The organism is Iningainema tapete BLCC-T55, from assembly GCF_014698965.1.
Lineage (GTDB): Bacteria > Cyanobacteriota > Cyanobacteriia > Cyanobacteriales > Nostocaceae > Iningainema > Iningainema tapete.
Map to the genome: position 1 here is coordinate 57672 of NZ_JACXAE010000110.1, position 57671 is coordinate 115342.

Below are 57671 nucleotides of genomic sequence, written 5' to 3' on the forward strand. Positions count from 1 at the left end.
TGCAAAATACTAGTGCTGAAAATGTAATTGAGTTTTTAGGGTTTCAAGACAAAAAAACTGTGTTTTCATTAATACGTCATGCGCAGTTTTTAGTGTTTCCTTCGATTTGGTTTGAAGGTTTTCCCTTGGCGATCGCTGAAGCTTTTGCTTGTGGTTTACCTGTTCTGGCATCTAACTTAGGTGGGATTGCAGAAATTGTCGAGGATGGGGTAACAGGGTTCCATTTCGAGGCGGGTAATTCGTCAGACTTAGCAGCCAAAATCAAATGGATTACAAATCATCCAGAATCTATAAGTGTTATGAGCAATAATGCTCGTCGTACTTATGAAGCTAAATATACTCCTGAAGCTAATTATCTCCAGTTAATTAAAATTTATCAACAATTATAAATTTAAAGATGTTAGCTCTTTCTATTTATGCAAAATATACAATATCTTGGGGATTTAATTATCTTTTTTTTACTTTTATTTGGAGCTACTCCTCTGTGTTTTTCACTGGTGCTAATTTACCAAAATAGGGAGAGTAAATCTTCATTTGCTCACTGCTTACTTGTTTTCCTTATAAGCTGGTGTGCTATAGAAATCAGTAATTTGCTGTTTTTAGGAGTGCTTAAACAATTTACACTCAATGCAGTTTTATTATTTGAGTTAATTATTTTTTTATTAGGGTTAAAGATTTGTTCTCCTGTTAAATATGATCAATGGCGAGCGCTCAAGAATGCACTAAGAATTAATCAACCACTTAGTAAATTAGAAATATTGATTATTACTGCTATTTCTAGTGTTGGATTAATTCTATTACATTGCTTAGCAACTCAACCAATCGTTGATTATGATTCTCTTTGGTATCATCTACCAATTATGGCACGTTGGTATCAGGAGGCTGCTTTTGTCAGGCTGGTTGAATTTACTCAACCTACAGGTGACTGGATTGCCGAACAAATGGGCTACTATCCCTATAACTGGGAAATTCTCTGCACACTATTCTTCATGCCCTTTCGCGAAGACTTTTTAGTTACTTTTCCTAATCTAATTGCGTGGATAATACTAGGACTTGCAGTCTATCTCCTAAGCGTGGAAGTTGGCGCAAAGAGAATTTATGCAATGGCAGCTTCAACGCTTGTAATGACTATTCCTACTGTCATTTTACAAGTAAATACATTGCATATAGATCTGCCATTTGCTTCATTTTTTACAGCTAGCTTATATTTTGGGCTTTTATACAATCGTACCAATTCTCCGATTAATATCTTCATGTTTCTGACATCGCTGGGGATGTTTTTAGGTATAAAGTCGTCTGGAGTTGGATATGCTGCATTACTTGTCGTATTGTTGTTTGTTTTAGAAATCAGAAAATTATTACAACGAAAAAGTTATACATCAGTAACGAAAACCAAGTTTTTCAACTGGCTTATTTTTGGTAGCTTATGTTTACTCTGGTTGGGTGGTTTTTGGTATGTGAAGAATCTAATTGATGTGGGCAATCCACTTGGGCATGTACGCATTCAGTTGGCAAATATTATTATTCCTGGAACATTAGATTTAAATAGGTTACGTGCGACTAGTTTGGCATATATATTTGAACCACAAAATTTTTCCCATTGGCGAATTTTATTCAAACAAGCAATAGTTTTGTTTCAGATTCCATTCCTATTCATGGCATTGCAAATAGTTTTGATGGTACGAGTTTGGGGAAGAAGTCGGAGCAAAATCAGGTTTGATTATCTTTTTACTTTGATAGTGTTACTAATTCTGTTGGGATTTTTGTACTGGAATACACCATATACTGCTGTTACATATACTGCTACTGGTTCGCTGCCTTCCTTAGTTAGCTCTACTGTTGGTCAAGCTTTCAGATATGGAATATCTATGTTTAGTATCATCGGCGTAGTGGCAGCAGTGGGGGCAACTCTCACCCAAACTAGAGAAACAGGTGTTGTGGCGATCGCTTTACTAAGCTGTCTTCTTGGTATAGTTAATCATGTAATTTTTTACATTGCTAGAGTTCAGTCAGCATTCAAAACTAATATTGGTGGAGCTTCTGTCATTGCCAATAATTTTATTACTGGGCTAAAAAGCAATCCGGGAGAAGCCATTATTCAGCTAATGGATGTGATGGGGGATAACTTGCTTGATTTTAGCCTATACACTGGATTTTACATTGTAGTCGTTCTCGGAACATACTATATAAGTTGCAAAAATTTTGACCGTATCAATGTGTCCAATCTATTTATTCCTCGTTCACTGGGTCAATTAAGTGTTACAGTTATCCTAATTGGATTGCTCTTCACGGCTATCAATACAACCCGCGAGAAACGAGATATTCAACGCACGGAAGTCTATGGTGGTATTTATAAATATATTGCAACAAATCTAAAACCAAATGATCATATTGGATACCTTTTAAGTAACCGAAGTTATTTATTCTATGGCAAAAACTTTAACCAAAAAGTTTTATTTACGCCTTCCTATTCAGAGAGTCTATCTCAATGGCTTAACGATCTCAAACAGCAAAACATTTCGGTAGTAGCAATTGGTCCATTAGAGCCTCGAATGATGTCAAATAGAGAGATACCTTGGTTACAAAACCCGAATGGACCATTTACACCAGTGTTTGGTCAAGACCTAAATTTAGGGTCTATGTTCTATCGTATCAAAGCATAGCTTATTTTTTAGTAATTGCACCAAGGTTCACGGCGCGACTACCACTTCTGGGTTTGTAATATAATGAAGGTACACTTCCCGAAAGTGTCAACTTCGGATCAAACGTCATGGCACGTGAACCGACTGGCTGGATGTTGAAAAAAAGGTTGTTATCTACACCAGTTGAAGTTCCCAATAAATTACCGAGCTTGCCAATTGAACTATAGAAAATGTTATTACGAATAATCTGGTTAGAAACTTCCCCTTTCTCAAAATAAAACAGTGGTTTTGCTAAATTAATATTCACAGTGTTATTAATGAACTTGAAATTATTCATCTTTCCCAAAAAATGACCGACTAAAGCACCTCCTGGTTTAGTGTTCTCAAAAATATTATGATGCACGTTGAGGTTATTTCTTGTCCCCTCTTTTTCAAACATGGCAAGGGGATACATTCCACCACGAATATAGTTATGGTCAAATTCAATGTTGTCACTGCTTACCTCACATGCGTAGAAGGGATTATCAGGTCCATTCCAGACATTATGATGTACACGGATGCGAGTAGAGTTTTCAGTTACTAAAGACAGTGTACTGTTAAATTTAGAGTTAGAAATTTCGCAGTTGTGACATGTTGAATGCCATATTTCTAAAGCCATTTGTGGAGTAGAACCATTTGCCCAAGCATTCAATTTATCGACCTTAATATCTAAATTAGAAAATTTAACATTCTTTAAGATTGAAGGAGGACCTACCCAAGGTTTATTCTGATCCCAAGCATCATTAAGTGATGTAATTCCTGCACCACCACGTTTTCTCGTATCAATCTTAATATTACTAAATTCAAAGTTTGTGAGGTTTCCCATTTGAAGAGCAGAAGTTTGTTTACCACCTCCACCTTGAACATATTTGTTATAGGAACTATCTGTGATAGTAATATTATTTATCTTGCTATTAGCAATTTCTCCAATATTCATGGCTTGATCGCCATAGCCATTAATGGATAAATTGTTCAGGCGTATTTGATTACTTTTTCTCATCAATATACCCACTTTATATTGATAATTTTTACCATTAAATTTCATGCCACTAATACTGATATTTTTGGCTTTAATTATCCGAACTTCTCCCATCAGCGTAGTCGAACCAACTCCTGAACCAACAAGATTAACTCCAGAAGGCACATAAACTATTTCACCTAAATCAAAAGTACCCTTTCCAATGCGAATAGTGTGTCCTTGATCCCGCTTAACTGAGGATAAAGCTTTTTTTAAGCTACGCCAGGGTGAAGACTGTGTACCGTTGCCTTTATCCGATCCTTGAGTGCTGACATAATAGTTAGTAGCAAAGGCAGGTGTTGCATGAACAAGAATCATCAGGGTTAATATTGCCCTGATCTTTGTTTTACCTTGATAATTTCTCATAGCTTTTGAATAATCGATTCAACGTGGATTTGCGCTTTATTCATTCACAGGCTTTAGCCTGAGACTACACAAACAAAGCTTGCCTACGCATGCTAGGTGCATCTTCATAACAAAATGGTATGATTATGCTAGTGAAGTAAATTTTTTCCCTGGCGAAGACTTGCTCAAATTTGCACTCTTATCGTGAAGGTAGAGCAGAGCTAATCTATGAATCCAGTTGACTTTTGACGAACGCCTAGCTGTGCTAGCCCGATAGAACTGATTAAACAATGGTAGATGTAAGGTGAGTTATCAGTCTATTTGTATAAAATTATTGCAGTAATTACTCAGAACATGCTAGCACAAGCTTAGCTGCTTTTACAGAGCGCGATGTTTCAATTTTGTGTTATTTGTCCAAACTTCACTCTGCCACTACTTTTTTCAGTAAAGCCATCCACATATCTGAAGGGTCGGAGTAATAATCAATTTCTTCTATTTGATACAATTCAGAATTAGGTCCGTTTTTCAACATGACGTAATCGCCACGTTTGACTCCTTTACTTTGCGCTGTCATGTAGTATGTAAAGTTACTTACTGCTTCCAGTACATAGTCGCGTCCGCAAACAAATTGACTATAGTCATGGATTTTATTCTTTTGCTGTTTTAATTTAGTTATTATTACATTAATTAATGTAAAAAAAGATACACGAATATTGATAATTGACTTAGTAGAATACATATATACTTGAAAAAATAATGTTGACATCAACACGGAGATTGCTTGACTAACTTTTTACCCAAATAACATTAAAAAAAACTTTGATGAAAAAAAAATAAGGGCATACAGTAGACCATCATAACCTAGTGTTCCCATTGGAACAGTACTATTTAAAGATTGACAACGGGAAAAGAAAATTCTCAGGTTGAGGCAGTGGGTGGAAAAATTTTGAGCATTTGCCCTAAATTTTTTGTCAGAGTACTTGACATTACCCCAGTTGTCACTGCTATATTAAAGAAGGTTAAGCCGTTGGGGCGTGGCCAAGTGGTAAGGCAGCGGGTTTTGGTTCCGCTATTCCTAGGTTCGAATCCTAGCGCCCCAGTTTTTCTGAAGAAAGTTATATTAACCTTTTGATTGGGTTCCGTTTGCTTCTGAACCCTAAAGGAGGTTCCGCCTCCAGATGGCATTCCCATGCTGAGCATGGGAACGACGAAGGAAGTGTGAGTTCTTGAGCAATGAATTTAGGGGCTTGTATCCTTTTTTATTTTTTTTGACTTTTGACTTTTGACTTTCCGTAGGGCGTCAGGAATATCACTGAATGTAGGATATGATTAATACTTGAATCAAATAAAAAGTTTAAATAAAGTAACCAAACTTTCTTCTGTAATGCTACTCTAGTCATGGAGCCTAGCTCATAATGGAAGAGTTATAAGAAGATTGAACCAGGGTATTAGATCTATCAGATAGAATTTTGACAACCTCAAGCGAAACTTGGGATTGTGTGTAAATTGTGAATCTTCAACGAATGCAGTAATTTAGCTTGGTGTTGATCAAGGCTTGTTAGTTGGATGCATTCCACTAATCAATGCAATTACGAACCAGGCTGGCATTTGCATAAAAAAATCTAGTAACTGAATAGACTGAAGCTATGTTTCAATCAGAGAAGTATCCTCAAACCTTGATAAAAACTGAAGATGAATTAGATTTAGGTCAAATTGGATCTACTTTGCGCCGCCGAGCTTTGTTAATTGTCGGGATGACAGGTGTAGTAGCAACGGCAGCGACGTTGAAGACAAAAGCAGATCCACCTATATATGAAGGCAATTTTGAGATTTTAACCAAGCCTGTAACAGGAGAAAGCAAGGCGATAGCGAATATTCCTCAAAGCCTGGGTTCACAACAACAGGGAGCGATGGCACCTCCTGAGTTAGAGTCAGTACCCACCACAATACAAGTACTATACAGTCGAGGCATACTAGATCCAGTTGTCCAAGTTCTTCAAACTAGATACCCGAACGTAACTTACAACTCAGTAGTTCGCAAACTAAAAATTAAGTCAGAAAAGCCCAACATATTAGAAGTAGAATATACGCACTCAAACCCGCAGCAAGTCCGTGACGTTTTAAGCCTACTCAAAGATGCATATTTGCAGTATAGTTTGGCAGAACGTCAAGAAGAAGTTAATCAAGCAATTTATTTTGTTAACCAACAAGTAAAGCCACTCAGACAAAGAGTAGAAGATTGGCAAGAAAAACTGCGCACGCTGCGAAGCACAAATAACTTAATCGATCCAGCACAGAAAGCGCAAGAAGTTTCCAACCATGTTACTGTGTTGACGCAAAACCGATTAGACAATCGAGTACAACTACAACAAATGTTAGCTCGGTATAACGGTTTGCAAACAGAGTTAGGACAACAAGCAGGAGCTTCGCCAAGTAATCCATTGCTAAGTGAAAACGCTAGTTACCAAAAACTACTCGCTCAAGTACAAGAAGTAAACGCTCAAATTGCTAAACGCTCAACTATCTTCACCAACGAAGAAGAAGGAATGAAGCGTTTGAATGAACAGCAAGCTAATCTAGTTGGATTGCTAGAGCAAGAAAGAGCGCGAGTGAACAGAGAATATCAAAGCCGTATTCGGGAATTGCAAACGCGAGATGTTTCTCTAGGTGAGAAAATTAACAGTCTCAACATCTACTTGAGAACTTTGGCAACGACTAGCCGTGATTACGAGAACATTCAGCGAGAGTTAAGAATCGCCACTGATGCTCTAACACAATTTACAGCTAAACAACAAGCACTAGAGATAGAAAAAGCGCAAAGGCTACAACCTTGGAAGTCACTCGATCCTAGATTTACTCAAGTTTATCAACCAGCCCCTGCTCCCGATAATCTAGGAGTAAACTTGGCAATGGGAGGTGTATTAGGGATGTTGCTGGGTGTAGGAGCAGCTTTAGTTTTAGACAAGCTGAGTAACGTATTCTACACTACACAAGATCTCAAAGACGCTACTACACTGCCTTTATTAGGTGTAGTTCCCTTGAGAAAAGAACTGGGGGCATTAGCTTTGCAAGAAGATGGCGCTCACCAAGCAACCCGCGCCTCTTTCTTTGAAGTTTTTCGTTCTCTTTACACCAATATTCTTCTACTTGGTTCAGATACACCAATTCGCTCACTGGTAATTAGTTCAGCACAACCAGAAGAAGGTAAGACTACTGTTGCTATACAATTAGCCTTAGCCGCAGCAGCAATGGGGCAAAGAGTATTACTAGTAGATGCGAATCTTCGTTGTCCTACCATACACAACCGAGTAGGACTAATGAATATTCAAGGATTAACCGATCTCATCTCTCAAGACTTAGACTGGAGCAATGTGATTGAGCGATCGCCTTTAGAAGACAACCTATTTGTTCTTACCGCAGGTCCGGTTCCTCCTGATTCTACCAGATTGCTTGCCTCTCACAAAATGCAAGACTTGATGGACAACTTACAATCCTCTTTTGATTTAGTAATTTATGATACTCCACCTCTAGTTGGTTTTGCGGATGCAAACTTGCTAGCCGCCAATACCAATGGAGTAATGCTAGTCGCAGGATTGCGCAATCTCAAGCGTACTGTATTCCATCAAGCACTGGAGGAAATCCAAGTAGCTGGTACTCCTGTTTTAGGAGTGGTAGCTAATAAATCTAAAGACGCTACACCTGCTTCTCACAGTCACTACCAACAGTACTACAGACAGAGCGTAAGTATAGAGAGGGTTGGAGAAGAAAGTAACAATACTAACTCAAAAACAATTGCTCTCAAGAGAATTAAATGAGGTTCGACACTCAGAACCTCAACAGGGTGCAATAATTTTTCGCAAGTGAAAATTTTTATTTTAAAACTAGAGGGCGAACAGCCGTTTGCCCCTACTTGTCGGGAGATTTTAAAGCCAGATCTAACACTTGTCTTGCCTGTTCTGCTTTTGAACGGGCTTCTTGATAACGCATATTCGCTTGAGCAAAATTTTTCAGAACTTTAAAACCTTCCTTTAAACGAGTAATTTCTTCTTCAGTCACAGAATTATCTGTAAACAAGACATCAACAGCTTTGCGAACTTCCATAGCTTCAGTGCGAGTCTCCTGCACCTTAAGCTTGAGTGTAGCCAGATTACTCAACACCTGTACAGCTTGTGTAATAGCATCTTCACCGCTATCACCTTCTACTGGTGTTTCTTTTACTTCTATTAGTTGTTGAGGACCAAATCCCTCTTCGAGATCTGTAGGTAACTTACCATCATCCATCAGTTGCATCAACTGATCCATAGCTTTGTCACGGGCTTTAGCTGAATCTTTGCCAGGAACAGAGATGATGATTTCTGGGCTTTGAGCAAGAGTATACTGAACCATATTTAGGCAGAAAATTTGCTACTCAATTAAGTAGGAGGAATCAATTCTAACGTAAAATCTAATTATAAAACTAGTTAAATATTAACCAATGTAGAAAAAATTTGGGTGATTTATATTTTGTGAGGCTCCGCCTCATGAAGCCATTCCCATGCAAAGCATGGGAACGAGATGAACTAAACAAATTCCTCGCCTGCCTTCTGCCTTCTTCTGCCTTCATCAAAAATAAAACTTTATACTGAAAGAAGATGAATTTCTCTTGAGGGAAGAGGATGGCTCCCAATCCCACTATTATACAAGCGGTGGAACAATTAGGCTACCGCGTTACCGTTGGTGATGTAGCAACCCAAGCAGGATTAAATGTTGCAGAAACAAATCAAGGGTTATTAGCCCTTGCTTCTGACGCAGGCGGACATTTACAGGTATCCGATACAGGTGATATTATTTACGTATTTTCTCAAGATTTAAACGCAAAATTACGTAATAAGTATTTGCGATTACGGTTGCAGGAATGGTGGAAAAAGGTTTGGAGTGTTCTGTTTTATCTAATTAGAATATCCTTTGGAATTTTCTTAATTGTTTCCATAGCTTTAATTGCTATGTCCATTATCATGATTGTTACGGCAATCAATTCAGACCGTGATAGTGGCGATAGTGGCGGCAACTTTAGTGGTGGCTTCTTCTATTTCCCAGATTTATTTTGGTATCTTAGTCCAGATTATGACACCCGTCAGCAACAAAGACGGCGCGAGAAAAGCAATCTGAATTTCTTTGAAGCAGTGTTTTCGTTTTTGTTTGGTGATGGTAATCCCAACGTCAAGTTAGAAGAACGTCGTTGGCAAACAATTGCTACCGTAATTAGGAGTAATCGTGGTGCTGTAGTAGCTGAACAAATTGCTCCATATCTGGACGATCTAGGGTTCGGCTCTGCAAAAGACTATGAAGATTATATGTTACCCGTTCTCACTCGCTTTAACGGACAACCAGCAGTAAGTCCTGAAGGGGAAATTGTCTATTACTTCCCACAATTGCAAGTTACTGCCGTTAAACAGCACGAGCAACCAGTACCAGTTTATCTGGAAGAATTACCTTGGCGCTTCAGTGCAGCAACTTCAGGACAAGTTCTCCTCAGTGCTGGATTGGGTGTAGCCAACTTTGTCGGTGCTTTAGTACTAGGAAGTTTATTAAGAGATGGGGCTGCTTCCATTGGTGGATTAGTAGGTTTTGTGCAACTCATCTACTGGGTGCTATTGGGTTACGGAACGGGTTTTTTGATTGTACCGTTAGTACGTTATTTCTGGATTCAATGGCGCAATCAAAAAATTGCTGCACGTAATGGCGATCGCCGCTCTAGAGCTAAGCTATTAGCAAGCGCAGATACTTCTTTGCAACAGAAAATCGCCTATGCGCATCAGTTTGCCAACGAAAAATTCATCAGCAAAGAAGATTTAGCATACACCACAGAATCTGACTTACTGGAACAGGAATTTGGGAGACTAGGAGAGTAGGGGAGATTAATCGCGTCTGTACAGACGCGATTAATCGCGTCTCTACTTCGCTCGAATAGGCGCGAGGGCTACGCCTCGGTAATAATAATTCAAAATTTGCAGGTGGTTGTATCCCTGCCGTGCTAGATTATAAGCCCCCCACTGACTCATACCCAAACCATGTCCGTAGCCAAGTCCTTTAAGAATAAAACCACCATTGCCGTTAGAAATAGAGAAGCGGGTGCTTTTAAGTTTGAGTGCTGTACGTACCTCTTCACCTCTGAGTATCTTCTCTCCCTTGTCGCCAACAATTTTTAAAGCTTTCACACTGCGAAACGGCGAAAAAGTCTGTGGAATCATCTGCTTAACATTGCCTACTTCTGGGATTTGAGCGCTAATTTCCCCAGGAGAAAAAGTTCTCACCCAATTGCATTCACTAATATTTTGGTCGTAGTCAGGAACAGCACGTAGGTAAGGTAGATTATTTCCCCAAACATCTTCTACATTTTCAGTATGTCCCCCCGAACAAGCATGGAACACAGAGAGAATAATTTGGTTTTTGTAAGTTAGTACCTCTCCCGCCGTGGCGTCTACTGCAGCATAGATAGTGGGAGATTCACTGCTGACACCTTGGTAAATTTGCCAACGATCTGGGCTACTGCCTAAATCATAAATCGGATTATTGCGCTGTCTTTCGCGTTCATAAAGGGCGAAGGTACGGGCAGCGATCGCTTGCGCTTTCAGTGCTGCTTGAGGCCATCTTCTGTCCATTTCGCCCCCAATCACGCTGTAGAGATACTCTTCTAAATCTACCCAGTTTACAGCCGTTAACCCTTTTCCGGTGGGTACAACAAGAGTCCTACCTCGATACCAGCGATCCTTAATAAAAACAAATCCTTTACCTGTCGGCTCAATCCAAAATAAATTAGACTGCCACTTATTCAAAGCTACTCCACCAGGAACAGCTTGAGCAAAAAAAGAACTCTTTCCTGGTAATTGTCCCAAAGTACGACCACTAACATCCTTAACTACAGCAGTCGTAGAACTACCAACTTTTACTTGATTGACATCCCTCTCAATTGCTATACGCAGAATGACAGAAGCTTGAGATGGGGCAATCAAAGCAAACCAGAAGAGAATACTCAGCCACCAATGGCGTCCTTTAATCTGGGAAAATAGCGAGGCTAGTAACAGTTGGAATTTCATGCTAATAATTTTTATTCGCTGTTATGTATGTTTGACGCTTTGTTTTTAAGTAGTTTCCTTAGTCGCGTTTGAAATTATAACCGCAAAGGCGCGAAGAGCGCGAAGAAATTTTCCTTCGTGTCCAAGCGCGTCTTTGTGGTTCAATACTTAAATTGACTTGCTAAAGGATAAACAATCCTTATACAGTAGCAGGTTCGCTTACTTCATTAGCAAGAATTCCCATCACATTCAACTTACTGACAATATCTGTAGCTTGGATTACTTCACTTGCAGTTACCTTACCCATGCGTGCCACCATGACGATACCTTGAGACAGAGAGGCCAAAATTCTGCCATCTACTGTGCCGAGAATGGGAGGAGCATCGATGAGCACAAGATCGTAAGTTTGTGCAAAAAACTCCAGTAGTTCTTTCATTCGCTGGGAACTCAGTAACTTCACAGTATCTTCTGGCGTGGGTCCTGCAGTCAATACGTCAATAGAAGGGTGAATGGGCTGGATATATTCTTGAACTGATGAATTTGTCTCTTCGATTAATAATAGAGATAGCCCCCAGTCATTAGAAAGCCCCAAAATTTTGTGTAGGTGTGGCGATCGCATGTTAGCATCAATCACTAGTACCCGTTGATGCATCCGTGCTGCACTATCGGCAAGCCCCAATGCTACAGTTGACTTTCCTTCTCCTGAAACTGCTGAAGTCAACATCAACGATTTAGAGGATACTTGAGGCGTGAGGATTTGAATATTTTGGTACGCCATATCCAGCGTTTCATGAGTTGGCAAAGAAGTATAGATATCTTGTGATTCTTCTTTACGGCTTTTACCATTCCAAGGCAAGCTCAAAAATCTTTTTTTCCCACCAAAGCGACGACAGTGAGGGACTGTTCCAAGTAACCGTAAGTTAGTTAACTGCTGTAAGTCTTGTGTAGAATAGATTGTGTTGTGAGACATTTCCCACATTAAGGCGGCTAAAATACCCACTAGTGGTGCCATTAACCCTCCCCCAAAGAGAAATAGTAATCTATTGCTACCTAAGTAGGTTCCTCGTTGGGGTTCTTCCAAAATTTGCCAATTCAACCCTGCTTGAGCGATTTTTATTCCCAAAAGTTGTTGTGCGCTATTGAGTTGCTCAAGTGTTTTGCGATGAGTTTCTACATCTGGTAATAAACGGTTGTACTGAGAGATTAAGTTTGGATATTTACTTAATTCTGCGCGAATTTGCTGTTCTGTTTCACTGAGGCTTTTTTCATTTGCACGTAATCCCTGAACAGCCGTTTGCAATTTAACTAACTCTTCAGTTAACTTCCGATCTACTGTAGCATTTTCTGATGAAGTAGATTGTAGTTCTCTTGTAATGGTAAAATCTGGAGTATCAAGATTAATTTCTAGTTGGTCTTGTGGCGAAAGCGAGACTTTCTGTAATAATGCCATTTGACTCTGACGCTGCTGTAGTAGTTTTTGTACCACTGGTGAGTCATCAGTATAGCGCAGTCGTTCTTCTGCCAAAGCTACTTCAGTCTTTTGAACTTCGTTAAGTAGCATTTGATAGCGATTGGGTGGCTTCAAACCAGAAACAAAAACTGCTTTCTGACTTGAAGATGCTATTTCCTGCTGCAAATTACTGCTTCTCGCCTGTAAATCTTGAAGTTGTGCGCGAGTAATTTGCAGTTGTTTTCTAATATCAGCAAGAGACTGGAGAAGAATTCTACCTTGTACCTCTGGATCAAGCAAATTATTATTTTTACGAAACTTCTCCAAATTTTTCTGAGCTTGATTCAAACGTGACTTAACTTTGGGTAATTGTTCGTTAATAAATGAAATTCCTTTACTAAGACGCTGTTTTTGTTGCTCTATGTTGTGCTTTTGATACACATTCTGTAAAGCTTGAAGGACTTTTTGTACTTTCAGAGGATCATCATCTTGAAAAGAAACTTCTAATACCTGACTAAGAATTTTGTTCTCTCCAGGCGGTTCTTGTACCGAAGTTATAACTAAAGGTGCTGATTTTTTACCTTTACCCTTAATCCGGTCTACTGTAATATCTGAATACTCATGACGGAGAGAATCTACAGCCTTTTGTATCAGCATAGAACTCAACATCAGCTTCATTTGTGGAGTGTAGTCATTATCAATATTATCAACCACTCCCAACTCAGAGCCAAAGAGTTGGTTATTTAACTTTCCTTCATCTATTCTAGAACTTACTAGAATCTGCATAGAACTTTGGTACGTCGGTTTTGCAATTAAAGCCAAAATACTTGCAACTGCTAAAACGACAAAGGAAACAGTCAATATTATCCTACGTCTCTTTAGTAAAATTGTAGAGATTTGTTTGATGTTAACTCTACGTTGTGGGGAAGCAAGAATTAGCTTTCCTCGATTCAAACCAATGTTAGCCACTGTTCAATACCTCTGCAACAATTTTTCACGCCTACTGTTATCTATCAGTTATTTACCGTAGCTCCAAGTGAGGTATTTAACATTTATTACTACACAAATAACCCTGCACTGTTCATTGATAACTGATAGGAAAATAAATCGTCTAGCAAGTAAAACTACTCAACCATTTTTTACTTTGAACCTACGAATACTAAAATTTAGCTTCATTTAAAACTAAATTGACAATAATGAAATGTCAACCCTATTCCTTAATCTTTACATATAGTTCCTAGTTAATATTTTTTTATCCTGGTATATTATTGTCTGCTTTAACTCCAAGACTTTCTATTAATTAGAGTTGTAATAATATTTGCTCAAAAGAGATTAAGATAATTATTGAGTATTCAATTAAAGTAAGTGTTTATTAGTAATTAAAAATACTCGTAACTATACTTGTGTTACCTTTAATTTAAAGTAAGTGTTATGGTTAAAAGCCTAATAAATACAGATTTATTGTAAAACTATATGATAAAAAATGTTAGCTGTAAACAGCCGATTGCTCACTAAAATTGAATAAAAAATAACAAGAAAAAATTATCTTTATGTATGTAAAAAGTTTGATTGTTTTACTAAAGTTGTATAATATTCAAGCTTGTTATCTAGTTAAAAGCTGAAAATTAAGTAAATTTAAATAAAAAGTTAGTATATTTATTTACGAAAATAAAATTTAAATTGCTTGAAATAATGGATAAATTTGATTAAACAAATTAAAGATTTAGTAAATTTTCAGAAGCCCGACTTCTTCAAGAAGTCGGGCTTCTTGGGGCAGCCGGAACGTCTCTACGACTAAACCTCTGTTAACTGCTTCTCGCGCCGTCTGGGTACTTCGTATGTCATAAAATCATAAGCCATGTCAGTGTGGGGAAAAATAGCACGGGCTTCTTGAAGTAAATCCTTCAAGTCCAACTCGTTTCCTGGAGCATAACGGGGACTGAAATGAGTCATAATCAAATGGTGCGCTCCAGCGGCTAAAGCTGTTTGAGCAGCCATAGTGGTTGTGGAATGCAACCGCTGAAAAGCCATATCTGCATCTTGATGAGCAAAGGTGGCTTCGTGAATTAACAAATCGGCATCTTGTGCTAACTCCACAGCGCCATCACAATAAACTGTATCTGTACAATAAGCAATTTTACGTCCAATTTCTGTCGGTCCACATAGGTCAGCGCCGTTAATTACTCGCCCATCCAACAGCGTTACTGTTTCTCCGCGTTTTAGTTGTCCGTAAACTCTACCTGGAGGAATTTGCAATTCTTGGGCTTTTTCTATATTAAAGCGCCCTGCTCGGTCTTTTTCTGCTATTCGATAGCCAAAGGCGGTAATGCGATGATGCAAAAGACCACAGGTAACAGTGTATTCATCGTCTTCGTAAATTATCCCAGGGCGAACAGCGTGAACTTTTACCGGGTAGGAAAAATGTGTGTGGGAGTAACGGGAAGCTGCTTGTAGGTAATCGTTTAATCCGGGAGGACCATATATATCGACACGTTGCACGTTACCAGCTAAGCCGCAACTAGCTAGAAGACCCATTAAACCAAAAATGTGGTCGCCGTGCATGTGGGTAATAAAAATTCGGCAGAGTTGGCTAATTTTTAGGTCACTCCTTATAATCTGATGCTGCGTACCTTCACCACAGTCGAACAACCACATCTCTGCCCGTTGTGGTAATCTCAGGGCTACACTAGAAACATTTCGCGATCGCGTTGGTACACCGGAACTCGTCCCTAAAAATGTGATCTGCACAGCGTTATGCCTGCCTTCATGAATGCTTAATTTGCCATCTCTACTCCTATACTGACACGTTTGACGTAAGTCTACCCTCATCTTGATTCACAAAATCTTCATACATTTCTGATGTATTTTGGTACTTAATATATCTCAAAAATTTTAGAAAATAGTTAATAAGTCTCAAATCACAAGACTAACCTAAATTTTTAGGGGAAAATATGACTCCCAACTTTCTCGAACACCTGCAAAGTCCAAATCGCCCGGTTATCGTCTTTGACGGTGCAATGGGAACTAACTTGCAACTGCAAAACCTCACCGCCGTTGATTTTGGTGGTGCACAATACGAAGGTTGTAACGAATATCTTGTCCACACCAAGCCAGAAGCGGTGGCGAAGGTTCACCGCGACTTTCTCGCCGCTGGTGCGGATGTAATTGAAACGGATACTTTTGGCGGTACGTCAATTGTACTGGCAGAATACGATTTAGCAGATCAGGCGTACTACCTGAGTAAAACAGCTGCTGAACTGGCAAAGGGTGTGGCTGCTGAATTTTCTACTCCAGAAAAACCCCGGTTTGTGGCTGGTTCCATCGGACCTACTACTAAATTACCTACCCTGGGACATATTGACTTTGATACCATGAAAGCATCCTTCGCAGAACAAGCTGAAGCGCTGTACGATGGTGGTGTGGATTTATTCATTGTCGAGACTTGCCAAGATGTGCTGCAAATTAAAGCCGCGCTGAATGGGATTGAGGAAGTTTTTGCTAAGAAAGGCGATCGCCGTCCGCTGATGGTATCCGTGACAATGGAAAGTATGGGTACAATGTTGGTAGGTACAGAAATTAGCGCTGTACTGACAATTTTAGAACCTTACCCAATCGACGTTCTCGGTCTGAACTGTGCTACAGGACCAGACCTCATGAAACCACATATCAAGTATCTATCAGAACATTCGCCCTTCGTGGTTTCCTGTATACCTAACGCGGGTTTACCTGAAAACGTAGGTGGTCAAGCACACTACCGCCTAACAGCAGTGGAATTACGGATGGCATTGATGCATTTTGTTGAAGATTTGGGTGTCCAAGTGATTGGGGGTTGCTGTGGGACACGTCCAGAACACATTCAACAATTAGCAGAAATTGCCCAAGAATTGAAGCCAAAAGTTAGACACCCTGAACAGGAACCAGCAGCAGCTTCAATTTATAGTATTCAACCATACGACCAAGATAACTCTTTCCTAATTATCGGTGAACGTCTTAACGCCAGTGGTTCTAAGAAATGCCGCGAATTGCTCAATGCCGAAGACTGGGATGGTTTGGTATCAATGGCGCGGGCGCAAGTAAAAGAAGGTGCCCACATCCTTGATGTTAACGTTGACTACGTGGGACGAGATGGCGTGCGGGATATGCACGAACTAGTTTCACGTATAGTAAACAATGTTACATTGCCCCTGATGCTCGACTCCACCGAATGGGAAAAGATGGAGGCGGGTTTGAAAGTTGCTGGCGGTAAGTGTTTGCTCAACTCCACTAACTACGAAGACGGGGAACCACGTTTCTTAAAAGTGTTGGAATTGGCAAAACAGTACGGGGCAGGTGTAGTTATTGGTACAATTGATGAAGAGGGCATGGCGCGAACTGCCGAGAAGAAGTTTGCTATTGCCCAACGTGCTTACCGTCAAGCAGTGGAATACGGCATACCCCCATACGAGATATTTTTTGATACTCTAGCTCTACCGATTTCTACTGGGATTGAGGAAGATAGAGAAAACGGTAAAGCGACAATTGAAGCTATTCGTCGCATTCGTCAAGAATTGCCACGATGTCACGTTGTTTTGGGTGTTTCCAATATTTCCTTTGGTTTAAACCCAGCGGCGCGCTTCGTGCTGAACTCGATGTTTTTGCATGAGGCGCAAGCAGCTGGCATGGATGCAGCAATTGTCAGCGCCAACAAAATTCTCCCACTGTCCAAAATTGAGCCGAAACATCAAGAAATCTGTCACCAGTTGATTTATGATGAACGTAAGTTCGAGGGTAATGTTTGTGTTTATGACCCCTTAGCAGAACTTACCACGTTGTTTGAAGGGGTGACGACGAAACGCGACAAAGGCGTTGACGAAAATCTACCCATCGAAGAACGCCTCAAACGGCATATCATTGATGGCGAACGCATTGGTTTAGAGGAACAACTGGCAAAGGCGCTAGAAACATATCCTCCTCTGCAAATTATCAACACCTTCCTGCTTGATGGTATGAAAGTGGTAGGTGAATTGTTCGGTTCCGGGCAAATGCAGCTACCTTTCGTGTTACAGTCAGCGGAAACCATGAAAGCAGCGGTGGCTTATTTGGAACCTTTCATGGAAAAGACGGAAACAGGTAACAATGGCAAAGGAACTTTTATTATCGCCACAGTTAAAGGCGATGTTCATGACATTGGTAAAAACCTGGTGGATATCATCTTGTCTAATAACGGTTATAAGGTGATTAACCTGGGTATTAAGCAACCAGTGGAAAATATCATTGATGCTTACGAAAAGCACAACGCTGATTGTATCGCCATGAGCGGTTTGCTTGTGAAGTCAACTGCTTTTATGAAGGAGAATTTGGAGGTATTTAACGAGAAGGGAATTACTGTTCCTGTAATTTTGGGGGGTGCGGCGCTGACTCCGAAGTTTGTTTATGAGGATTGCCAGAATACTTACAAAGGTAAGGTGGTTTATGGCAAGGATGCTTTTTCTGATTTGCACTTCATGGATAAGTTGATGCCTGCGAAATCTGCTGCGAAGTGGGATGATTTGCAGGGCTTTTTGGATGAAGTGGAGGAGAATGGACATAAAGCTGTTGTAGAGAAGGCTTCTAGTGTGCCTGTGGAATCCGGGGAAGCTCAACCCGTAGAAGTGGATACGAGGCGCTCTGAAGCTGTGTTTGTGGATATTGAACGCCCAACTCCGCCTTTCTGGGGGACGAAGTTGTTGGAATTGAGTGATATTCCTTGGGAGGAGGTTTTCTGGTATTTAGATTTGCAGGCTTTGATTGCTGGGCAGTGGCAGTTTCGTAAGCCTAAGGAGCAGTCTAAGGAGGAGTATCAGGATTTCTTGGCGCAGAAGGTGTATCCGATTTTGTCGGAGTGGAAGCTGCGGATTGTTGCGGAGGGTTTGTTGCAACCGAGGGTGATTTATGGGTATTTTCCTTGTCAGGCTGAGGGAAATTCGTTGTTGGTTTATGATTGGAACCGCGAAGAAGCGAAGAACACAAAGGAAATAGCGAGGTTTGAGTTTCCGAGGCAAAGATCGTTGAGGAGATTGTGTATTGCTGATTTCTTTGCGCCGAAGGAGTCGGGGGTGATTGATGTGTTCCCGATGCATGCGGTGACTGTGGGGGATGTGGCGACGGAGTTTGCGCAGAAGTTGTTTGGTGATAATCTGTATACGGATTATCTGTATTTCCACGGTTTAGCTGTGCAGGTGGCGGAGGCTCTGGCTGAGTGGACTCATGCTCGGATTCGTCGGGAGTTGGGGTTTGGTGCCCAGGAACCGGATAATATTCGGGATGTTTTGGCTCAGCGCTATCAGGGTTCGCGGTATAGTTTTGGCTATCCGGCTTGTCCGAATATCCGGGATCAGTACAAGCAGCTTGAGTTGTTGGGGAGCGATCGCATCAACTTGTATATGGATGAAAGTGAGCAGCTTTATCCTGAACAGTCTACGACGGCGATTATTGCTTATCACCCAGTAGCTAAGTACTTTAGCGCGTAACCTCTTGTGTTGTCCCCTCTTCATTTACGGAGAGGGGAATTATACCGTTTCTCATGATAGTTGGCTACACACAATCCCCTCTTGCCCCCCTTTATAAGGGGGGTTGGGGGGTAAAGATGTCTGGCAACGACAAGGAGAATTGGTATTAAACGAGCTTCAACCAAGTAAATAATTCATCAACGCACAGAGTCAGCTTTATTTCTAACAACACAGGCAAAACATCTGCTCCAGCTAACAAATCCGGTAGGCGATCGCGCTGATATACTAGTACAGAGCGTTCGCTGGGATCAATTAACCATCCTAGCTGACTGCCATATTTCATGCAGTGCAAAATATTGCCTGTTACCTTGGTTTGACTTTGATTGGGCGAAAGGATTTCTATCACCCAAGGCGGTGCAAATTCAATACCAGTGTTAGTAATATCTCCACTCTCATCTACTGGTATTTGATTGGTAGCTATAATCGTGACATCAGGAACTACTGAACGATTGCCAAAGGTACAGCGCAATTCCGGAAAGGCTTCGTAGTTGCTACCTACTGCATCGATTGCAGCTACTAAACGCTTTTGTAAAAGGCTATGCTTCCCGCCTCCCATTGGTTTCTGAACCGCCTCTGTGTTGATGTATTCCCAGGCTGGTGATTCATCTATGTATGGAAGTTTTAAGAACTCCTCCAGAGTAGTTCTTGGAGTAGTAATTGTCATTTCCGTAACCACCTTTTTAATTTATTATACTTATGGTTCGGATTTGCCATAAATGTCTATTTATTATATCATCTTACTATAGCACAGAGATTGGCATAAAATTTAAAAGAAAGACATCGCCTCAATCTAAGCATCTATAGAAACAGAGTCGTAGGATAAAGAGTATGCAAGCTTACAAACTTAAAGGTAACGTTAATACAGCAGGTAACAAGCGTGATTACTGAATCAGTTAAGATGCCACCTGGAGATGTAGAAGTGATTGTTTTACAGGTAGATAGGACAGTTACCACCACGGTTACAGAAACAGAGTCACAAGCACAAACACCTAAAAGACCAACTAAAATCAAAGCTTTACAAAACTGGTTTGAAAAAACCCAGCCTGCCTCTGCCGATTTTGACACAGACCAAGCAAAATGGGAATACTTAAAGGAGAAACATAACCTGTGAAAGTCTTGCTAGACACCAATGTAATTGTAGATGTTGCTCTTGAACGTTACCCGCAATCCACAAGATTTCCCAGTGGTGACGCCTCGAATTATTACTCCCACTTTGCTAGTTCAAGAGTTAACTAATTCTTAGTTTACACAAGAGAGATGCGATCGCTCAAAGTATGGTGTTCACTAATGTCAGCTAAAGATATGGCAAAACTAGAACATTATCGCCAATGTGTCCAAACTATTCTAACTAAACACGGCAGCTACAAGCCCAAGCGTGGAGAGGTTGAGAATGAATTGATTTTTGATACAACACGCGATCGCTATCAGTTGATGTATGTTGGTTGGAATGGGCTACGTCGCGTATATCACAGCGTGATGCATTTTGATATTAAGGATGGCAAAATCTGGATTCAGCAAAATATGACTGATGTGGATGTTGCTCAAGAACTCGTTGACATGGGAGTGCCGAAAGAGGACATTGTGCTGGGGTTACAGCCGCCCTATAAACGTCCATATACGGGGTATGGAGTAGCTTGAGGGGAGAATTACCTGTATCTGGAATTGCTGGGAAGCGATCATACTACTGATTAGATATGGATAAACAACTGCTCAAAAAACTGCTAGTAGGCGAATTCTCGTGGAAAAGATTTGTGCGATCGCTCATCCTCATCTATTTATTTTTTGCTATTTATGTTTTTTTTCGGGCAGATAGCATGATTTTTCTGCCTCAACCGTCTAGCTACAAGGATACGAAGGAAATTCTTAAGTTGACAAGTGCGAATCAGACAAAGCTTTCAGCAGTCTACTTAGTTAATCCTACCGCTAAATACACTATTCTCTATGCTCATGGTAATGCAGAAGATTTGGGAGATATCCGACCAATACTAGAAAAATTACAAAATCTCGGTTTCAGCGTCTTTGCCTATGACTATCGGGGCTATGGCACGAGTGAGGGAACGCCTACAGAAAAACATGCTTATGAAGATATTGATACAGCTTACAATTATTTGACTCAACACTTAAAGATACCACCAGAGCGGATTATTGTTTTTGGACGTTCTGTTGGGGGTGGTTCAGCAGTGGATTTGGCTTACAGAAAACCTGTTGCAGGTTTAATTGTAGAAAGCTCTTTTATTTCAGCTTTTCGGGTAGTAGTGCCTTTGCCAATTTTACCTTTTGATAAGTTCACTAACCTTGAAAAAATTAAAAGGGTTAATTGTCCGGTATTGGTTATGCATGGAAAAGCAGATGACACTATTCCTTTTGCTCACGGAGAACAATTGTTTGCTGCTGCACCTTCACCAAAACTTTCTTTATGGGTAGATGAGGCAACTCATAATGATTTTACCTGGGTAGCGGGGGAAAGTTATGGAAAGATTTTGCGAGAGTTTGCCTCTTTAGTGGCAGAGAAACAGAGGATATAAACGATATACGACTGCGATATCGCTTACCATAGAGCTAGATCGTGACTTCACTGCCAATACTTCATGCAAATCACAATTGAAATACCTGATGAAATTGCTCAACGACTAGATCAAGCATGGGGGAGCCTTTCTCGTAGGCTGCTGGAAATAGTTGTTGCTGATGCTTACCGTTGTGGTGAGATTAGTACTGCTGAGGTGCGACGGATACTTCAGTTGCCAACGCGAATGGAAACCCATGCATTCCTAAAGCGGATGGGAGTTTATCTCAACTACGACGAAGTTGAACTGGAACAAGATCTCCAAACCCTCAAGGAATTCAGAGTAAGCCAGAGTTGAAGCATTATTTCATTTTGGGTTGCGGTGTCATTACTTTATTTAGTTCTACAAATTCCCTAGAGTAAAATTATGAGGATTTTTCAGAACCAAAGTATCATTTTCTTTAATTAAATCACCTGTACAAAGAATTGGTAAACGCTCTTGATAAGCCTTGATAGCAAGAACATAATTATGGTCAGATAGCTCAGTTTTAATTTTACGTAGTTTATCAACTAATACGCCTATCATTGTAACTTTGCCACTTAACTTACCGTTAGTATTGGGCGTTTGAATTTGCATGACTATTCCCTGAATAGTAGTATTGGGAGTATTTGTGATAAGTTCGCTCAAAATATCGAGTTGCGAACGGTTTTCCGCTTTTTCTAAAACTTCCATAATTTCATACATCCGCCGGGGGTAGTCATCGAAATCTACGTCTAGGGGTAACTGAATTTTAACGCTTTGAGCATCACCCCGCGCTTGAGAACCAAATAGTACCATCTTGACAAGGCGATCGCCATAAATTTCCTCAAAGCGCGTGCGCAATTGCCTTAAAATCACCTGCAATTTCTCATTCATGTCTGACAAGCGTGCTATGTTCAAGAGTAAACTAAATCTATGAATAGCATAGTCATCGAAACTGAGCGGATTTTCCTTCGAGAGTGGTTCAAAGAAGATTTTCACTACTTCAAACCAATTGCCACAAACCCAAAAGTGATGAAATACATTGGAACCGGAGAAATTTGGTCTGATGAGAGGATTCAGGGATTCATCGATAAAAACATTACCCTGTACAAGCAGTATGGGTTTTGCATGTGGGCATTAATTTATAAAGAGACACAAAATTTTATTGGCTTTTGTGGTTTATCACCACTTAACCCCCATGAGGTGGAAATTGGTTGGTGGCTATCTCCTGAATATTGGGGAAACGGTTTGGCAACTGAGGCGGCTTTTGCTGTTATGTCGTATGGTTTTGAACACTTAAACTTACCCAGGATTGTCTCAATTGCACAGCCTCCCAATCAGCGCTCAATTCGAGTGATGGAAAAGCTAGGAATGCACTTTGAAAAGATGAGTACAGACTATCACGGCATAGAGGTTGTGTATTATGCTTTGGACATAGAGAAAGCTATGGGCAAAACGCTTGTGTCTGATCCTCATCAATTAGATGACACAGAACTCTAGTTGGAAACCAGATCCCCGACAACTTTTACGAAGTCGGGGATCTTGCACTAAAATAGAGTGAACTATGGATACCTATACTTTCAAATTCAACTCTTCCTCTGCCTTAGAAGCGCTCCGCACTGGTGAGTACGATCCGATCAACTTCTACCAAGCGCGTCTAGACTTATTTAACTTATCAGTAATGGCAGACTACGATCAGCTTGTTTGCCTACCAACCCTCACCGCTATTGACAAATACTGGTATCAAATTGAAACCGCGAGGAAAGTACTCAGACAACTTGGTGGGCGTGCATTGCTAGCAGATGAAGTTGGATTGGGCAAAACCATTGAAGCAGGGCTAATCATAGCAGAGTACCTGGCAAGAGGAATGGTGCGATCGCTCTTAGTACTGACTCCCGCATCCTTAGTTTCCCAGTGGCAACAAGAATTAAGTGATAAATTTAACATCTCTACAATTACCACAGACGAGCGCGATCCGCAACAACCCATAGAAGAATTCTGGACAAACCCCCGCATCATCGCCTCACTCAACACAGCAAAGTCTGCCAAACACTTCCCCCACGTCACCAGCCGTACATGGGATTTAGTCGTCGTGGATGAAGCGCACCACCTGAAAAATCGCACTACCCTTAACTGGAAACTCGTCAACGCCCTCAACAAGCGATTTATCCTCATGCTCACTGCTACCCCAGTGCAGAATTCCCTCGTCGAACTGTTTAATCTCCTCACCCTCCTCAAACCAGGATTGCTACAAACAGAAGCAGCTTTCAAAAAAGAATACGTAGATTCACGCAATGGACGAGTACCCAAAAATCCAGAAAAACTGCGCTCCCTAATGCGGGAAGTTATGGTGCGCAATACCCGCGCCTTGGTGGATGTTAAACTACCTAAACGTTTCGCTACAACGATCGCCGTTACCCCTTCTACAGGTGAACAGAAACTTTACCAGGATTTGAGCGAGTACCTGCGTTCCTGTGAGGATCTTGATAAACTCTCCCGCACCAATCTGCTCATGCGGGCGGGTTCTTCTCCTGGTGCTTTGGCTGACTCTCTCAAACAACTAACCAAACGCCTACCCCATGAAGAATTGAAGTCATTGGCAAGAAGGGCGGCTCAAGTTAAGCAGGTGGAGAAAGCCAAAGCATTGGTAGAGATGCTTTCCAAATCGCGCCAGAAAACTCTAGTCTTTACCACTCACAAAGCCACAGGTGCATATTTGGCTGAGACTTTGCAGGCGGCAGATATCCCTTTTGCGGAATTTCAGGGCGGCATGTCTCTGAAAGATAAAGATGCAGCGATCGCCGCATTTCGAGACAATGTTTCTGTACTCCTAGCATCCGAAACAGGGGGAGAAGGGCGTAACATCCAGTTTGCCAACGTCATTATTAACTATGACTTGCCCTGGAACCCGATGAAAATTGAGCAGCGCATTGGGAGAATCCACCGGATCGGACAAACCCAGGATGTATTTATCTTTAATTTTTGTCTCAAAGATAGCATAGAAGAGTACATCTTGCGTATACTTCACGACAAAATAAATATGTTCGAGTTAGTCGTAGGAGAGATAGAAACGATTTTGGGTAATGTGGACGATGAATTTGACTTTAGTGAAATCGTTATGGATATTTGGCTGAAGCATCAAGCAAAACCAGAATTAGATACAGCTTTTGACTCGTTAGCTGATAATTTATTAAAAGCAAAAGACCAGTATAAGCAAACTCAAGAACTGGATGAACAGATTTTTGGCGAGGAATTTGAAGCTTGATGTCCGATCCAATTCTTTCCACCCTGTCAAAATTAGTATCCTTATATGATGGAGTCGCCGAAGCAGAGGGTGACAACCAAATGACAGTGCTGCTGACTGCCAACATTGCCAAACAGTTGCACCTACCCGAAGAAATGACACTAACAACAAAAGCCGATGTACCTAATAGTGTTTTTGTCACATATCACTCGGAATTGTTGAATAGATTTGAAAACTTATTGGGAAATCGGGGTTCAGTATGTGCGATCGCTATCAACTACGACGGCTACCTGAAAACCACCGGATTCGACAAACAACTCCTGCAAACCATTAAACCTCAAAACGGCTTAATTCATTTCATCGAGGCAAAACCAGCGACAACTCGTTATTTGTGGTGTCATGTAGCATATACTGCTGAAGCCGATGAAAAAAGAGTCGGCATGGTTTCCTTCATCATCAACGAACTGACTCAAGTTACTCCCATCGATATTGGGGATGCACTATTTTGGGAAGCTGACCGTATTATGGTAGAGCATCCAGAAGCAATTTCACAAAAATCAGTAGAAGAAATTTCCCGTTTAATAGAGCAAACCTGTGCTCAACTAGTGCAATCCGATTTAGAGAAATGGCAGGCAAAGTTAGCTAGGGCAAAAGCCAGAGACGAAGACCGACTCAAAACATACTACGACACCATCGCTTACGAAATCAACAACCGAATTCAATCGCGCCACTTAGAAGGAGAAGACAAAGAAAGAGAACTAGCTCGGTTAGATGCCACCAACAAAGAACTAGAACGCAAATTGGCAGACTTACAAGAACGGTATGCATTAAAAGTAGAAGCTTCATTATATAGTGTAATGGTAATTCACCTACCCACAGTTCACATACAGTGTGAACTAGTTCGTAAAAAAACCAAACGCACCGTCACCGCTGTTTGGAACCCCTTCACCAAAATCATAGAGCCATTGCGCTGTGAACGAACTGGCGTACCAGTATACGAATTTTACCTAGATGATACCAACGCTCAAATCATCGCTGCAACTGCCTGGAACCACAAATCATAAACTAACAACTCATGCTAACCTACTATCACCAACATCAAAACGTATTTCCGCAAAACTACCTCAACGAGTTGCAAGGACAGATATTAGCATGTCCTTACTTTACGACAAACAATCTCAACCGTGACTTTGTCGGAACCAAAGGATTTTCCGTCGTATTCAGGCGATCGCACATAGAAATAGTAGAACAACGCTTCCCCTACTTCAAACAGTACCTCAAAGTCGCACTACAACCAGAGTGCAACGCCTTCTACCTCAACCCCCTATTACTAAAATCAGGCTCTCGCGTAGATCCCCACATAGATCGTTCCCTAAGATCATACTGCAAAACCATCGAACCCCCCAACATCGTCAGCGTACTTTACATAGCAGTACCCCCAGACATAGAAGGAGGCGAACTTGTATTGCGCGAGCACAAACACTCAATCGCCAAAATCCCTCCCCAACCCAACACCCTACTCCTCTTCCAAGGAAACCTCACCCATTCAGTCAACCCAGTCACCACAAACAGCATACGCCTCTCACTCGTTTGCGAACAATACAACCTCGAAGAAACCCAACTATGGGAAATCCCAGAATTTCAAATCGAATCAAGAGCCACCCAACAACAAGATCGCACAAATAAACAGCAAACACCAAAGCAAAAACACAGCCGACGCTAACCGACTAATTCTGGTACTCTATTTCTTCTCTTGGCGCTCTTGGCGTCTTGGCGGTTCAATAAAATTGTTATCTTCTCTAAATTTATGGGAAACATAAAACTAAGACTAAAAAAAAATAGAGGTGTATTGTGGCGCAAATGTTTCCTGAAAACCTGCGCTCTGACGTAAAGAGCAAAGCAGAAAAGCTTTTATACAAAGCATTTCAGGAGCATCTACCAGATAATTTCACAGTCTTTCATCAAGTTCCCTGGCAACTGAAAGACACACGCAACGGAGCCAAAGATGGAGAAGCTGACTTTGTAATTGCTTGTCCAAAATTAGGCATATTAGTACTAGAAGTTAAAGGAGGCAAAATCAGCTACGATGGCAAAGAAGATCAGTGGTACAGCAACCACCACATTGTAAAAGATCCCTTCAAACAAGCGTGCGAAAGTATGCATAGTTTGATCGATTTGCTGAAAGAGAAACCCTACTGGAGAAAGACTTGGATTCCGATAGGTTACGCAGTTGCCTTTCCTGATGTGGAATTGAAAGGCGAACTTCCTCTTCACGCTCCTGCTGAAATCATCATGGATTGCAGCCATTTAAATAATTTATCAGCTTGGGTAACAGCAGTACTAAATTACTGGCGCGGGAAGAATCATACTAAAAGTGATCTTGATGCCAAAGGAGTTGAACAACTCGTCAAAATTCTCCGCCCATCAACAGTTTCTTCTATTGTACAGCCTTTCATTCAAGACGAGCGGAAGTTTATAAACCTAGTCGATCAACAAATCAATATATTAGATTTTTTAGCAAGACATCGCCGTGTTGCCATCAGTGGTTGTGCAGGTTCAGGTAAAACTTTGTTAGCACTAGAAAAAGCTCGTCGCCTAAACGAGCAGGGATTTAGTGTTTTACTAACTTGTTATAATAAAGCTTTAGCACTAACTTTGCGTCAGCGCCTTGGACAAAAACAAAATCTGCACGTTTACACCTTTCACGGTATCTGTGAAAAACTGTTTCGCCAAGCAGGTTTTGCACCAAATAACGACGAAATTCCTGAAGATAAGCTGTTTAAAGAAGTTTATCCTAATTTGTTAGTAGAAGCATCTGACAAACTCAACTGGCATGTTGATGCAGTAATTGTAGATGAAGGACAAGATTTTTGCGAACACTGGTGGTTAGCACTAAAGTTTTTACTCAACGATCCTGATAATGGGATATTCTACTTCTTCTATGACGACAATCAAAACATTTTTGGCAAGAAAGGATGGCAACCTCCTTTAGAGGAAACTCCCTTTTCCTTAACCACAAACTGTCGCAACACTCAAAAGATACATGCCTATGTTTTGGAGTTTTATGCTGGAACCCATTCTACAACACCAGCAGGACCAGTAGGACGAGATGTTGAAATACACTACTATAGAAATGATAATCAATTAAAAAATACTCTTAGTAGTATTCTCTATCGCCTCGTCGAGGAAGAGAAAATTGCTACCAAAGATATTGTTATTCTCACAACTAGACGTAAACAAGCGTTGCAAAATCAACTGTTAGGTAAATTTCGAGTTAAAGCAGATGCTGACATTAGTAATAATGAAATTAGATGCAATACCATTCATTATTTTAAAGGCTTAGAAAGTCCTGTTGTCATTTTAGTTGAAATTGATTTAAATAATGTCCGCAATCTCAAAAATTTGCTTTATGTAGGTGCTTCTCGCGCCCGTCATCATCTCATCATTCTCCGACCTGATGCTCCATTTTAAGAGTACAGGCTATTCTATAAACAGAGTATTAGGAGAAATATCATGCAAGCTTATAAAATAAATGGTAAAATTGATACATCAGGTAACTTAGTAATTACGGAACCTGTAAAAATGCCCCCTGGAGATGTGGAGGTGATTGTCTTGCAGGTAGTTCCAGCAGAGGAGAGTTCCATAGTACCAGAAACTGAATCACAACCAGAGACACCAAAAAGGAAATCAAAGGTGAAAGCATTTCGGGATTTATTTGAAAATGCTCCTCCTGTTCCACCAGACTTTGACGCCGATCAAGCTAAGTGGGAGTATTTGAAGGAGAAACATAATTTGTGAAAATCCTGTTAGATACAAACATCATTGTGGATGATGCCCTTGAGCGTCATCCATATTTGGAAACAAGCGAACAAGTTTTAGTACTGGTTGAGCAAAAGCAGGTAGAAGGTTATGTTTCAGCCTCAACTTTTAGTGATTTGTATTATATTATCCGTAGGGTGAGAGGTAGAGCGTGGACACTTAATTATTTGAGACAGTTAGTTACTTTCTGTCAAGTAGCCACAGTAGATCAGGTAGCAATAACAATGGCACTAGCTGCCAACTTTAGGGATTTTGAAGATGCCATTCAGTACAGTACTGCGATAGTGAATCAATTAGATGCCATTGTTACCCGCAATCCTCAAGATTTTTCAGTTGTTAATCCTCGAATTATGACTCCTGAACAATTAATTCAGGAATTAACAAATTCCCCTTAGATAATTTTCTAGAAAACACAGATCATGGTAAATCTCAATCGTTCTCATCCTACCACTAGTACTATGGGCGCAGTTCGAGTTAAAGTTAAACTCACAAATGCCATTGACAAAGCACTTGTTAGCAGAGGAATGCTTAATATTTGTTAACCCTATTTTCCGAAGCCGGAGTCATTTCTTTATATCTTTTCTGAAACTTATTATTTTGTCTAGTTAAGTCAATTCGTAAACTTCGATGAAATTGCACATAATTGTAGTCGAATAAATTAATCCAAAGTATGCGATTCAAGTTAGCTTGCTTTTTACAGTACCCAAGGATCTTTCTATGTAAGTACGAAATCCTCTGGCGAAGATTTAGATTTAATCGTTCAATATAAGATGTATTTTGAGTGCATAGCTGGAAAATCTTCGCTCACTCCTTTTACCCAGAACTTTTTTACGGTCTTTAGTTTTCTTGTCACTCTTTGTTTGACAATTTGTAAATAAACGTACAGAATTTCTCCGAACTGCTTATAAGCGAGCATTTTTATAAGCTGCTTTCATACCACCTGCACTCATTTGTAGGCACTACCAAACCCCTGTTGTCATTTTAATTGAAATTGATTTAAATAATGTCCGCAATCTTAAAAATTTGCTTTATGTAGGTGCTTCTCGCGCCCGTCATCATCTCATCATTCTCCGACCTGATGCTCCATTTTAACAACACCTGTATTAAATATTGCGTAAGTGTATAAGCATCCACTCCCAATTCTGTTCGCTCTTGTGCAGCTAAAATTCCTGCTTGTGCGTGCCACCAAGCAGCTGTGGCGACAATTTCTTCTACGGTAATATGCTTAGAGTTAGCTTGTGCTAACAAGCCACCGAGTAAGCCAGTTAACACATCCCCACTTCCACCACGCGCTAGAGCTGGGGTACTTTCAGGATTGATCCAGACTTCTCCTTGGGGATTGGCGATCGCTGTCCTTGCCCCCTTTAATAATACCACTGTGCCACTTTGTACTGCTGCTTCCCGTACTGCCACAACCCGATCTTTCTTGGCGTCGGGAACATCAGGAAACAACCGTTGGAATTCACCTGCATGGGGTGTTAGTACTGTTGCCGCTTGTCTCTTTTGTAACGTGGTTATTGTGGACATTTGCGCCAGAATGTTCAAACCATCAGCATCAAGAACAAGAGGGCTAGTACTATCTAATACTTGTTGTAAAATAGGATGAGCATCTTTTGTTAAACCCGGACCACAAGCGATCGCATTAAATGAACTCAAATCGGTTTTTTCGGGCAATTCTAGTTGAGCAATCGCCCCTGATGGAGTTTCTGGACATCCGATAATTAAAGCCTCTGGCAACTGTGCGCTCATTTGGGGTTTCAGAGATTCTGGTACAGCAATAGAAAGCATTCCCACACCACTGGCACGCGCACCCAATCCGGTTAAAATTGCTCCTCCCGCATAGCGACGCGAACCACAAATTAGCAGTAAATGTCCTTCTTTATACTTGTGAGTTACCGTTGGACGAGGTAAAGGCAAAGTAGACAGAGCCGATTTGGGGGTAATACGCTTAACACTGGGCGATCCCAATACAGCTTGTATATCAGCCAAAGGAATATCAAAATCAATCAACTCAGCCTTGCCTACATATTCTAAAGCTTGGTCTTGCAACAAACCCAGCTTCCACAAACCCAAACAAAAAGTGTACGTAGCGCGAATAGCAGTTCCTAACACTTCTCCTGTATCCGTATGCAAACCCGAAGGCAAATCGATACTGATGATAGGTTTTTTCCACTCATTTATCTGATTGATTGCAGATGCAATTAGATCTGTAAGCGCTCTTTCCAAGCCAAATCCAAATAAACCATCAATCAAAAAATCACAATTAGGCAGTTGCTCAATTTCTTGGTAACAAGGAATTCCTAAACTCTGAGCATACAGAAAGTGTTGCTGTGTTAATTCTTTTAGCTTAGACAAAGGTGAGTAAATCCAAACCTCATACCCACGAAAGTGTAACTCACGAGCAACCACCAAAGCATCACCACCATTATGACCCGGACCAACAAGAATCCCTACACATAGTCTTGGACGGAGGGGTAGTTGTTCTCGGATCATCTCCCCCACTCCCCTACTCCCATGCGAACCTAATTCTTGAACGCGACGAGAGATCGCGATCGCCACTTTTTCCATCAAAGCTGCTACAGGCATTCCGGCGGCAAAAATCCGCCCTTCGATTTCACGCATTTGCGCGGAGGTAACAACTACTTGGGAAATTTGTTCTTGCCTATCATGCATCAACATTGTTATTAACCAAACAAAAGAATCTTGGGTACAAAAACGCTTAATTTCTCTCACAAACTCCCCTACTCCCCCACTCCCTCACTCTCTTCACTTGCCGTAATAAACCCTAGCGCCCCTATAGCCTTGATCTCGTAGATATTTATTCCATTGTTCGGCAAGCGATCGCTGATAAAAAGGTCCAACAGCTACATGAGGTCCTCGCGGTTGTTCTCTAGCAACCACCTCTATATTATTTTGTCCAACATTGCGATTAATTTGGTTTCGCAGGGCAAATAAATCTTCCCCAAGAGCAGGAATCACCACGTAATAATTCCGAGAACGCCTGCTATAATCGCCTTGATCTGGTAAGTTAGGTCTACCTTGACCGTTATTTGTGTAAGTACTGCTGAGATTATATATACCTATACTTCGTAGTTGCTCCAAACGCCTATTAGCACTTGCTCGTGTGCTAAATGCTCCAGCTTGAATTACGGAACGTCCTTGATAACTGGTTCTAAAAGCTCCTCGATCAACTTGATTGCGCACTTGTTGCAGTAATTGATAGCTACTACTATTAATGAAAACTTTGTAACCAGCTCGATTTTGATAATACCTTTGGGGATTTGTGTTTACAGGCGGAACCCTATAACCATCTCGATCTACTGGTAGTGGTGGTAATGGTTCGTTATTTGAGGGAGGAGGTGGTACAAAATCAATGACTTGAGCTTGTAAAACACCGTCACTTTTGATTTGCGCCTGCGTAGTCAAGTGAGGGATAAGCGCCAACCACCCCCCCAGTAACAAAGATGTTATCCAGTATGCTCGGCTCAAATGAGTAAATGCGATTAGTTGATTTGGTATTGCGCTCAACATAGTGACAGTCACAGCAGAACATTGAGATCATTATCTGTGTTAATCTACACTACAGTATTAATCATCTTCAAACAGCAGGCAATAAGACTACAAAATGTTAGCCTAGAGTTAGCTGCCTAGCAATTTTTACAGGTATGAACATCGTAGTTGGTCTTTCCGGTGGCGTTGACAGTTCCACCGCTGCTGCCATCCTCCACAATCAAGGTTATGAGGTAATTGGTTTAACCCTTTGGTTGATGAAAGGGAAGGGACAGTGTTGCTCTGAAGGCATGATTGACGCGGCTTATATCTGTGAACAACTGGGCATCCCCCATCACATCGTTGATATCCGCGAAGTCTTTCAGACTAACATTGTAGATTACCTAGTAGCTGGTTATAGTGCTGGTATCACCCCATTGCCTTGCTCCCAATGCAATAAGACTGTAAAATTTGGTCCCATGCTGCAATATGCAAAGCGTAATTTGGCATCTGACAAAATTGCGACTGGTCACTATGCCCGCATTCACTATGATGATACTACGGGAAGATACCAGTTACTGCGAGCAGTTGACCGCAATAAAGACCAATCTTACTTTCTCTATGACTTGTCGCAAGATTTATTAGCAGGTTCCGTATTTCCTCTAGGAGAATTGGAAAAAAGCGACACGCGGCGTATTGCGGCAGAATACGGGTTAAAAACCGCAGATAAGCCGGAAAGTCAAGACTTGTGCTTAGTAGAAAGTAACGGTTCGATGCGTGCTTTTCTTGACAAGTATCTAGCACCCAAACAAGGGGAAATTGTGGATGCCTCAGGCAAAGTATTGGGGCAACATGATGGTGTCCATCATTACACAATAGGACAACGCAAAGGGATAGGTATCGCTGCCCCTGAACCGTTGTATGTGATTGGCTTGGATGCGGTGAACAACAAAGTAATTGTAGGCGATCGCACCAAAGCAACACAACCAGAATGTACAGTAGGAAGGGTAAACTGGGTATCGATTGCCGAACCCTCAACCCCCATTAAAGCTGAAGCGCAAATTCGTTATCGCTCACCCGCTGTACCAGTTACAATCATTCCCCTAGAAAACTCTCGCGTGCGCCTAGTGTTTGATGAACCCCAGTTCAGTATAACCCCAGGACAAGCCGCAGTCTGGTACGACGGGGAAAAAGTTTTGGGTGGCGGCATAATTGAACCATTAAGCTAAGAAATAAGGAATAGGGAGTAGAAATAAATTATTGATTACCATGCCCCATTCCTATGACTCTTGACGAAATTGACCAATTACTAGCTGAGTGGAACAAAAAAATCGAACATGTAAGTCAAAACCTGATCGACTTACATGGATTGCCGACTTACCAACGGCTGACTGGTGTAGAGACGCGACATGTCGCGTCTCTACAGGGTGTTACCTATGCGCGTGTCTCTCCCGCCCTAAAGGCGATGAACGACTTGTTTGGGTATTTCGACTTACTTGTAAACACAATCAATCAAGCAAATCAACTGCGCTCATCAATACCACGGTTTATAGGTTCACAGCAAAAGCTCCAAGAAATTGAACAAATTCTCACCACACCATCAATTCAGTTAGCAGTTGTACAAACGCCATTGGCACAAAGAAGTCTTTTCAGCGCGGCACAAATAAGTAATGCGATCGCTCCCCAAGACTTGCTACAGTTAATGACAAACGCCTTCGATGTTGCAAAAGTTGTGGTTTTAGCTGTGGACGAAGCTTGGACGCGCTTGCAACCTATGCTGAATATGGCACAAGCCGAAATAAAGCATCTGCAAAACTTGGCTGACTCCCTAAGCGTAGATTCGCTACCAGAACTTTGCGACGCCACTCAAAAGATTAATTTCCTGCGTCACAGAATAGAAACAGACCCACTGGGAGTTAGAGAAGATTTTACCACAGAAATTCAGCCGCAGATAGAGCGAGTAAAAACAACCTTGGAAGAGTTAGCAAAACAGCAAACACAGATAAGAGAGAGTTTTGCTCAAGCTTACCAATTACAATCACAATTGCTCGAACTTCATCGCCAAGCTTCCACAGCTTTTCAAGATAGCACATTAAAAGTAGTTGACCATTCCACGTTACAAACACCCTTGGCAAACGAGCAGATTGACGCACTTTCCGCATGGCTAAAAAGACTCGAAACAAAATTTAACGAAGGTTTGATAAATCCAGTGCGTATCGGTCTGGAAAACTGGACAGCCAAAGTGAAGGAATATATTGTAGTAACCCAAAAAGTATACGCAGCAAACAAAGCACCTTTAGAAACAAGAGCAGAGTTGCGCGGACGACTCGACGCCCTCAAAGCCAAAGCCCTAGCGCGGGGACTAGCAGAAGATAGCACCCTAGCTGAACTAGCAATTCAAGCTCAACAACTTCTTTACACCCAACCAACCCCTTTGTCTAAAGCCGCAGAGTTAGTATCTCAATACGAGAAACGCTGTAGAGACGTTCCGTCGGAACGTCTCTTATCAAAAAACAAAATATGAGTTAAAAAAGATTTAACCCATTAATTAAAAACGCCTAAATAATCAATCTTGAATAAAAGTCAATTGTATGAACATAAAACCACAGATAAACACAAATACACACAGATGTTCTATCTGTGTTCATCTGTGTACATCTGTGGTTCCAATTTAATTCTTCACCTCTGACTCCAAAGGAAACTCTCAATGGAAGGCGCAAGCTGTCAACGTAAAGGGTGTAACGGCATCATCGAAGATAGCTATTGTAACGTATGCGGACATGCTGAAACCAAAAATGTAGAAACGCGCCATGGCACGTCTCTACGTGCCAGCATTCCCACAAAAACAGTGACATCACCAAGCGCAAGTACTACCACAGGTTCCTCGCCACTCACCAACCGCTCCAAAGGTTCCCGGCGCACGAGCCATACCTCCAAAGGAAGCAGCCGCAAGCAACTTGGTGCTGGACTTGTATCTGTGCCAGAACTGCCTTCGACAGAACCAGAAAAAGCAATCATGGCAGAGGCGAAGGTTCCTCAAAACAAACGCTTCTGCTCGAATTGCAACAACTCCCTGAACCGAGAGAAAGGCTTTTGCCCGAAATGCGGACAAAAGTACTCCTTTATACCCTCTCTCCAACGAGGAGATTTGGTAGTAGGACAATATGAAGTCAAAGGAGCGATCGCCTACGGTGGACTAGGCTGGATTTATTTAGGCTTCGACAAAACACTGTCTCGTTACGTAGTACTCAAAGGTTTGCTAAACAGCGAAGATGCTGCGAGTGCCGCAGTAGCGGTAGCAGAACGTCAGTTTTTAGCAGCCGTCAAACACGCTAACATCGTTGGCATTTACAACTTTGTCAATCATGGTAGTGAAGGTTTCATCGTCATGGAGTATGTTGGCGGCAAGACGCTGAAAGAAATTCGTAAAGAGCGAGGACCGTTACCAGTAGGAGAAGCAATAGCGTATATTCACAGAATATTAAGTGCTTTTGCTTACCTACACTCCTTGGGTTTAGTATACTGCGACTTCAAGCCAGATAACGTCATGCTTGAAGACAACGATGTGAAGTTAATCGACTTGGGCGGCGTGCGACGCATTGACGATCCAGATGGAGATATTTACGGCACTGTCGGCTACAGCGCCCCGGAAGCAGGTGAAGGACCTACCGTAGTATCAGATTTATTCACCATTGGTAGAACTCTCGCTGTTTTGCTTACCAACATCAAAGGGTTTAGCAAAGAACATTTACATACTCTGCCCAGTCCCCAAGAAGAACCGCTGTTCGCCCAACAAGAATCACTGTATCGATTTTTACTTAAAGCGACAGCAGCAAATCCCGATGAGCGCTTTCAGTCTGCTGATGAAATGGCAGAACAACTACTTGGTGTACTGCGAGAGATAGTTGCCACAGAAACAAACACACCGCGCCCAGCCTCTAGTAAGCTTTTTGGTGGCGACATGCTGGCACTGACAAACAGTAGCCACCTGGATTTAATCAAAGCCGACTATCACCAGTTGCCCATGCCGATGCTGGATACCACTGAACCTGGTTTCAACGCAGTACTTAACGCCAGTGCAATTGCCGATCCCTATCAAAGAGTTACTAGTTTAAGACATGTTATCCAGCAGTTTCCTGATTCATCAGAAGCACTGCTTCGTTTGGCAAACAGTTTGATTGACACAGGTAGTGATGCCGAAGTAGAAGAAATTTTGCAGCAAGTTGAACAAAAAGATCCTTGGGATTGGCGAGTACTGTGGTACAGGGGACGAAGCTTAATGGCACAGAGCAAAGCCAAGGAAGCTCAAGCCACTTTCGATCAAGTTTACTTTGACTTACCTGGGGAACTGGTTCCTAAATTAGCACTTGGTTTAGCTGCTGAAAGTGCAGGTAATTTTCCACTAGCAATTCACATGTATGACATAGTGTCCAGTACCGATCCCAATTATATTTCGGCAGCGTTTGGTCTAGCTCGTTGCCGATGCGCGACAGGAGATAGAAAGGGTGCAGTAGCTGCATTAGAGCGCGTACCGCCCACTGCTAATTTATATACGCGATCGCGTGTGGAAATTGCCCGTTCACTGATTGATACTTCCCATTCCCCTCCTGGAGCGAAAGAACTTCAAGAAGCTTCAACCGCTATTGAGGCACTTACTATTAAGGGTATGGAACGATACCAGTTAACAAAGCAGGTATTAGAAACTGCCTTATATCTGCTCACTTCCCAAGTACTTTCGCCCACAAACGATGTCTCAATTATGGGTCAGTCACTTCAGGAAGTGTATCTACGCAAAGGGTTAGAAAAAGCCCTGCGCGATATGGCACACCTATCAACTGCAGACGAGAAGATTCGCCTAGTTGATGAAGCTAACCGTGTACGTCCAAAAACTCTGTTTTAAGGATTTTGGATTATTTTTTGTCTCACGCAAAGACGCTAAGGCGCTAAGAAGAACCCAACTCCTGATTCCTATGCAATGTTCAAAATGTGGCACTAAAGTACAAGTTGGCGATCGCTTTTGTGAAGAATGCGGTACACCTTTGAATGTCATCTCATCTACAGGGGGATGTGAAAAATGTGGTGCGCCACTAGAGGAAATTGATGCTGATGGCTTTTGTTTCAGGTGTGGATTTCGACAAGAAAATCTGCAGGATGATAGGTTTGAGGTTGTGCCTTGTGTCAATTTGGCTGGTGTGAGCGATCGAGGGTTAAGACATCAGCGTAACGAAGACTATGTTGCTTGCGCTTGTATTGATCGCAATACTTATGTTCTTGTTGTTTGCGATGGTGTTTCGAGTTCCCAGTCTCCTGAATTGGCTGCTAAGGCTGCAGCGGAAACTGCCTGTAGGGCGCTGACTAATGCTGTTGAACCCCCTAACCCCCCGAATATCGGGGGGCAAGCGTCTCAACAAAATGCGATGAAGGTGGCGATCGCTGAGGCAATGACATCTGTATGTGCTATTGAGTACACTAGTATTACGGGGACTGAGCCGCCGTCAACTACTATTGTTGCGGCGGTAGTTGTTGACAGCACCGCTACTATTGGTTGGCTGGGTGATAGTCGCGCTTATTGGATTTCTCCTCATTGCGTACAGCAATTAACTAAGGACGATTCTTGGCTTAATGATGTGGTGTCGGTGGGTGAAATGAGCGAAGTTGAAGCGAGAAAATCGCCTCATGCTCATGCGATTACCCGTTGGCTAGGGGCAGATGCGGAGAACTCGGAACCTTCAATTGTCAACTTTCAAATTCCCGGTTCTGGGCATCTGCTGCTGTGTACCGATGGACTATGGAATTACACGCCGGAGCTACTACAACTTGAGGCAATTGTCAATGGTGATAAGGATGCGGTTGCTGTGGCGCGACGGTTGGTGCAATTTGCTCTAAGCTCCGGCGGTCATGACAATATCAGCGTTGCTATACTATCTTTAGGAGTATGTTAGTGTCAATATATACTTTAATAATTTCACAAAAATGGTATCGTTATCACTGGCTGGAGGAACAAATTGATTATTCTCTGTACTCATAATAGTGGAGGTGTAGGAAAGACAACGTTGGCTATCCATGCGGCAGGAGTACTTAGCTCTCAGTCAGGTAGAACAACCCTTCTAATAGACTGTGACGATCAGGCAGACTCATGGCAATTTTACGCAAATCGAATGCCCAATCAGTATGAATTATTAAAGGTTGGGGATAGCTTATCAATTCTTGATAATCAGAAGCGGCAAAAAATTACAAATATTGTTAATTTGGAAGAGTATGACCACATTGTAATTGATATTGACAGTGAATTTTTGAATACAATTCACGCAATTATTTACAATCAACCTGATGTTGTTCTCATCCCAGTTAATAAATCTCAGCGACGGAAAGCATTAAATAAATTACCTATAGTTCTCTCAGCGGTTGCTTTACTTGAAAGTAAATACGGTTATTCTTTTGAAGTAATAATTGTTCCTCTTGGAGTGAAGCAAGATGTTGTTTTGGAAGCTCTAAAACAAGTTCAAGACAAACCGCAATCCTGTCGTGTAGCTTTAGCTATTAGAGATTTACAAGATGAAATGTCTCTTGCTGTTTATGAAGATAGAAAATATATCTGGGATTATACAGGTTGTGAAGATTTGTATCAAGATTTTTGTTCAATTTTAGAAATTTAGAGGAGTAATATATATGCATTTAGAAAATCAAGAGCTTCAAAACACTGCTAACTCATTAGCAGATCAATCTCTATCTAATAACTTAAAAGAGAATCAGCTAGACAATCAAAAAATTGAAGCTGAAAAAGCTTATGTTGAACAAGTTGTAGCAGAGGCGACTCAGCCGATTAATGAGGTTGAAAAACCTACACAGTTCACGATCATGATTACCGAAGCTCAAGAAAATATGGCAGGAGCAATCCGCAAAGCTTTAGGATTAGGTTTTGAAGTTACCCTAAATTCGGCAATTAAGTATGCTCTTTTCTATGCTCAAAATAAGCAAGTGTCTGTGAGCAAACTTGAAGAGTATCCTAGTAGTCTTGGTTCACACTCGCTCAAAATAAAAGTTACACCAGACACTTTACATAGACTAAAAGAGTCGGGCGCAACAAATCAACTTTCTCAGTGTGTTGTAATAGGTATTCAACTGTTGCATGAGCGATTGATTAATGCTAAAACAAATAATGAACATCTATGACAAACGACTGGGTAACTAGAAAACTAATTGACGCAATTATTAGCCTTGATCCATCAACAAAGGGAGAACTTGGGAGGCGTGCAGCGGCTCATCTAGGACTAGAACCTGGTAGAGTTGGTAAAGATGGTGGCATTGATGGAGTTGGATTCCTTGAAGGAAGCAAAATATATTTTCAATCCAAATTAGAAAGTCAGCCTTTGGATGCAGATTATGCTGATAACCTGTATGCAAAACTTGTACGTCATAGAGCAGATATAGGTGTTGTACTATCAGCAACTGGTTATACAAGGGGGTTTGAGCCAAGATTGAAAGAGTTTGAAGAAATTCATACGAATGTCTATCACAGAAAGTGGATCAAAATACACTTATTAAACTTATATGATTACTTCAATGAAACTTCAGTATTTGAGCAAGCAATAAAAGATTTGCCACCACTACGTAACTTGGGGATTGAAAAATGGCTTCAGTAAATGCACGATTATTTCCCTTAACCTAAAATTTTTAATTAAAAAAACAGTAACAGGTTTTAAAGTACATACATTATCTTATTTATTGAATAAAATTCTATGACTACTCAATTTAAAGCTGAAGTATTTCAAAACCAATTTTTAACGCAGGGAGCGAAGGAAGTCCATGCGATTATGACAGTTACGAATGTAGGTGGCGAAGGAGTAGCGGCGGCTCCTATGGTGGGCAGACTGTTTGGAATTATCTGCGATATCTCTGGCTCAATGGGGGGTGAGAAGATTCAGGCTGCTAAGGGGGCGATGGTGAAAATCGTGGATTTATTGCCTGATGATGCGTCTTTCTTTATTGTTACCGGAGCAAGTAAAGCTCATCTGATTTTTCCGGTGTCACAAGCTACTCCTGATAATAAAGCGCGAGCGAGCGCTGCGATCAAAAAAATCTCAGCAAATGGTGGCACGGTAATTTCTAAATGGTTGTTTGAAGCCTTAAAACAATTTGAAACAATGCCTAATGCCTTGCGTCAAGCGCTGCTTCTTACCGATGGGCAAAACGACGAGTCAGACGAAACACAACTGCTGAAAGTTCTACAAACATGTGAAGGAGTTTTCCAGTGTGACTGTCGCGGTGTGGGAACAGATTGGCGGGTAAAACAGCTACAACACATTTCCGCAAAACTACTGGGAACAACAGACATTATCCCCAACGCGGCAATGATTGAAGCTGACTTCCAAACAATTTTAGCAAAAGCCATGAGCAAAAACGTCAGCGATGTGGCGCTACGCCTGTGGACTCCCCAAAGCGCTAAAGTGCTATTTTGCAAACAGGTTAGCCCCGATATTGTCGATCTGAGCAACCGTGCCAAAGTAGTTAAACCCCAAGTTTGTGATTACCCAACTGGTGCTTGGGGTAACAACGAATCCCGCGACTACCACTTCTGTATTCAAATACAGCCAGGTAATGTAGGCGACGAAATGTTAGCAGGTAGAGCCAGTTTAATTTACACCGCCAACGACGTAGAAACAAAAGTTGCCGAAGCACGTATTCTGGCAATTTGGACAGACGACGATGCCAAATCTACCAAAATCGATAGAAGAGTCGCACATTATACTGGACAAGCAGAACTAGCGCAATCAATCCAAGAAGGATTAGAAGCACGCGATCGCGGCAGTATAGAACTTGCCACAGCCAAACTAGGAAGAGCAGTACAACTTGCGCATGAATCTGGCAACGAGTCAACCGCAAAATTACTGAAAAAAGTAGTCGAGATCGAAGATCCAGCAACTGGCACAGTGCGACTGAAACGAGATGTAGCACTAGAAGACGCAATGGCACTAGAAACCCGCTCTACCAAAACCACCCGCATTCCCAAATCCTAGCTATGTCTATCTATCAATGTCCAAAAGGACACTCCTCAACCGAACCAGATTATTGTTCAGAATGCGGCACAAAAATCCAAGGTACTCCCGTTCCAACAATAACTGTAGAGACGCGAAATACGAAGTCTCTACAAATTACCTGCCCTGCCTGTACAGCACCACACAACCCCAGTAGCGGCGACTTCTGCGAAATTTGCGGATACAATTTTGTCACCAAGACACATGGAGAAGTACCGCCTCTTGAGGAGGGGAGTAGGGGAGTGGGGGAGCAGGGAAACACCCAATCTCTAGAAATTATCGCCATTGTCGATCCCTCACTGCGCAGCCCAGAAAGCCCAGAAGCACCTGTGCAACAACCTATTACCTTCAAGCTCGACAAGGAAAGCAACCTAATTGGGCGCAACAGTACATTACGAGGTGTATACCCAGAAGTTGCTCTTGATTTCGACAGCGCTGTTTCCCAACGTCATGCATTGCTAAATCGTCAGCCAGACGGGACTTTTATTTTGCGTGATATCGGCTCTACTAACGGCACTAAATTAAACGGCGTCGAACTAACTCCAATGGTTGATGTACCAATTAAAGACGGTGACGAGTTTACTCTTGGACATTGGACTCGACTTAAGTTAAGAAGCACTTTTAAATCTTATTAATTATGATTAACATAAAAACTCTTTCCACACAACGCTTTTTAATCCCGACAAAAAGGCAAATTACCACCCCTCAACTACTCAAAGCAGGTTTATACGTTACTTGGGGTGCTAGTTTGCTGCTTGCCCTTGCCACTTTAACTGGTGTGCAAAAGCAGCGTCACGCCATCCAGACAGTTGGCAAAGACTCAGCACCAAGTATTCTTCTTGCCCAGCGACTTAAGGATAGCTTGTTGGGTATGGATGCTAACGCTGTGAACGAACTACTTGTGAAGCCAGGGCAAAATCCTCGTGCTATTGAAGATTATGAAGAAAGACGTAGAGCTTTTAGCGATCGCATTATTGCTGCTGCCCAAAATATTACCTACGGTGATGCAGAGCGCAAACCCATTGAGACTATGCAACTGGGATTAGGCGAATACATAGCTAAGATTCAGCGGGCGCGGGATTTTAACGAACGTGGTGATACTCAAGGGGTGGTGAGTGCTTACCGAGAAGCAGCCGAAATTATGGATAAGAAGCTTTTACCAGCAGCAGATGCCCTTGAGCTAGTCAACTGGAAACAATTGGAAATTATTTATAACGAGCAGCGGTTTGCTACGGCACAAGCTTTATTTTTCGTCATTACATCTAGTTTACTCTTGCTTAGCATACTGTTCGTCATTCAACTGTTCCTCAACTATCGGATGCGTCGTATTCTTAATCCCATGCTGTTGGCGGGAACAGTAATTTTGCTCGTTTTTCTTGGATACACAACTAAAGCATTGCTCTCTAGCTCCCACAATTTGAAGGTAGCAAAAGAGGATGCTTTTGCATCGCTGTATATGCTGCGAGAAGCTCGCGCTTTGGCTTACGGTATCAATGCTGATGAAAGTCGCTATTTAATCGATAAAGAATTTGCCGCCAAACACGAGCAAGCTTTTTTTGACAAAGCTGCTAAAATAGCTAAATTAAGTAACGGTCAAACATTTGAGACAGTTGTAGCTACATTTAAGCAAACCAACCAGGTGAATGGGTTCTCAGGCTTGATGGCTAATGTTCTCAACAATATCAGCTTCCCTGGTGAAAAAGAAGTAGCTTTGGCAACTTTGTCTAATTTCGGCACATACTTAACTATTAACCAACAAATCCGCCAGTTGGAACAAAGTGGTAAGCATACAGAAGCGATCGCTCTATCTACAGGTTACAACAAAGGCGAGTCAAATTGGGCGTTCGACCAATTCAAGAAGGAACACACTAAAGCTCAAGATATCAACAAGGAAGCTTTTGAAAAGGCAGTTGCACAGGGGTTTAAGGATGTGGAAGGTTTTGAGATTGTTGCCCCAGTTGTAGCCGTCGCGATTTCCTTGCTCACGCTATTCGGACTGCTGCCCCGGATCAAGGAGTACGATGTTTAATCTATAATCTTTGCTCTATGTGTTGCTACATTTTGGTAATTTAAATACATACCTTAAAAAAAAATTAGCAAACACAAAGAAGGGGCTACCTTGAGTAACCATTTAGAAAGCATTGCACCGCATGGTGGGCAGTTGGTGAATCGTATCGCTACACAGGAGCAAAGACAAGTATTTCTCTCCAAAGCCGATTTTCTGCCCAGAGTGCAACTTGACGAGCGGGCTGTTTCTGATTTAGAAATGATCGCGATCGGTGGTTTTAGTCCTCTGACTGGTTTTATGAACCAAGAAGACTACGAACGCACTGTGACAGAAATGCGTTTGGCTAGTGGAATTGTTTGGTCAATTCCCATTACACTTTCGGTAACAGAGGAAGTAGCCGCGAGCCTTGAAGAAGGCGGTTTGATTCGGTTGGATAACTCGGAGGGTAGATTTATCGGGGTTTTGCAACTAACTCAAAAGTATCGCTATGACAAAATCCGCGAAGCTATTAATGTCTACCGCACTAACGATGAGCATCATCCCGGCGTACAAGTACTATACAACCAAGGTGCAGTAAATCTGGCGGGTGATGTGTGGTTGTTGGAACGCGATCCCCACCCTCTGTTTCCCAAATACCAGATCGATCCTAGTTGTTCTCGCGAATTATTTCAAGCCAAAGGTTGGAAAACCATTGTTGGCTTCCAAACTCGTAACCCCATCCACCGCGCGCATGAGTATATCCAAAAGTGTGCGCTGGAAATAGTAGATGGTTTATTTTTGCATCCTTTAGTCGGGGCGACGAAAGAAGACGACATTCCCGCTGATGTGCGGATGCGCTGCTATGAAATTTTGCTGGAAAGATACTACCCCCACGAGCGCGTGATTTTAGCAATTAATCCATCAGCAATGCGTTATGCTGGTCCACGAGAAGCAATTTTCCATGCTCTAATTCGGAAAAACTACGGCTGTACTCACTTTATTATTGGGCGGGATCATGCTGGAGTGGGCGACTACTATGGTACTTACGATGCTCAATTCATTTTTGATGAGTTTGCCCCTGAAGAATTGGGCATTGTGCCAATGAAGTTTGAACATGCTTTCTACTGCACCCGCACTCTACAAATGGCAACCAGTAAAACTAGTCCCAGTACATCAGAGGAACGTATTCATTTGTCAGGAACAAAAGTGCGAGAAATGCTGCGACGGGGTGAATTGCCGCCTCCAGAATTTTCTCGTCCAGAAGTAGCGGCAGAGTTAGCACGGGCAATGCAACTGCCTGTATAATGTTGAAGAAACAACTGAAAACATTAGGTATAAAATAATACTTGTTATTCAGTCCTTAGTCTTTTAAACCAAAATTTGAGGGATTGAGGGCTGATAGCTAATTATGAAGCGGCGAAACTTTTTGCAACGATTTGGCTCCATACTCACAGTATTGGGTGCTGCCTCCTCTGAGTGGTTGTCCTTGGGAAATCTCTATTACCAAGCTTTGGCACAACCTAGTGCGCGTAAATTTGCTTTGTTGATTGGTATAAACAAATATCAGCATAAAGACGTTTCCTGGAACGTCTCTACACTGGGTGGTTGTATTACTGATGTGGAATTGCAGCGGGAACTTTTGATTCACAAATGTGGTTTTCAATCATCAGACATCCTCTGTTTAACCGATGAACAAGCAACTTCGGACAAGATTGAAACTGCTTTTGTCGAGCATTTGAGTAATGTTAAATCTGGTGATGTAGTCGTTTTTCACTTTAGCGGCTATGGTAGTCGTGTTAAATTAGAAACACAGCAGTCGGAGCAAAATGCTCTAATTCTAGTTAATGCGGCAGTAAATACACAAGAGAACAAATTAGTCAACTACTTGTTGGAAGAAAAACTGCTGTTAATGTTGCGATCGCTTGCTACAGATAACGTCATAGCAGTATTGGATACCAGCTACTACTATTCCCAGAATCCCCAACCCATCGGATTGCGAAGTCGTGTTTGCCAGATTTCACCATCTATTGTTGCACCAGATATAGAGACGTTTCATGAAACGTCTCTACACAACGCCTGTGTTCTCACAGCTACTTCCGAACCCACTCAATTGGCAATGGAAGTGCAAATGTCGGGTTTTAGTGCAGGATTATTTACTTACGCCTTAACACAACATATATGGGAAGCTACCCCAGCAACGACTATTAAATTCAGCATCTCTCGTGCAGCAAGTACAATACAGCAGTTAGGGAGTAGTAAACAACAACCAGCATTTTTAAACGATAAAAATCTCCAATCAAGTACGCTGAGTGAAATTTTAGGCGCAAATGCCAAGAGCGCACAGGGAGTGGTGACAGCAATTGAAGAGGATGGCAAAACAGTTCAACTTTGGTTGGGCGGATTACCTCCACAAGTGCTGGAATACTACGGAGTAAATTCTCTATTTACAATCATTAATGATGTAGAGACGAGAGGTGGCACGTCTGTACAATTACGATCGCGTAACGGGTTGACAGCAAAAGCTCTTGTTTATAATACTGACAGCACAACCCTAAAAGTTGGACAACTCATCACTGAAGCAGTAAGAGTATTACCTCGCAATATTAACTTAACAGTTGCTCTAGATCCTAAATTAGAAAGAATCGAACGGGTAGATGCTACAGGAGGCTTTGCTACAGTTGCGCGTGTGTCATTGGCAACATCTGGGGAACAACCTGCAGATTATGTATTTGGCAAGCTAGCACAAGTAAGTACTAAAGATTCGCCCTCGACAACATCAACGATGGTGTCTCTAAATCGCTATGGTTTATTTTCTCTGGGCTGCGAGTTGATTCCCAATACCTCAGGAGAAGCAGGGGAAGTTGTCAAACCAGCAGTACAGAGGTTAGCACCAAAACTGCATGCACTACTAGCGGCAAAGCTATGGCGACTCACAGAAAATGAAGGTTCTTCGGGCTTAAGCATCAGGGGTTCTTTAGAGAACATTGATATACTGCCTCGGATGCTGATGCAAAGACAAACATCCCAACTCAGTACTGAATCAACTAAAAAGCCCTATAGCCCCGAAACAGAAAAGATCCCCACAGTATCTATTGGTAGTAAGATACAATACCGTGTGCAAAATATGAGCGCTCGCCCAGTATACTTAATGTTGTTGGGATTGAATAGCAGTAGAACGGCGATCGCACTGTATCCTTGGCTCAAGAATACTGAAGTTGATAACTCCGATGCTCAACGAATGCTTAAAGATTTAGTCATAGCCCCAGGGCAGACTCTTACTATACCACAAACCACTTCTGGGTTTGAATGGGTAGTGCAAGGTCCTGCTTCTATCAGTGAAAACCAACTAATATTTAGTACTGCTCCTTTTACCCAAACTCTTTTAGCGATGATTGCTGGTAAGCATCCCAGAGTAGATGGGCAGCGCATTCTACCACTACTAAATCCAATAGATGTAGCACAAGCTCTTCTACAAGACTTACATAACGCTAGTGCAGTTACCGACATCACTGCTACTGATTCCTATATTTTAAATGTCAATAATTGGGCAAGTCTTAGCTTTGTTTATCAGGTGGTTTAAAAGAACCCCCAACCCCCCTTAATAAGGGGGGGCACTAAACCCCGCTTTTCAAGGGGGGCTGGGGCGTTCAAAGTCAAGCAAACGCAGAAAAATCAATATTAGGTGGAATATCTTGAATACGTCCTGGACCTACTGCACGTAACGCTTCTTTAAGAGATATATCACCAGTATACAACGCACGACCAACAATTACACTAGTCACGCCTTGTGGTTCCAATGCTAGCAAACTTAACAAATCTGTGATCGAACTAACACCCCCAGAGGCAACAATGGGAATGGAAACTGTAGCAGCCAGTGTTCGCAAAGCATCTAAATTTGGTCCCGATAGAGTACCATCACGGTGGATATCGGTGTAAATAATGGCGGCAGCACCCAATTCTTGCATTTGTACAGCTAATTGGGTTGCCAAAACTGCAGAAGTTTCTTGCCAACCACGAGTTGCTACCAATCCGTTGCGGGCATCAATACCGACAATAATCTGTTCGGGAAATTCTTGGCAAAGTTGTTGTACTAATTGGGGTTGCTCTACAGCAATGGTTCCTAAAATTACCTGCTGTACACCTAAATTAAGTAACTGTTGCACAGTAGCTTGTGTACGTAAACCACCACCCACTTGAATTGGTACTGAAACTGTAGTGGCGATCGCTTCAATTACCTTAATGTTAACTATTTTACCTGCTTTTGCTCCATCCAAATCAACTAAGTGTAGTCTTGTTGCCCCTTGCTCAACCCACTGTTGAGCAACTGCCACTGGGTTTTCATTAAAAACTTGCTCTTGCGAGTAGTCTCCTTGATAAAGTCGCACACAGCGGCCTTCTAGTATATCAATTGCTGGGATCACTTCCATTTTCCCTACTCCCTAGTTTCTTGAATTACAGCTTGCCGGAAACCCAGCACAATTAAAATATTAGAAAGTGTCAGAAAAAATTCTGCACCCCCGTGCAGCCAATCAACATTTGCCAGTGGTTTACCATAATGCAGTACTGCATAAATTCCTGCTGGGATGGTAACGGCGACAAAAACGAGGGTGCCGTAAAATCCATATAGTGCTAAACGAGGCATTTGCCCACTGCGGCTAATAAACCACAAGAAACCCAGGTAGGGAAACAGTGATAGGGCAAATAGGGCTTCTTTTGAAATCATCGCTTTATTTGGTGGGTGATGAGGAGACGTTTCGACGGAACGTCTCTACTTTTATATTTTGATTGATTTACTCGAACGCCAAATCCATATTCCGGCGGCTAAGAGGGTAAAATTACCTACTAAAGTCATGGTAGCTTGGAGTGTCACTAGCCATTCTAAAGATTCGGGATTGTCGAAATAATGCCAGGTGCAGGCACACATAGCGCTGACTAAGGCTGGTAACATGGCAAGAGATAATCCCCACCAACTTTGGTTTCCTGTTACTTCGCCGTATTTCCAGATTAACCAAATAGCCGCTATCCACTCTATAACGCTAGAAATATGAATAATCCAAGTGGGAATTGAAAGAGCGTGCATATGAAAAACTTGCTAATCTAAAATCTAAAATCCAAAATATTATGCGGGTATTATTGTCTGGTTACTATGGTAAAGGAAATGGTGGAGACGAAGCTTTGTTGGCAACGCTTCTACAAATGTTACCACCATCAGCGACACCTGTGGTTCTTTCTGGTAATCCACCAGAAACTCGCGATCGCTATGGTGTGGAAGCTTATGAGCGTATGTCACCTTGGAGCGTACTACAAGCTTTACGTTCTTGCGATGCTTTGGTTTGGGGGGGCGGTAGTCTAATTCAAGATGCTACCAGTGCTGCTAGTCCATTATACTACACCTCGATCATGGCATTAGCCCAGAGACTAGGTTTAAAAACTGTTGCTTGGGCGCAAGGAATTGGTCCACTCAAGCGTCCGGTTACTAAGTGGTTAGCAAGGCAAACTTTTGGGGGTTGTACCAAAGTTAGTGTACGCGATCGCGCTTCTGCTGCTATATTATCAGAATGGCGAATTCCTTACATTCAGGCTCCCGATCCAGTTTGGGCATTAGAAGCTAAACCTGTACCTGGACTTTGGGATTTACCTGCCCCTAGAGTTGCCGTGACATTACGCACCCACCCTCTGTTGACAGAAACTCGTCTTGCTCATCTGACTCGCGCACTGGTAGATTTTCAAAAAGCCACGCAAACTTTTATACTACTACTCCCTTTTCAAAAAAGTGAAGATTTAAACATAGCTCAAGCTATTCAACCGCAACTTAAAGATGTAAGTAGTATCATGTGTTTGGAAGAACCGCAACTACTAAAAGGAGTATTTCGTGGAGTAGAAATGGCAATTGGGATGCGTTTGCACAGTTTAATTATGGCAGCTTCTGAGGGTTGTCGTTGTTTTGCTCTCAGTTATGACCCCAAAGTAAATCGGCTGATGGAAGATGTAGATATGCCAGGATGGGATTTGGCAACTTTACCAGATGATCCCAATTTGATTAGTACAACTTGGATAGAAAATTACGCCAATGGCGATCCACTGTCAACTGATAAAATTCAGTTTTTATTTGATAGAGCAATGATACATCGAGAGGTTTTACAGGACGCACTAACTGAATGAACGGCGACTGACAAACTTATGCAGAATCAGGATCTTTAATATAGTTTAAGCTAAGTATATATCGAGAAATCAACATGGCAAGCACTGCTCAGGAAGTTTTTACTCAAACGGTTCTGGCTTTACCTGCAAGTGAACGACTACGTTTAGCTGCCCTGATCCTAGACGACTTAACTCATTAACTTGTTTAACCCTGGCGATGTGATGCCACAATTAAAATGTTGACCCGAATTGAGATTGACGGTTTCAAGACTTTCGAGGAATTTGGTGTAGATTTGGGACCAATGCAGGTTATTCTTGGGCCGAATGCTTCGGGAAAGTCTAACCTATTTGATGCCATTCGATTACTTTCAAATTTAGCTCAAAGTGATTTGCGTTCCTCTGTTAGGGGTTTGCGTGGTGAACCCGTTGAGCTATTTCGCATTGGGGCTGGTTCAAGAAGCTCCCGCATGGCTTTTGCCGTTGAGTTACTCCTAGCTCCCTGTGTGCGTGACTCTTGGGGTGAAACTGTCAAAATTTCTCACTCTCGCGTGCGTTATGAAATTGAAATTGAATTACGTCAAGTCTCCCTTGGATTAGAACGCCTGGTTGTAGTAAAAGAAGCAGCTACACCTATTCAGCCGGAAAGGGACTTGTGGTTACAAAGACGAATTTCACTTCAATTTCAGCAAGCATTTCTTAAATATGGACATTCAGAACCTTGGCTTACCACAGTGGAAACCAACGGTCAACATCATTTTCAAATTATGCCAGATGCATCAGGAGTAGGTCGTACCCAAAGAGCCACTAATGCTCAGCAGAGCGTGCTTTCCAGCATTACCACTGCTGAATATCCTCACCTTTATGCAATTCGTGAAGAAATGCGCTCTTGGCGATTTCTCCAACTTGACCCATATAAGCTGCGTCGTCCCAGTCCCACCACCGCTGCTTTTGAATTGGAACCGGATGGGGCAAATCTTGCCACAGTGTTAGCGAAGATTCAAACTGAGACAGCAACTGAAAGCCAACCAAAGGGAGCCATAGCTGATATTGCAGCTGCACTTACTTCCCTAATTTCAGGGGTGGTAGATTTGGACATTTCTTTGGATCGGAAAAATAAAGAGTACCAAATTGAAATTGGCTATCGAGATAGTATCCCCTTTAGTTCTCGCGTTGTTTCAGATGGAACTTTGCGGGTTCTGGCGCTTCTAGTACTTTTGTACGATCCAAAACATAGTGGCTTAGTATGTTTTGAGGAACCAGAAAATGGAGTTCACCCGTTTCGGTTAAAGACGTTGATAGAACTGTTACGCTCAGGAGTAACTGATATTACCAGTGAGGAAGTAGATGAAACTGAACCATTATTCCAGATGTTGCTTAATAGCCACTCCCCAATAGTCCTTGCTGGTTTGGAAGAACCAGAGGCATTGTTTGCCGATATAGTTAGTGTGGTTAAACCGGAAGCTAGTACAGTGAGTCGGAAAACCAGGATTCGACCTGTAGCGACTTTCAAAAGGGAGTCCAAAGCCGAGTCAGAACTAGAATATGTTAGCCCCTTTGAGGTCGAGCGCTATCTGCACAGCGTAGATCGGGAGAGCTAGGATTATGCGCTATTTGGGACTTGCTCTCTTTGCCGAAGGACCTACCGATTACCGATTTTTGCCACCTGTTCTTCGACGTGCAACTGAGGATTTGTGTTTACGTGCGCGGTTTACAGTAGAAGTAGGTGAAGTAGTCAGACTTTACGCCCCTGACGAATATCGTGATGCAGACGGAGCCACTCAGATTTTAGAAGCAGCACGGGAAGCGGTTGGAGCTTTCAGTATTTTGTTTATCCACACCGATGGAGCAGGCGATCCGGTAGCAGCGCATCAGCAGAGAGTACAACCAGCAGCCCAACGCATAGCAGAATTAGGCAGACAGCAGGAGCGGACAGTTGGTGTTGTGCCAGTTCGGGAAATGGAGGCGTGGACACTGGTAGATGGAGATGCTTTGCGCGGCGCATTCGGTACGGTTTTGGATGACTCAGCTTTGGGCATACCGAAAAAAGTACGAGAGGTGGAAGGAATTCTCGACCCAAAACAAGCTCTTGAACAAGCTTATGCAAAGGTAGTTGGTAGCAGGCGACGGGGGAAGAGGAAGGCTGCAGAATTCTTTGATGCTATTGGTGAGCGAGTAAGATTGGAGCGTTTACGGGAGCTTCCCGCTTATCAGCGCTTTGAAGATGATCTGGGTATGGCGCTTGTCGAACTTGGTTATCTCAGTCAAGATTCAAATATAAAGCCAAGTCAGTAATGTATTATTTTTGTAGTGCATTAGTTAAGCTTAGGAACACCTAATTTAAAATAATAGTTTGCAAAAATAAAGATAATCATCATGAATATCAGTCAAGACGGACTAGTAGTGCGTCCAGAAAAAGGTGCAAAGTACTCAGTTGTGGGTGACTTGGTCACTTTTAAGGCTGTAGGCGAAGATACAGGAGGAAAGTATGCGCTATTCGAGATTGTTTTTGAGCCGCAAATTAGCACACCACCCCATATTCATAGTCGAGAAGACGAATCTTTCTACATTTTAGAAGGAGAGATGGAGTTTCAGCTTGACGAGCAAACAGTTGTAGCCACTCCTGGAACCTTTATCCACTCACCCAAAGGTCAACGTCACAGCTTTAAAAATACTAGCACAACTGCACAAACGAAAATGCTATGTTGGGCAATACCTTCTGGCATTGAACACTACTTCGCTGAGGTAGGTACTAGAGTGGAAGATGCTTGTACTTCGGCTCCCCCCATCAATCCCGCAGCTATTGAGATTGTTGTGACAACTGCTCCCAAATACGGTATTCAAATTATTCCTCCTGCTGCTAACAGCGTCAAGTAAGCAACAATAGATGACTGCGTAAGCACAAAATGCTGACACCTATTCATAAATTGATAAACTCAATCAGAGAATGTTAATTATGTCAGAAGAGAATTTTGTGCAATCTCAAGCTGTAGGAACTCTTGCTACCAAAAAGTTTCCTCTATTAGTCAGAACTGACTCTGGCGATCCAGTTATATTGTTGCAAAAGCTGCTGAGAAGATTTGGCTACAATTTGTCACTCACCGGAACTTTTGATCAAACAACAGAAACAAGAGTGAAAGAGTTTCAACGTATTGAAGGACTAAGTGTTGCTGATGGAAAAGTTGGAGATGAAACTTGGAATCAATTGATTACTAAATTCCAACCATAATATCTATTCAATTTGCAATTTATCGTAGGGGCGAACAACTGTTTGCCCCTATATTTATGAAAATTGCATAGGTTAATTTCATTTACACCTATTAATAGTTAGAAGGCAAATAAGTTAAGCCTTCTGTTTACAATAAAAAACTATTTATCACGGTAAACACCATATGTTAGCGCTCAAAAAAATAAGTCTAATTACTTTGGCTACTTGTAGTACAATCTTGGCAGTAAGTTCCATGAATACTGCTGAGGCTCAAGAAGCTATAGCAAGTGATTATCACTGGAGTTGTCGTAATATTGAAGTTGATGGAGATGTGTTATCAGCATCTTGTCGGACAAGAAATGGTCAATTCCGACAATCATCAATTCGTATCCTGGGAATCTACAATTTAAATGGAAAGTTGAGTTATTAATAGGGTAGAGACGCTCCGGCGGGGCGTCTGTACAAAATATCAGAATCGTAGACATGCGATCGCATACTCATTACCTTCAGATCCCCGACAACTTTTACGAAGTCGGGGATCTAATTTCTCACAGTGGTAGAGTGACGGTGAAAGTTGTACCTACCCCTACTTCACTATGAAATGAAATTTCTCCCCCATGTGCCTCAACACATTTTTTAACAATAGCTAACCCCAAGCCAGTACCAGGAATTCTACTGACATTTGTTGCTCGATGGAAAGGCTGAAACAATCGCTGTCGATCTTCTTCAGGGATACCAATTCCTTCGTCTTGAATCCGAAAGATAACTCTTTTATCCTGACTAATTAATTCAAACAGTACTGTACTATTTGGGAGAGAATACTTAATAGCATTGCTGAGCAAATTGCTCAAAATATGCCGTAATAAACTTTCATCACATAAAGCCTCGCCTACACCAAAACAAGAGAAAACAATATTGAGATGCTTCTCGCCTGTACTTAGTTGAGCTTCTTCGACTAGTTGACGACAAAAGGCTTCTAAATCAATCAATTCATATTCACATTGAAGTTTCCCGGAATCGGCTTTGCCTATAAATGAAACTTCATCTAATAGTTGTGCCATATTTTTGATTGCCGATCGCATCAATTGAAAATGAGAAAGTTTCTTCTCCTGCGGCAATTTGTCACCACTGTTTTGTAGCAATCCCGCAACAAGCAAAATAGTATTCAAAGGATTGCGAATATCGTGAGACAGCATGGAGACAAATTCAGTTTTGAACTGGTTTATTTCTTGAACTTTCACCAATTCGGCTGTTCTTTCTTCAACTCTAATTTCTAAATTTTGATTGACTGCACGTAATGATTCCAAAACTTGTTTGCGTTCAATTGCATAGCGTAAGGAGCGAATGAGTACTTCTGGATTTACCTGTCGCTTGACAAGATAATCTTGCGCTCCCTGCCGTACCGCTTCCAACGCCAGTTCATCATCATTAGTATTTGTGAGTACGACAATCGGTAAGCTGGGTGCAAAGTTCATCAGTGGCGCGAGGGATGCCAACCCTTGACTATCTGGTAAAGTTAGATCCAACAAGATGATATTGTAAGGATTCGGCAATACCGAACCCTTACGTAGTTCGTTGAGAGCTTCCCTTAAGCGCTTGACATGAACGATACTAAACTCAGTAGACTCAGCTTGCTTGATAAACTCTTGTAACAACCTAGCTTCTGCCAAGTTGTCCTCAATCAACAAGATTTTTACCTCACTACTTGCAGCCATAGTCTTCCCTACATCCTACCCCCTCATTCCGGTGGTAAAGTAACGGTTGCCAGCCAAAACTCTTCAATCCCCTTGACGATTTTAAATAGCTCAGTGAGGTTTCGAGATTTAGTGATGTAGCAATTCACATGCAAATCGTAGCTGTGAAAGATGTCATCCTCGTTATGTGAGGTTGTTAACACTACGACTGGAATGCGTTTGAGTTTGGGATCTGCTTTAATTTCTGCCAACACCTCTCTACCATCTTTTCTCGGTAAATTCAAATCCAGCAGGATCAGATCGGGGCGTGGTGCATCAGCATAATCGCCTTCTTGACGTAAATATGCCATAGCATCCACGCCATCCCTAACCGTTACCACTTGATGCGGCACCGAGCTATTTTTCAATACTTCTTGGATCAGACGAATATCAGCTTTATTGTCTTCCACCAAAAAGATTGTTTTGAGCTTTTCTTCCGTTTCTGCGCTCACGATCGCGTCCTCCGACTGGAATCGTAAAGTAGAAGGTTGCACCTTCTCCTAATTGAGATTCTACCCAGATCCGTCCTCGGTGACACTCGACAATCTTTTTACAGATTGCCAAACCCATACCTGTTCCGGGATACTCATCTCGTGTATGTAGGCGTTGAAAGATCACAAAAATGCGATCGCTAAACTGTGGATCTATGCCAATACTGTTATCCTGTACTGAAAATAGCCACTCATCTTCTAGTCTAGTCGCTCCCACATGAATGGATGGTGATTTGTCGCTCTTGAACTTAATCGCATTACCAATTAGGTTCTGGAACAACTGCATTAGCTGAGTGCGATCTGCCATAATCGTGGGCAAGTGATCGTAAGTAATCACCGCCCCTGTTTCGGAAATGCGTTTGCGCAAGTTAGAAAGGGCGCGTTCTAAAGCTGTCTCTACCTCAATGAGTTGAAACTCGATGGCTTGCATATCTACCTTAGAGTATGCCAGCACATCATCAATCAACGTCTGCATCAGGCTCACTCCTTCCACAGCAAAGGTGATAAACTCCTGTGCATCTTCATCAAGTGCCTCTCGATAGCGCATTTCTAACAACTGCACGTAATTAGTCACTTGATTGAGAGGTTCTTGCAAGTCGTGGGAAGCGACGTAAGCAAACTTTTTCAGTTCAGCATTAGAACGTTCTAAATCTTGAACTAATTGTGACAGTTCATCTGCTTGCCGCAAGACAATATTCACAATTGCCTTTTTCAGTTCCAGTGCTGCTCTTACCTCCACAAATTGCCAAGGTAAAGAGGTTAAACGAACTGTTTCTTTCCACAGTTCAAATGATTTACGCGGGCATAGGCGCACATTCCCATCTTTTTGGCTTACCTCAAACGCTTTATGAGGATCTCCACCCCAATTTACAGTTTGAATCACTTCGGGGCGAAACCATAAAACGTAATTGCGCTTGGAAATGGGGATCGCCAGCATTCCACTCGCAACGTTTTTAAATCTTTCTGCATCTGGATATATTTGTGGCAGAGAGTCTGTATAGAAGACTTCTTCATTAACGTTATTCTTGAGCCATTGGACTAAAAAGTTCAAGTCTTCTTCTTTGGGAGTTTCACCAATGCAGGTGCAGCGATCGCCAAAACACACTGCTGCCCCTTGCGCACTAGTTAAATCCAACAGATTTGGCTGATGTTTAACTAAACCGTCAATAAAGTTTTCTTCGCTCGACATATGCTCAATCAATGCTGATTGGATATATGTCAGTCTCATGCGATAGTCGTAATCTTCTGTTTCTTCTCTTGCGGATATTTCCGAAAATATCAGCCGCCCTAAAAATTCGCAGGCTTTGCGCAATTCATAGGAAACATACTTGGGTGTTTGATGATGACAAGCAATTAACCCCCAGAGTTTTCCTTCTTTAATTAAAGAAATAGTCAAAGAAGCACCGACACCCATGTTATGCAAATACTCTAGGTGACAGGGAGCAGCACTCCTCATGATAGAATTGGTCAGATCTACAGGGCGTTCGCTTACCGGATTATTAATCGGTAAAAGTGACTGAGACTCGCTATGCGTATCCGGTATTAATCTAATCGAGTTAGAAACAAATAACTTCCTTGCTGGTTTAGGAATATCTGATTCTGGGTAATGCAAACCTAAATAAGATTCCAGGGTAGCTAGTTTTTCTTCAGCCAAGACACAGCCATGCCCATCTTCATCAAACTTATACAGCATCACCCTGTCAAATCCAGTTACCTTCCGTACCTCTTGGACAATAATTTGACAGAAATCTTGAAGACTGGCTGTTTCTTGTAGTTGATTTATAGAAGCTCTTGCCAGATGATAAAAGCTTAAAAAGGGAATGTTTTCTTGAGTCAGGGCTGGTTCCAATTCCAGAATCATAAATCCATCTGCATTGCGGTGAAAGACACCATCAAATACTACGTAATCATCACCCTTTTTTCGTACCCAAATTTTAGTTGGATTGATAAACTCAATATTTTCTTCTAACAATCCTGCTTTAATTCTTTCTACTTGAAATGAGTCAAGTAAATCTTCTAATTTGGTTTGTAATAAATTTTCTGGAGTTATGCCGAAAAACGAATATACATTACTACTTACTTGTAATATTTTTAAATCAGGCTCTTGAAGCACAAAAAGTACTCCGTGAGGCTGAATTCGACAAGACAGATGAATTGGTGCTTCTTTTAAACTAGTCAGATTAATGCTGGGCAATTCTACATTATTTATCATAATCTGATCCTCCTATTTTCAGGATCATAAAAAACACAGTAGAGACACTCCGACAGAGCGTCTCTACATCAGCATTTCATAGTATACAAACCCCAAAACAGTATTTTTAATAAAAAATGTAAAAAAAAGGTGATTATCTACACTATAAATGTGTAGGTATGTTAAGTTTGCACTACTGCCCGTAAGCTATAATTACCAGACTCTCCAGCTTCAAATGTGTTAGCTAACACATAGTAAATGCCATTGTCTGGCAGGGTTACAGTCAATTTCGCATTAAAATCCTGTGGTGAAATGTCGTCGTTTTGCGCTACTAGCTTCTCTTTGCCGGGAAGCAGCAAGTAGATGTGAGAGTCTATCTGCTGACTTGCCATCTCAATTGTAACCCGTTGACCAGCTTTTCCTTGAAAGACATAAAGGTGAAAATAGCTGTTATTAGGTAAAACGCGATCGCCATTTTTCAGCGATGCTTGTACGACTTGACCATTCAAAGGTAAATCTTGAACTTCGTTATTACTGGGTTTTTGGCGCTGTGTGACTAAAGAAGGTTTACCTTGTTCTACTGCTACTAAAAAAGGTTTAACTAAGTCGGTGGGAATAGCCAAACTAATGCCAATAAATCTTTTAATTTCGGTGTCATTAATAATAGCACTATTAACACCAATCACTTCACCTTTAGAATTAAGCAGTGGTCCTCCTGAATTGCCCGGATTAACA

Annotated in this window: 53 protein-coding genes, 1 tRNA gene and 1 pseudogene (2 of these 55 cut by a window edge); 38 read left to right on the forward strand and 17 right to left on the reverse strand. The window is 41.8% G+C overall.

All coding sequences use genetic code 11. From position 1 onward, the window contains the following. Together ICL16_RS36355 and ICL16_RS36360 are read left to right on the forward strand one after the other, a co-directional pair. A protein-coding gene (locus ICL16_RS36355; protein WP_190836451.1) for a glycosyltransferase family 4 protein crosses the window boundary here: on the forward strand, nucleotides 1-389 show its end. It extends 781 nt beyond the left edge of the window; 389 of the gene's 1170 nt are visible here — the last part of the coding sequence; its start codon lies beyond the left edge, outside the window; it ends in the stop codon at nucleotides 387-389. A gap of 216 nt (nucleotides 390-605) precedes the next feature. Continuing rightward, nucleotides 606-2663, forward strand: a complete 2058-nt coding sequence (locus ICL16_RS36360) for a phospholipid carrier-dependent glycosyltransferase (RefSeq protein ID WP_190836452.1) — start codon at nucleotides 606-608, stop codon at nucleotides 2661-2663. 1 nt (nucleotide 2664) lies between these two features. On the opposite strand, the gene ICL16_RS36365 is transcribed toward ICL16_RS36360, so the two are convergent. Beyond that, a complete protein-coding gene (locus ICL16_RS36365) occupies nucleotides 2665-4065 on the reverse strand; it encodes a DUF1565 domain-containing protein (RefSeq protein WP_190836453.1) in 1401 nt (466 codons plus the stop codon). 400 nt (nucleotides 4066-4465) lie between these two features. Beyond that, nucleotides 4466-4783: a hypothetical protein gene (locus ICL16_RS36370; protein WP_190836454.1), complete on the reverse strand. Its 318-nt coding sequence runs from the start codon at nucleotides 4781-4783 to the stop codon at nucleotides 4466-4468. A 289-nt stretch (nucleotides 4784-5072) separates the two neighbouring features. Between ICL16_RS36370 and ICL16_RS36375 the strand changes: the two genes are divergently transcribed. Both ICL16_RS36375 and ICL16_RS36380 read left to right on the forward strand, forming a co-directional pair. Then, nucleotides 5073-5144, forward strand: a tRNA-Gln gene (locus ICL16_RS36375). A 546-nt stretch (nucleotides 5145-5690) separates the two neighbouring features. Continuing rightward, nucleotides 5691-7859: a GumC family protein gene (locus tag ICL16_RS36380; protein WP_190836455.1), complete on the forward strand. Its 2169-nt coding sequence runs from the start codon at nucleotides 5691-5693 to the stop codon at nucleotides 7857-7859. A 91-nt stretch (nucleotides 7860-7950) separates the two neighbouring features. Here the strand turns inward: ICL16_RS36380 and ICL16_RS36385 are convergent, their stop codons facing one another. Further along, the gene (locus tag ICL16_RS36385) at nucleotides 7951-8430 is read right to left on the reverse strand and encodes a hypothetical protein (RefSeq protein WP_190836456.1); all 480 of its coding nucleotides are present in this window, start codon (nucleotides 8428-8430) and stop codon (nucleotides 7951-7953) included. A gap of 269 nt (nucleotides 8431-8699) precedes the next feature. Between ICL16_RS36385 and ICL16_RS36390 the strand changes: the two genes are divergently transcribed. Next, nucleotides 8700-9935 carry a hypothetical protein gene (locus ICL16_RS36390; protein ID WP_190836457.1) on the forward strand — a complete coding sequence of 412 codons (1236 nt, stop codon included), beginning with the start codon at nucleotides 8700-8702 and terminating at the stop codon, nucleotides 9933-9935. A 42-nt stretch (nucleotides 9936-9977) separates the two neighbouring features. On the opposite strand, the gene ICL16_RS36395 is transcribed toward ICL16_RS36390, so the two are convergent. The 3 genes from ICL16_RS36395 to ICL16_RS36405 form a co-directional block, all read right to left on the reverse strand. After that, nucleotides 9978-11120, reverse strand: coding sequence for a SpoIID/LytB domain-containing protein (locus ICL16_RS36395; RefSeq protein WP_190836458.1), 1143 nt, complete (start codon nucleotides 11118-11120; stop codon nucleotides 9978-9980). 178 nt (nucleotides 11121-11298) lie between these two features. Continuing rightward, a complete protein-coding gene (locus tag ICL16_RS36400) occupies nucleotides 11299-13518 on the reverse strand; it encodes a Wzz/FepE/Etk N-terminal domain-containing protein (protein ID WP_190836459.1) in 2220 nt (739 codons plus the stop codon). A gap of 825 nt (nucleotides 13519-14343) precedes the next feature. Further along, nucleotides 14344-15297, reverse strand: coding sequence for a ribonuclease Z (locus tag ICL16_RS36405; protein ID WP_190836460.1), 954 nt, complete (start codon nucleotides 15295-15297; stop codon nucleotides 14344-14346). Between the two features lie 203 nt (nucleotides 15298-15500). On the opposite strand from ICL16_RS36405, the gene metH reads away from it, so the two are divergent. Continuing rightward, complete coding sequence (metH, locus tag ICL16_RS36410) at nucleotides 15501-19037, forward strand: methionine synthase (RefSeq protein WP_190836461.1); 3537 nt, start codon at nucleotides 15501-15503, stop codon at nucleotides 19035-19037. A 145-nt stretch (nucleotides 19038-19182) separates the two neighbouring features. On the opposite strand, the gene ICL16_RS36415 is transcribed toward metH, so the two are convergent. Continuing rightward, on the reverse strand, nucleotides 19183-19740 hold the full coding sequence (locus ICL16_RS36415) for a Uma2 family endonuclease (protein ID WP_190836462.1): 558 nt from the start codon (nucleotides 19738-19740) through the stop codon (nucleotides 19183-19185). 213 nt (nucleotides 19741-19953) lie between these two features. On the opposite strand from ICL16_RS36415, the gene ICL16_RS36420 reads away from it, so the two are divergent. From ICL16_RS36420 to ICL16_RS36435, 5 genes are all read left to right on the forward strand, one after another. Further along, on the forward strand, nucleotides 19954-20187 hold the full coding sequence (locus ICL16_RS36420) for a hypothetical protein (protein ID WP_238361111.1): 234 nt from the start codon (nucleotides 19954-19956) through the stop codon (nucleotides 20185-20187). After that, nucleotides 20184-20312, forward strand: a complete 129-nt coding sequence (locus tag ICL16_RS46405) for a PIN domain-containing protein (RefSeq protein WP_238361112.1) — start codon at nucleotides 20184-20186, stop codon at nucleotides 20310-20312. Before ICL16_RS36420 ends, ICL16_RS46405 begins: the two co-directional genes overlap by 4 nt. A 66-nt stretch (nucleotides 20313-20378) precedes the next feature. Next, nucleotides 20379-20714 (forward strand): XisI protein, encoded by a 336-nt coding sequence (locus ICL16_RS36425; RefSeq protein ID WP_190836660.1) that lies wholly within the window; start codon nucleotides 20379-20381, stop codon nucleotides 20712-20714. Between the two features lie 56 nt (nucleotides 20715-20770). Next, nucleotides 20771-21601, forward strand: coding sequence for an alpha/beta hydrolase (locus ICL16_RS36430; protein WP_190836463.1), 831 nt, complete (start codon nucleotides 20771-20773; stop codon nucleotides 21599-21601). Between the two features lie 63 nt (nucleotides 21602-21664). Further along, nucleotides 21665-21937 carry a UPF0175 family protein gene (locus ICL16_RS36435; protein ID WP_190836464.1) on the forward strand — a complete coding sequence of 91 codons (273 nt, stop codon included), beginning with the start codon at nucleotides 21665-21667 and terminating at the stop codon, nucleotides 21935-21937. Nucleotides 21938-21982: 45 nt separating this feature from the next. On the opposite strand, the gene ICL16_RS36440 is transcribed toward ICL16_RS36435, so the two are convergent. Continuing rightward, nucleotides 21983-22519, reverse strand: a complete 537-nt coding sequence (locus ICL16_RS36440) for a nucleotidyltransferase domain-containing protein (protein ID WP_202895902.1) — start codon at nucleotides 22517-22519, stop codon at nucleotides 21983-21985. Between the two features lie 15 nt (nucleotides 22520-22534). On the opposite strand from ICL16_RS36440, the gene ICL16_RS36445 reads away from it, so the two are divergent. The 9 genes and pseudogenes from ICL16_RS36445 to ICL16_RS47900 all read left to right on the forward strand — a co-directional run. Then, the gene (locus ICL16_RS36445) at nucleotides 22535-23101 is read left to right on the forward strand and encodes a GNAT family N-acetyltransferase (RefSeq protein WP_190836465.1); all 567 of its coding nucleotides are present in this window, start codon (nucleotides 22535-22537) and stop codon (nucleotides 23099-23101) included. A gap of 64 nt (nucleotides 23102-23165) precedes the next feature. Next, entirely contained in the window at nucleotides 23166-24866 is a 1701-nt protein-coding gene (locus ICL16_RS36450) for a DEAD/DEAH box helicase (protein ID WP_190836466.1), read from the forward strand. Then, complete coding sequence (locus ICL16_RS36455; RefSeq protein WP_238361113.1) at nucleotides 24866-25909, forward strand: keratin; 1044 nt, start codon at nucleotides 24866-24868, stop codon at nucleotides 25907-25909. The genes ICL16_RS36450 and ICL16_RS36455 overlap by 1 nt, the downstream gene beginning before the upstream one ends. An 11-nt stretch (nucleotides 25910-25920) precedes the next feature. After that, nucleotides 25921-26568 carry a 2OG-Fe(II) oxygenase gene (locus ICL16_RS36460; protein WP_190836468.1) on the forward strand — a complete coding sequence of 216 codons (648 nt, stop codon included), beginning with the start codon at nucleotides 25921-25923 and terminating at the stop codon, nucleotides 26566-26568. Between the two features lie 137 nt (nucleotides 26569-26705). After that, nucleotides 26706-28316 (forward strand): nuclease-related domain-containing DEAD/DEAH box helicase, encoded by a 1611-nt coding sequence (locus ICL16_RS36465; protein ID WP_190836662.1) that lies wholly within the window; start codon nucleotides 26706-26708, stop codon nucleotides 28314-28316. Between the two features lie 42 nt (nucleotides 28317-28358). Further along, nucleotides 28359-28643, forward strand: a complete 285-nt coding sequence (locus ICL16_RS36470) for a hypothetical protein (protein ID WP_190836469.1) — start codon at nucleotides 28359-28361, stop codon at nucleotides 28641-28643. After that, nucleotides 28640-29059, forward strand: a complete 420-nt coding sequence (locus tag ICL16_RS36475) for a PIN domain-containing protein (protein WP_190836470.1) — start codon at nucleotides 28640-28642, stop codon at nucleotides 29057-29059. Before ICL16_RS36470 ends, ICL16_RS36475 begins: the two co-directional genes overlap by 4 nt. A gap of 24 nt (nucleotides 29060-29083) precedes the next feature. After that, on the forward strand, nucleotides 29084-29206 hold the full coding sequence (locus tag ICL16_RS47040) for a hypothetical protein (RefSeq protein ID WP_273039903.1): 123 nt from the start codon (nucleotides 29084-29086) through the stop codon (nucleotides 29204-29206). A 406-nt stretch (nucleotides 29207-29612) separates the two neighbouring features. After that, nucleotides 29613-29684, forward strand: a pseudogene (locus ICL16_RS47900) (hypothetical protein); the annotation flags it as partial. Here ICL16_RS47900 and ICL16_RS36485 read toward each other — a convergent pair. Both ICL16_RS36485 and ICL16_RS36490 read right to left on the reverse strand, forming a co-directional pair. After that, nucleotides 29661-31337 (reverse strand): NAD(P)H-hydrate dehydratase, encoded by a 1677-nt coding sequence (locus ICL16_RS36485; RefSeq protein ID WP_190836663.1) that lies wholly within the window; start codon nucleotides 31335-31337, stop codon nucleotides 29661-29663. The pseudogene ICL16_RS47900 and the gene ICL16_RS36485 sit on opposite strands and share 24 nt — an antisense overlap. Before the next feature lie 93 nt (nucleotides 31338-31430). After that, nucleotides 31431-32207, reverse strand: coding sequence for an SPOR domain-containing protein (locus ICL16_RS36490; protein ID WP_190836471.1), 777 nt, complete (start codon nucleotides 32205-32207; stop codon nucleotides 31431-31433). Between the two features lie 122 nt (nucleotides 32208-32329). Here ICL16_RS36490 and mnmA point away from each other — a divergent pair, with 122 nt between their 5' ends. The 12 genes from mnmA to ICL16_RS36550 all read left to right on the forward strand — a co-directional run bounded on the left by mnmA (nucleotide 32330) and on the right by ICL16_RS36550 (nucleotide 46755). Then, entirely contained in the window at nucleotides 32330-33382 is a 1053-nt protein-coding gene (gene mnmA, locus ICL16_RS36495) for a tRNA 2-thiouridine(34) synthase MnmA (protein ID WP_190836472.1), read from the forward strand. Between the two features lie 53 nt (nucleotides 33383-33435). After that, the gene (locus tag ICL16_RS36500; protein WP_190836473.1) at nucleotides 33436-34677 is read left to right on the forward strand and encodes a hypothetical protein; all 1242 of its coding nucleotides are present in this window, start codon (nucleotides 33436-33438) and stop codon (nucleotides 34675-34677) included. A 183-nt stretch (nucleotides 34678-34860) separates the two neighbouring features. After that, nucleotides 34861-37053 (forward strand): serine/threonine-protein kinase, encoded by a 2193-nt coding sequence (locus tag ICL16_RS36505; protein ID WP_190836474.1) that lies wholly within the window; start codon nucleotides 34861-34863, stop codon nucleotides 37051-37053. Further along, nucleotides 37016-38095, forward strand: a complete 1080-nt coding sequence (locus ICL16_RS36510) for a PP2C family protein-serine/threonine phosphatase (protein WP_337907194.1) — start codon at nucleotides 37016-37018, stop codon at nucleotides 38093-38095. Before ICL16_RS36505 ends, ICL16_RS36510 begins: the two co-directional genes overlap by 38 nt. A gap of 63 nt (nucleotides 38096-38158) precedes the next feature. Beyond that, nucleotides 38159-38809 carry a ParA family protein gene (locus ICL16_RS36515; RefSeq protein ID WP_190836476.1) on the forward strand — a complete coding sequence of 217 codons (651 nt, stop codon included), beginning with the start codon at nucleotides 38159-38161 and terminating at the stop codon, nucleotides 38807-38809. Between the two features lie 13 nt (nucleotides 38810-38822). Further along, complete coding sequence (locus ICL16_RS36520) at nucleotides 38823-39326, forward strand: hypothetical protein (protein ID WP_190836477.1); 504 nt, start codon at nucleotides 38823-38825, stop codon at nucleotides 39324-39326. Further along, nucleotides 39323-39796, forward strand: coding sequence for a PDDEXK family nuclease (locus ICL16_RS36525; protein ID WP_190836478.1), 474 nt, complete (start codon nucleotides 39323-39325; stop codon nucleotides 39794-39796). Before ICL16_RS36520 ends, ICL16_RS36525 begins: the two co-directional genes overlap by 4 nt. Before the next feature lie 96 nt (nucleotides 39797-39892). After that, the gene (locus ICL16_RS36530; RefSeq protein WP_190836479.1) at nucleotides 39893-41170 is read left to right on the forward strand and encodes a vWA domain-containing protein; all 1278 of its coding nucleotides are present in this window, start codon (nucleotides 39893-39895) and stop codon (nucleotides 41168-41170) included. Between the two features lie 2 nt (nucleotides 41171-41172). After that, nucleotides 41173-41823, forward strand: coding sequence for an FHA domain-containing protein (locus ICL16_RS36535; RefSeq protein ID WP_190836480.1), 651 nt, complete (start codon nucleotides 41173-41175; stop codon nucleotides 41821-41823). Between the two features lie 2 nt (nucleotides 41824-41825). Continuing rightward, nucleotides 41826-43217 (forward strand): hypothetical protein, encoded by a 1392-nt coding sequence (locus ICL16_RS36540; protein WP_190836481.1) that lies wholly within the window; start codon nucleotides 41826-41828, stop codon nucleotides 43215-43217. 90 nt (nucleotides 43218-43307) lie between these two features. Beyond that, the gene (gene sat / locus ICL16_RS36545) at nucleotides 43308-44480 is read left to right on the forward strand and encodes a sulfate adenylyltransferase (RefSeq protein WP_190836482.1); all 1173 of its coding nucleotides are present in this window, start codon (nucleotides 43308-43310) and stop codon (nucleotides 44478-44480) included. A gap of 103 nt (nucleotides 44481-44583) precedes the next feature. Beyond that, on the forward strand, nucleotides 44584-46755 hold the full coding sequence (locus tag ICL16_RS36550; RefSeq protein WP_190836483.1) for a caspase family protein: 2172 nt from the start codon (nucleotides 44584-44586) through the stop codon (nucleotides 46753-46755). A 73-nt stretch (nucleotides 46756-46828) separates the two neighbouring features. Here the strand turns inward: ICL16_RS36550 and hisA are convergent, their stop codons facing one another. The 3 genes from hisA to ICL16_RS36565 are packed head-to-tail and all read right to left on the reverse strand — an operon-like array spanning nucleotide 46829 to nucleotide 48255. After that, the gene (gene hisA, locus ICL16_RS36555; RefSeq protein ID WP_190836484.1) at nucleotides 46829-47602 is read right to left on the reverse strand and encodes a 1-(5-phosphoribosyl)-5-[(5-phosphoribosylamino)methylideneamino]imidazole-4-carboxamide isomerase; all 774 of its coding nucleotides are present in this window, start codon (nucleotides 47600-47602) and stop codon (nucleotides 46829-46831) included. A gap of 5 nt (nucleotides 47603-47607) precedes the next feature. Further along, nucleotides 47608-47898: a DUF3593 domain-containing protein gene (locus tag ICL16_RS36560; RefSeq protein ID WP_190836485.1), complete on the reverse strand. Its 291-nt coding sequence runs from the start codon at nucleotides 47896-47898 to the stop codon at nucleotides 47608-47610. A gap of 51 nt (nucleotides 47899-47949) precedes the next feature. After that, a complete protein-coding gene (locus tag ICL16_RS36565) occupies nucleotides 47950-48255 on the reverse strand; it encodes a DUF2499 domain-containing protein (protein ID WP_190836486.1) in 306 nt (101 codons plus the stop codon). Between the two features lie 41 nt (nucleotides 48256-48296). On the opposite strand from ICL16_RS36565, the gene csaB reads away from it, so the two are divergent. The 6 genes from csaB to ICL16_RS36595 all read left to right on the forward strand — a co-directional run bounded on the left by csaB (nucleotide 48297) and on the right by ICL16_RS36595 (nucleotide 52951). Next, nucleotides 48297-49337 (forward strand): polysaccharide pyruvyl transferase CsaB, encoded by a 1041-nt coding sequence (csaB, locus tag ICL16_RS36570; RefSeq protein ID WP_190836487.1) that lies wholly within the window; start codon nucleotides 48297-48299, stop codon nucleotides 49335-49337. A 215-nt stretch (nucleotides 49338-49552) separates the two neighbouring features. Then, complete coding sequence (locus ICL16_RS36575; protein WP_190836488.1) at nucleotides 49553-50914, forward strand: AAA family ATPase; 1362 nt, start codon at nucleotides 49553-49555, stop codon at nucleotides 50912-50914. A 4-nt stretch (nucleotides 50915-50918) separates the two neighbouring features. Next, nucleotides 50919-51608 carry a DUF4276 family protein gene (locus ICL16_RS36580; protein WP_190836489.1) on the forward strand — a complete coding sequence of 230 codons (690 nt, stop codon included), beginning with the start codon at nucleotides 50919-50921 and terminating at the stop codon, nucleotides 51606-51608. An 81-nt stretch (nucleotides 51609-51689) separates the two neighbouring features. Next, on the forward strand, nucleotides 51690-52190 hold the full coding sequence (locus ICL16_RS36585) for a cupin domain-containing protein (RefSeq protein WP_190836490.1): 501 nt from the start codon (nucleotides 51690-51692) through the stop codon (nucleotides 52188-52190). A 79-nt stretch (nucleotides 52191-52269) separates the two neighbouring features. Then, entirely contained in the window at nucleotides 52270-52542 is a 273-nt protein-coding gene (locus ICL16_RS36590) for a peptidoglycan-binding domain-containing protein (RefSeq protein ID WP_190836491.1), read from the forward strand. Between the two features lie 232 nt (nucleotides 52543-52774). Then, a complete protein-coding gene (locus ICL16_RS36595) occupies nucleotides 52775-52951 on the forward strand; it encodes a CVNH domain-containing protein (RefSeq protein ID WP_190836492.1) in 177 nt (58 codons plus the stop codon). A gap of 118 nt (nucleotides 52952-53069) precedes the next feature. Here ICL16_RS36595 and ICL16_RS36600 read toward each other — a convergent pair whose 3' ends face one another. The 4 genes from ICL16_RS36600 to ICL16_RS36615 form a co-directional block, all read right to left on the reverse strand. After that, on the reverse strand, nucleotides 53070-54236 hold the full coding sequence (locus ICL16_RS36600) for a hybrid sensor histidine kinase/response regulator (RefSeq protein WP_190836493.1): 1167 nt from the start codon (nucleotides 54234-54236) through the stop codon (nucleotides 53070-53072). Between the two features lie 23 nt (nucleotides 54237-54259). Beyond that, nucleotides 54260-54706 carry a response regulator gene (locus ICL16_RS36605; RefSeq protein WP_190836494.1) on the reverse strand — a complete coding sequence of 149 codons (447 nt, stop codon included), beginning with the start codon at nucleotides 54704-54706 and terminating at the stop codon, nucleotides 54260-54262. Next, nucleotides 54651-56957, reverse strand: coding sequence for a sensor histidine kinase (locus ICL16_RS36610; RefSeq protein WP_190836495.1), 2307 nt, complete (start codon nucleotides 56955-56957; stop codon nucleotides 54651-54653). The genes ICL16_RS36605 and ICL16_RS36610 overlap by 56 nt, the downstream gene beginning before the upstream one ends. 161 nt (nucleotides 56958-57118) lie before the next feature. Further along, nucleotides 57119-57671, reverse strand: partial view of a trypsin-like peptidase domain-containing protein gene (locus ICL16_RS36615; RefSeq protein ID WP_190836496.1) — the 3' portion only. Its footprint extends 596 nt past the window's final position; 553 of the gene's 1149 nt are visible here — the last part of the coding sequence; its start codon lies off the right edge, out of view; its stop codon occupies nucleotides 57119-57121.

Coding starts and splice junctions, on each gene's coding strand:
- ICL16_RS36505 (WP_190836474.1), top strand. CDS start 34,861: ATGGAAGGCGCAAGCTGTCAACGTAAAGGGTGTAACGGCATCATCGAA.
- ICL16_RS36460 (WP_190836468.1), top strand. CDS start 25,921: ATGCTAACCTACTATCACCAACATCAAAACGTATTTCCGCAAAACTAC.
- ICL16_RS36565 (WP_190836486.1), bottom strand. CDS start 48,255: ATGCACGCTCTTTCAATTCCCACTTGGATTATTCATATTTCTAGCGTT.
- ICL16_RS36370 (WP_190836454.1), bottom strand. CDS start 4,783: ATGTATTCTACTAAGTCAATTATCAATATTCGTGTATCTTTTTTTACA.
- ICL16_RS36590 (WP_190836491.1), top strand. CDS start 52,270: ATGTCAGAAGAGAATTTTGTGCAATCTCAAGCTGTAGGAACTCTTGCT.
- ICL16_RS36585 (WP_190836490.1), top strand. CDS start 51,690: ATGAATATCAGTCAAGACGGACTAGTAGTGCGTCCAGAAAAAGGTGCA.
- hisA (WP_190836484.1), bottom strand. CDS start 47,602: ATGGAAGTGATCCCAGCAATTGATATACTAGAAGGCCGCTGTGTGCGA.
- ICL16_RS36365 (WP_190836453.1), bottom strand. CDS start 4,065: ATGAGAAATTATCAAGGTAAAACAAAGATCAGGGCAATATTAACCCTG.
- ICL16_RS36435 (WP_190836464.1), top strand. CDS start 21,665: ATGCAAATCACAATTGAAATACCTGATGAAATTGCTCAACGACTAGAT.
- ICL16_RS36600 (WP_190836493.1), bottom strand. CDS start 54,236: ATGGCTGCAAGTAGTGAGGTAAAAATCTTGTTGATTGAGGACAACTTG.
- ICL16_RS36445 (WP_190836465.1), top strand. CDS start 22,535: ATGAATAGCATAGTCATCGAAACTGAGCGGATTTTCCTTCGAGAGTGG.
- ICL16_RS36560 (WP_190836485.1), bottom strand. CDS start 47,898: ATGATTTCAAAAGAAGCCCTATTTGCCCTATCACTGTTTCCCTACCTG.
- ICL16_RS36550 (WP_190836483.1), top strand. CDS start 44,584: ATGAAGCGGCGAAACTTTTTGCAACGATTTGGCTCCATACTCACAGTA.
- ICL16_RS36595 (WP_190836492.1), top strand. CDS start 52,775: ATGAATACTGCTGAGGCTCAAGAAGCTATAGCAAGTGATTATCACTGG.
- ICL16_RS36530 (WP_190836479.1), top strand. CDS start 39,893: ATGACTACTCAATTTAAAGCTGAAGTATTTCAAAACCAATTTTTAACG.
- ICL16_RS36450 (WP_190836466.1), top strand. CDS start 23,166: ATGGATACCTATACTTTCAAATTCAACTCTTCCTCTGCCTTAGAAGCG.
- ICL16_RS36485 (WP_190836663.1), bottom strand. CDS start 31,337: ATGCATGATAGGCAAGAACAAATTTCCCAAGTAGTTGTTACCTCCGCG.
- ICL16_RS36500 (WP_190836473.1), top strand. CDS start 33,436: ATGACTCTTGACGAAATTGACCAATTACTAGCTGAGTGGAACAAAAAA.
- ICL16_RS36425 (WP_190836660.1), top strand. CDS start 20,379: ATGGCAAAACTAGAACATTATCGCCAATGTGTCCAAACTATTCTAACT.
- ICL16_RS36540 (WP_190836481.1), top strand. CDS start 41,826: ATGATTAACATAAAAACTCTTTCCACACAACGCTTTTTAATCCCGACA.
- ICL16_RS36455 (WP_238361113.1), top strand. CDS start 24,866: ATGTCCGATCCAATTCTTTCCACCCTGTCAAAATTAGTATCCTTATAT.
- ICL16_RS36575 (WP_190836488.1), top strand. CDS start 49,553: ATGTTGACCCGAATTGAGATTGACGGTTTCAAGACTTTCGAGGAATTT.
- ICL16_RS36610 (WP_190836495.1), bottom strand. CDS start 56,957: ATGATAAATAATGTAGAATTGCCCAGCATTAATCTGACTAGTTTAAAA.
- ICL16_RS36465 (WP_190836662.1), top strand. CDS start 26,706: ATGTTTCCTGAAAACCTGCGCTCTGACGTAAAGAGCAAAGCAGAAAAG.
- metH (WP_190836461.1), top strand. CDS start 15,501: ATGACTCCCAACTTTCTCGAACACCTGCAAAGTCCAAATCGCCCGGTT.
- ICL16_RS36535 (WP_190836480.1), top strand. CDS start 41,173: ATGTCTATCTATCAATGTCCAAAAGGACACTCCTCAACCGAACCAGAT.
- csaB (WP_190836487.1), top strand. CDS start 48,297: ATGCGGGTATTATTGTCTGGTTACTATGGTAAAGGAAATGGTGGAGAC.
- ICL16_RS36385 (WP_190836456.1), bottom strand. CDS start 8,430: ATGGTTCAGTATACTCTTGCTCAAAGCCCAGAAATCATCATCTCTGTT.
- ICL16_RS36580 (WP_190836489.1), top strand. CDS start 50,919: ATGCGCTATTTGGGACTTGCTCTCTTTGCCGAAGGACCTACCGATTAC.
- mnmA (WP_190836472.1), top strand. CDS start 32,330: ATGAACATCGTAGTTGGTCTTTCCGGTGGCGTTGACAGTTCCACCGCT.
- ICL16_RS36380 (WP_190836455.1), top strand. CDS start 5,691: ATGTTTCAATCAGAGAAGTATCCTCAAACCTTGATAAAAACTGAAGAT.
- ICL16_RS36395 (WP_190836458.1), bottom strand. CDS start 11,120: ATGAAATTCCAACTGTTACTAGCCTCGCTATTTTCCCAGATTAAAGGA.
- ICL16_RS36470 (WP_190836469.1), top strand. CDS start 28,359: ATGCAAGCTTATAAAATAAATGGTAAAATTGATACATCAGGTAACTTA.
- ICL16_RS36520 (WP_190836477.1), top strand. CDS start 38,823: ATGCATTTAGAAAATCAAGAGCTTCAAAACACTGCTAACTCATTAGCA.
- ICL16_RS36525 (WP_190836478.1), top strand. CDS start 39,323: ATGACAAACGACTGGGTAACTAGAAAACTAATTGACGCAATTATTAGC.
- ICL16_RS36510 (WP_337907194.1), top strand. CDS start 37,016: ATGAAGCTAACCGTGTACGTCCAAAAACTCTGTTTTAAGGATTTTGGA.
- ICL16_RS47040 (WP_273039903.1), top strand. CDS start 29,084: ATGGTAAATCTCAATCGTTCTCATCCTACCACTAGTACTATGGGCGCA.
- ICL16_RS36390 (WP_190836457.1), top strand. CDS start 8,700: ATGGCTCCCAATCCCACTATTATACAAGCGGTGGAACAATTAGGCTAC.
- ICL16_RS36430 (WP_190836463.1), top strand. CDS start 20,771: ATGGATAAACAACTGCTCAAAAAACTGCTAGTAGGCGAATTCTCGTGG.
- ICL16_RS36415 (WP_190836462.1), bottom strand. CDS start 19,740: ATGACAATTACTACTCCAAGAACTACTCTGGAGGAGTTCTTAAAACTT.